Source organism: Actinospineispora acaciae DSM 45401, from assembly GCF_000620785.1.
Classification (GTDB): domain Bacteria; phylum Actinomycetota; class Actinomycetes; order Mycobacteriales; family Pseudonocardiaceae; genus Pseudonocardia; species Pseudonocardia acaciae.
On the sequence record NZ_JIAI01000002.1, the window covers coordinates 114,331 to 170,251 of the forward strand.

The following is a 55,921-nucleotide window of genomic DNA, read 5'->3' on the forward strand; positions in this document are numbered from 1 at the left end:
CGGCCGCCCGCGACGCCGTCGGGTCGGCGAACCGCACGGCGGAGCCGTCCAGCTCGACCGAACCCGAGTCCACCGGCAGCGCCGCGACCAGAACCTTGAGCAGCGTGGACTTGCCCGCGCCGTTCTCGCCCATCAACGCGGTGATCTCGCCGGCCCGGAACTCCACGGTCACGTCCCGCAGCGCGCGCACCGGCCCGAAGCGCTTGCTCACGCCGCTCATCCGCAGTGCTACCGGGGTCACGATGGGCTCAGGTGCACTTCAGCGTCGTCGACCCGGCGGTGCCGGCGTCCACGATCTGGGTCTTGGCGATGGTCTTGGGCGGCAGCGGGGTGCCGTTGCGGATCTTGGCGACCAGTGCCTTCACCGCGTCGCCGCCCACGTCGTGCCCGTCGATGTAGAGCGCGGACACGAAGCCGTCCGGCGTCGCACCCGGCTGCCAGGACTTGCACGCGATGTACGCGCCGAGCCCGACGCCCACCACGTTGTTCGCCGGCACCTTGGCGTTGGCCAGCGCCTGCAGCACGCCGGAGACGTTCTCGTCGTTGCAGCCCATGACCACCCAGTTCTTGATGTTCGGGTTGCCGGTGATCACGCCGGACGCGGTGCTCTGCGCGCCGTTCACGCTGTTGTCGGTGCCGACCTCGATCGCGGTGCCCTTGCCGCCGCCCTCGGCGAACCGCTGCTTCTCCCCGCGCACCCGGTCCTGGCACACCGTGAGGTCCTGCTTGTAGGCGTACAGCACGCCGGTCTCCGCCGGGTTCCAGCCCTTGCCGGCCACCCGCTTGGCGGCCTCGGTGCCCACCTTGGAGCCCATGTCATAGCCGTCGAACCCGACGAACGGCACCTCGGCCCCGCTGCCGTCGTTGATCGAGTCGTCGGAGGCCACCATCGGGACACCGGACGCGCTCACCGCGTTCGCCACCTGGGGGCCGATCTTCTGGTCGGGCACGACGATCGCGATGCCGTGCACCTTCTGGCCCACCGCCGAGTCGGTCTCGGTGACCGCCTTGTTGGCGTCCTGGCCCAGGTTGACGATCTTGACGGTGACCGTCGAGCCCGGCTTGGACAGCTCCTTGGCGGCGGCCTGGGCGCCGGCGGCCTCGTCCAGGAAGTACTGCTGGTCGCCCTGTTTCTGCAGGTAGGCGATGGTGATGTCGCCGGAGATCGGCGCGGCGTTCTGGCCCGACGGGCCGGACTGCTGGCCGCTGGAGCACCCGGTGGCCAGCGCCGTCATCAGCACGGCAACGCTCAGGGTGCCCACGACCACGGGGAAGCGGGACAGTCTCATCGGGGGTGCTCCTTTGCACGGCCGTGCCGGTGTACTCGAAGTCTGGGGTGCAGCATCACCGACGTAGTACGCCAAAGTCAACATTTTCGAACAGATAGGCGCAGAAACTGTGGCTGCTGACGCCCAAGTGATGTTCGATATTGTTGACTTTCCGTGACCTGGTGGACATCATGACCGCATGACCACGCCCCCTCGCCCGCCCCGTCCGGGCTGATGCTGGCCAGGCAGCGCCAGCAGCTCATCCTGGACGAGGTGGCTCGCAGCGGCGCGGTCAAGGTGGCCGACCTGGTGGCCGCGTTGGGCGTCTCGGACATGACGGTCCGCCGCGACATCGGCGAGCTGGCCGGGCGCGGGCTGGTGGACCGGGTGCACGGCGGCGCCGCGCTGCCCCGGATGGCCAGCGTGCACGAGCCGGGCTTCGCCACCAAGGCCACCCAGGAGGTGGAGGCCAAGACGGCGATCGCGCGGGCGGCGGCGTCACGGGTGCCGGCCGGAAGCTCGCTCGGGGTGTCGGCGGGCACTACCACGCACCTGGTCGCCACCCAGTTGCTGGACGTCCCGGACCTCACGGTGGTGACCAACTCGCTGCCGGTCGCCGACGAGCTGCACCGCAACCGGCGGGTGGAGCAGACGGTGCTGCTCACCGGCGGCATGCGGACCCCGTCGGACGCGCTGGTCGGACCGCTCGCGGTGGCCGCGCTGCGCGGCATCCACCTGGACCTGCTCATCCTCGGCGTGCACGGCATGGACCCTCGCGCCGGCCTGACCGGCCCGAACCTGTTGGAGACGCAGACGAACCGGGCGCTGATCGAGGCCTCCCGGCGGATCCTGGTGGTGGCCGACCACACCAAGTGGGGCGTCGTCGCCCTGCAGACCACCGCCGCCCTGACCGAGGTGGACATCATGGTCACCGACGACCGGCTGGACGGCGCCGCGCGCGAGCAGCTCACCGGGCTGGTCGGCGAGCTGGTTGTCGCGGCATGGTGAGGACCAGTCCGGACGTGGTGAGGGTGCGCAAGACCTCGACCCGGCTCGCCGACGGCCGCGAGCTGATCTACTTCGACGACCGGGAGCCGTACCTGTCCGGCGCGGCCACCCGCGAGGTGCCGGACACCCGGGCGCTGCCCGCGAGGGACACCGTCTCGGAGATCCGCCTCGACGTGCTGACCGGCGAGTACGTCGCGATCGCCGCACACAGGATGAACCGCACCTACATGCCGCCCGCCGAGGAGAACCCGCTCGCGCCCAGCCGCCCCGGCGAGCCGCCCACCGAGATCCCGGCGGCGGACTACGACGTGGTGGTCTTCGAGAACCGGTTCCCGACGTTCTCCGGCGGGAACGGGCGCTGCGAGGTGGTCTGCTTCACCAGCGATCCGACCGGCAGCTTCGCCACCCTGTCCGAGCGGCGGGCGCGCACCGTGATCGAGGCCTGGGCGGACCGCACCGCCGAGCTGTCCGCGCTGCCGGCCACCCGCCAGGTGGTGCCGTTCGAGAACCGCGGCGAGGAGATCGGCGTCACCCTCACCCACCCGCACGGCCAGATCTATGCCTACCCCTACCTGCCGCCGCGCACCCAGGCCCTGGTCCGTCGTGCCCGCGAGCATTTCGAGGAGACCGGCCGCTCGCTGCTCGCCGACGTGCTGGCCGCCGAGCGCGAGGCCGGGGAGCGGATGGTGCTGGGCGGCCAGGCGTGGAGCGCCTATGTGCCGAGGGCGGCGAAGTGGCCGCTGGAGGTGCACCTCGCGCCGCACCGCGACGTCCCCGACCTGACCGCGCTCACCGACGCCGAGCGCGCCGAGCTGGCGGTGCTGTACCTGGAGCTGCTGCGCCGGGTGGACAGGTTCTTCCCGGGCGTGGCGCGCACGCCGTACATCGCGGCCTGGCACCAGGCCCCGGTCGGGGCGGACCGCGAGCTGGGCCGCCTGCACCTGCAGCTGTTCTCGCTGATGCGGGCGCCCGGGCGGATGAAGTTCCTGGCCGGCTCGGAGTCCGCGATGGGCGCCTGGATCAACGACACCACCCCGGAGCTGATTGCCCGGCGGCTACGCGCGGTAGCGTCTTAGCCCCTTGACGCTTAGCTCGGAGGAGTGGCCGGCCGTGATCGAGTGGCATCCGCCGTCGTCGGTCGCGTCCGCGCGGGCGGCGGCCGGGCTGTTCGCCAAGGCGTTCTCCGGTGAGCCGGTGGGGGTGTGGTCCGCGCCGGGGCGGGTGAACCTGATCGGCGAGCACGTGGACTACGTGGGCGGGATCTGCCTGCCGTTCGCGCTGCCGCAGCGCACCTGGGCGGCGGTGCGGCCGCGTGCGGACGGTCGGTTGCGGCTGGTGTCCGGGCAGCGCGACGAGCCGTGGAGCGGGGCGGTCGCGGACATCCGCCCGGGCTACCCGACGGGCTGGGCGGCGTACCTGGCCGGGGTGGTGTGGGCGATGGTCGCCGAGGGCGTGCTGCCGGCCGCGTTCGGCGGCGCGGACGTGGCGGTGCACTCCGACGTGCCGTTGGGCGCCGGGTTGTCCAGCTCGGCGGCGCTGGAGTGCGCGCTGGCGGTGGCGCTGGCGGAGCTGTGCGGGCCGTGCCCGCCGTCGGCGGTGCGCGCCGAGCTGGTGCAGGCGTGCATCCGGGCGGAGAACGAGATAGCGCTGGCCGCGACCGGCGGCATGGACCAGGCGGTGGCCCTGCACGCCCGGGCTGGTCACTGCCTGCGGCTGGACTGCGCGACCGGCGAGGCGGACGCGGTGCCGCTGTCGCTGCACTCGGCCGGGCTGGCGCTGCTGGTGATCAATACGAACGCGCCGCATCGGCTGGTGGACGGGCAGTACAGGTCTCGGCGTGCGGTGGTGGATCGAGCGACGCGGTTGTTGGGGGTGACCTCGCTGCGGCGGGTGGCGTCGGTGGCCGACGCGGTGGCCGGGCTCGCGGCGGTCGGCGAGGACGACCCGATGCTGCTGCGCCGGGTCCGGCACGCGATCTCCGAGACGGCGCGCGCGGGCGAGGCGGCGTCGTTGCTGGCCTCCGGGCGGTTGGCCGAGCTGGGGCCGTTGCTGGACGCCTCGCACGCGTCGCTGCGGGACGACTACGAGGTGAGCAGCCCTGAGCTGGACGCCGCGGTGACCGCCGCGACCGAGGCCGGCGCTCTGGGCGCCCGGATGGTCGGCGGCGGGTTCGGCGGGTCCGCGATCGCCCTGGTCCACGAGTCGCGGCTGGACTCCGTGGCGAACTCCGTAGCCACCGCGACCGCCCGCGCCGGCCTCCCGACGCCGAGCTTCCTGCGCGCCGAACCCGCCGGCCCCGCCGCCCGCGAATGGGGCCCGGCTTAGCTTTGCCCGCGCTCCAGGTCCCGAAGCGCGTTGGTGATCAGCTCGCGGGCTTCTGGGCCGAAGACGGCGGACTGTTGCAGCCTGGCGAACGCCTTGGCGTAGATCGCGATCTCCCTGGGCTGGGTGATGGTCAGCGCGGCCGAGAAGGTTTCGACCATGACCATACGGTCGTCGTACATAATGAAGCCCTCGTTGGGAAAAATCTTGCGCGATGCCATCGAGGGGACGATGCCCAGGCTGACGCGGTGTAGCCTCGCTACGCTCAGCAGCCTGTCGAGTTGGCCCGCCATGGTTTCTCTACCGCTGACCTGTGTGCGTAGAGCCTGCTCTTCCAAGACCGTGAGAAATCGGCGATCGCCGTTGTACAGCACATATTGGCGTTCCATGTGTGCGGCCAGTGCGAGATCGACATCATCTGTGATATCCATGAAATCGATGGCCTCGGCCATCAACGCCGCCGCGTATTCAGCGGTTTGGAACAGGCCCGGGATCAGCATCGGCCGGTAGATTCGGAACAGTCGAGTCCGCAGGTATCGCTCGTTGCCGGCCTCCTGCAGCCGCTTCATTCCCCCGTGCAGCCGGCGACGCCACTCGACGTACATCGACTCGATGGACCGGACGGTGGCGATCAGGTCGGCAATCTGATCCTCGGCATTGCAGTGCCGGCACCACACGCGCAGGTCCTTCTCCGTCGGAGCCTGCGTACCATGCTCGATCTTGGAAATCTTGGTGAAGTGCCACCCCGCAAGCGCGGCGAGAGCACGCCCGGTGAGATCGGCGTCCTTGCGGATCTCACGCAGGCGTGCTCCCAGCGCCTGTCGTGCTCTGTCAGCGGGGTTGGTAGTCACTATGTGGAGTGGCAATCTCCCAGACGGCGTCGAAGGCCGAGTGACACAGCTTGATCACGGCGGGCTCGGTGACGAACTCCTTGCCCGCCGAGCCGCCATCCCCCGTGAAGTGGTTGAACATCACCGTCTTGTCGTCGAACAGCCAGAAGTCGTTGCCGGGCAGCGCGATCCCCGAAGCCAACCGTCGCGGCAGCCATCGGACCTCCTCACCGGCTTCGACGTTCTGGTACGTGCCCTCCCACTCGTAGCGAATGTAGTCGGTGACCGGCTCGGAGACGATCCGCGCCCGGCGTACCACGGCACCCCGCTGCCTGGCGTCGCGGATGATCGTGTGCCAGGGCCGCCACCAGTCTTCCTTGGACATCGGGCGTACCTGCTCGCCGGCCCGCCACCGGGCCAGCCGGTCCTTCTCTTCGTCGACCGCGTACCAGTCCCGCATCTCCAGGTGATAAGCGAAGCGCTCGAATGAGCTGAATATGTCCTTCCGCTGCTCAGGCGTCAGTCTTTGCATGCTGCTCCTCCACGGCCCGGCGAAGCGCCGACGAGACCTCGACCACGGTTTCGTGGTCGGGCAACCTCAGTTGGGCCAGCGCCTCCGCGTCGGTCACCTTACGGCCTTTGATGATGTAGGTGTCGTGATCGGTACGGATAACGGTCGGTGGTTCGGCTTGCTCATTGTCGATGAGGTCGCTCTTGGACAGGAAGGACATCAACTTTCTGGTTACCTCCACGCAGGTCTCGTCGGCGTCGAGGTCGAGCTGGGCGAGGATCTCGACGTCGTTCACCTTCCAGCCCTGCACGAGATGCGAATTCCGCGAGGTATCGTACAGTGTTGGTGAGTCGTCGATCGGAGAGTCCTTGCCGAGGAAGCGCAGTCTCACGATTGTCCTCCGGTTTGCCGGCGTCCGGCTGATTGCCGAACCGCCGCGCCAGCCTGTTCCTTCCGTTTAGGCGGTGTCAAGCATTGCGACCAGTCCGAGAAACACGCCGCAACATCCTTTGGAAAAAGAATAGCGGAGTGCTACCGATTGCGGTCGGCCGCTGCGAGAGCGGGCCTGCGAGATGGATGGTCCGACGGCTGTGGTAGCAAGGCCGCTCGGGTTCGGGCTTCGGTGGAGGAGCGGTCGGTGGCGGAGAGAGCGGCGGTCGGGCTGGTCGCGGGTACGGAGGACGCCACGCCGCTGTTGTTCAGTGTGGCGATCGCGGACGGGGCGTACCTGCAGCTCGACGACGTGGTGGTCACGGTGCGGCAGGTCGCGGGCGTGGGGCCGGTGCTGGCGTCCGGGGTGGTCACGCAGGTACGAGCCCGGCACGAGGGGGCCAGCTTCGGCTCGGACGTGTTCCTGATCAACGAAGGCGTACTCCCAGCGCAGGTGCAGGAGATCGCCGAGGTCACCACGACCAGGGTCGACCCGGAGTGCTACGTCCCGCCGCGCCCGGGCGAGCCGGTGCACCGCGCCGTCGGGGAGGAGCGCGCGCAGGCGCTGTACTTCGACCGGATGGAGCGCAAGGTCGCCGCCGGGATGGGCCGCGACGGCGAGCCGATCTACCTCAACCTGGAGTTCCTGGACGGCACCCGGGGCGGGCACGTGTCGATCAGCGGCGTCTCCGGCGTGGCGACCAAGACCAGCTTCGCGCTGTTCCTGCTGTACTCGATCTTCCGAGGCGGCGCGCTCGGGAACCGGGCGGTGAACGCGAAGGCGCTGGTGTTCAGCGTCAAGGGCGAGGACCTGCTGTTCCTGGACCACGCCAACCGCCGGCTCACCGACCCCGAGACCGGCCCCGGCCTGCGCGACGCGTACGGCCGGCTGGGGCTGCCGGCCGAGCCGTTCCCCAGCGTGGGGTTCTTCGCGCCGCCGACGCCCGAGGACCCCACCGGCCGCCCGTACGTCACCGGCCGGACCAGCGGCGTCGGGGCGTTCTGGTGGACGCTTCGGGAGTTCTGCGCCGAGGAGCTGCTCAGGTTCGCGTTCGCCGACGCCGAGGACGAGCGCAACCAGTACACGTCCGTGATCCACCAGGTGGCGACCAGGCTGCGGCGCGACGCGATGCCGGCCGGCGTGGACGGCGCGGTGAGCGTCGAGGGCCAGTTGCTGCGCACCTACGCCGACCTGGTCGGGTTCGTCTCGGACAAGCTGACCGACGAGGACCATTCGGTGCGCGCGCCGTGGGCCGGCCCGGTCACCGGCACCGGGACGATCAACGCGTTCCTGCGCCGGCTGCGCTCGTCGCTCAAGCCGCTGGGCACGATCGTGCGCGGCGACCTGCCGGACACCCCGGGCCGGCGGGTGAGCACGGAGGGGCAGCAGGTCACGGTCGTCGACCTGCACAACCTGCCGGAGCGCGCGCAACGCTTCGTGGTCGGCGTGGTGCTCGCCGCCGAGACCGCGCGCAAGGAGGCGGCCGGCCCGGGCGGGCTGCTGTTCACCATGATCGACGAGCTGAACAAGTACGCGCCGCGCGAGGGCAGCAGCCCGATCAAGGAGGTGCTGCTGGACATCGCCGAGCGCGGGCGGTCGCTGGGCATCATCCTGGTCGGGGCGCAGCAGACCGCCAGCGAGGTGGAGCGGCGGATCGTGGCCAACTCCTCGATCAAGGTCGTCGGGCGGCTGGACCCCGCCGAGGCCGGGCGCCCGGAGTACGGCTTCCTGCCTGCCTCGCAGCGCGGCCGGGCCACGCTGGCGCGGCCGGGCACGATGTTCGTCTCCCAGCCGGAGATCCCGGTGCCGCTGGCCGTGGAGTTCCCGTTCCCGGCCTGGGCGACCCGGCTGTCGGAGAGCGCCGGCGAACCGGCCCACGCCCCGTCCACCGGCGGCGGCGCCGAAGGCGGGAACGGAGCTCGCGCAAGCGGCGGCGCGAGCGGGAACGGCGCCGTGCGCGACCCCCTCCGCCGCCTCCCCCCGGTGGACGACCCACCGCCGTTCTGAGCCGCGCGGCGGTGTGCTGAAACGCGCGACTCGGTGTGCTGAAACGCGCGACTCGCGCTGACGAAAACCCCGACTCGCCCTGACGGAATCCGCGACTCGCGGGCGCCTAGGACGGGAGGGTGAACGGGCGGAGGAGGCCGGTGTACGGCTTGGGTGGGGGTGCGGCGTAGTCGGTGCGAGCGCTGGTACGGAGTTGCATGGTTACGAGCGACTGGACGGTCAGGACCGCGGCGCGGACGCCGTCGACCACGGGGACGCCCAGTTCGGCGGTGAGCTTGTCGGACCACTCGCTCATCCCCGCGCAGCCCAGGACGATCGCGTCCGAGCCGTCGGTCTCCAGCGCGGACCGGCACGAGTCGAGGACCGTCTGGACCGCGGCGGGGTCGGTGTCCAGGGCGAGCGGCGGGATGCCGCAGGCGTGCACGCCCCGGCAGAACCGGCGCATGCCGTAGCGCTCGGCCAGGTCCCAGGCCCGGCCGCAGGTACGGGCCAGGGTGGTGACCACGCTGAAGCCCCGGCCCAGGAACGACGCGGTGTGCATGGCGGCCTCCGCGATCCCGACCACCGGCCCGCCCGCCAGCTCGCGCGCCGCGTCCAGCCCCGGGTCGCTGAAGCAGGCGATCACGTACCCGTCGCTGCCCTCCCGTTCCCCGGAGGCGATCGACGCCAACAGCCCGGGCACGCTCAGCGCCTCGTCGTAGCTGCTCTCCACGGACGCCGGCCCCATCGGCGGGCACACCACCCGCACCTCGGTACCCGGCGGGGCGACGGCCGTGGCGCCGGAGGCGATCGCCTGGGTCATCTCGTCGCTGGTGTTGGCGTTGATGACGGTGATGAGCATGGGGCTCATCTTTCCCGGGCCACGGCGGTGTGTCGGCCGAGTGCGGCATACACCACAAGCCCCACGGCCATGCCGATGAACCAGGTGTACTGCACCGCGACGGCCATCCCCGGCCCGTGCGTCCACAGCACCGGGACCAGCGCCGCCGCCGCCGCGACCACCGTCGCCACGATCGCCGCCGGGTGGTACCCGCGCCGGTACCAGTACCGCCCACCGGGCGACATGGTGAACAGATCATCAGTCACCACCCGCCGCTTCCGCACCAGGTAGTAGTCCGCGATCAACACCCCGAACAGCGGGCCGATGAACGCGCCCAGGGTCTCCAGCGTGTAGTGGATCACCGACGGGGAGTTGTACAGGTTCCACGGCGTGATCAGCACCGAGCCGACGGCCGCGATCATCCCGCCGGCCCGCCAGCTGATCCGGCGCGGGTTGGCGTTGGAGAAGTCGAACGCGGGGGAGATGAAGTTGGCCACGATGTTGATCCCGACGGTGGCGATGGCGAAGGTCAGCGCGCCCAGCGCGATGGCGAACGCGTTGTCGATGCGGGCCACCGTCGCCACCGGGTCGGTGATCAGCTCGCCGAAGATCGGCAGGGTGAGCGAGGTGGTGACCACGACCAGGATGGAGAACACCAGGAAGTTGATCGGCAGCCCCAGGAAGTTCCCGCGCCGCACCGCGTCGAACGAGCGCCCGTAGCGGGAGAAGTCGCCGAAGTTGAGCATCGGGCCGCAGAAGTACGACACCACCAGCGCGATCGCGCCGAGCATCACCGGCACCGAGCTCCAGCCGGTGTAGCGGACCTCGCCGAGGGTCAGGTCGATCGCCGACCAGCCGGCGCGGTGGATCAGGTACCCGGTGAGCAGGAACATCACCACGTAGACCGCCGGGCCGCAGAAGTCGATGAACCGCCTGATGGACTCCATGCCGGTCCAGAACACCGCCGCCTGCAGCACCCAGAGCAGCGTGAACGAGCACCAGCCCAGCAGCGAGAGCCCCACGAAGCCGTACTCGTGCACGTTCGCGTACGGGGTCAGCGCTGGGAACAGCTTGAGCAGCACCACGTCCAGCGCGGCCGAGGCCAGGTAGGTCTGGATGCCGTACCAGGCCACCGCGATCAGCCCGCGCACGATGGCCGGGATGTTCGCCCCGAGCACGCCGAACGCCGCGCGGCAGATCACCGGGTACGGCACCCCGGAGGCCTGGCTGGGCCTGGCCACCAGGTTGCAGAAGACGTTCACGATGCCGATCCCGATCAGCAGCGCGACCAGCACCTGCCAGCTGGACAACCCGAGCATGAACAGGCTGCCGGCCGTGACGTAGCCGCCCACGCTGTGCACGTCCGACATCCAGAACGCGAAGATGTTGTACGAGCCCCAGGACTGCCGGCGCAGCGGCGCGAGGTCGTCGTTGGTCAACCGGGGGTCGTAGCCCGGCTTGACCACACCGGCGCCGGTCTCGGTGGTTTCGGCCTGGGGGTGCGGCGCGACCTCTGTCATGCCGGGTGACCGTATGTGTGCTGTGTTACACCGGCGTCACGCGAAACGTATATCTTTCGGGCCGCCCGATCTCGTCACCGCGCGCTCAAGGCCGAGCGTAGTCGGCCCACCACCATCCATCGCCGAGCTCGATGCGCGGCCGCAGCCGCTGCCCCAACCCGTCGAGGCCGTCGTTCTCAGCCGGGCCGGTCAGGTGCACGAACCCGTACGGGGCGGTGTGCCCGATATCGATATGGGCCGGGAGCAACAGCACCGGAGCCCCACCCGGCTTGCCGATCGTCGCGGTGGCCATCTTGCCGTTTACCGACAGGCCTCGGTATCGCGGAGGCAGGTCGCTTCCGTCGCTCATCCACCTCTCGGGCTCGCCGAGCTCGCCGGACCGAGCCAGGCGCTCGACGGCCACGAAATCGCTCCGGTGCGCGACGAACCACCCCACAGCGAACACCGAACGCCAGTCGACGAGGCAGATGGTCGCACCCGCCGCCACCACGATCAGGCCGGTGGCCAGGCCGACCCGTCCACCCCGCGACCGGACCGTCATGTTCACGGCGACCACGCTCGTCGTCAGGGCGACCAGCCACGCCGCCGCGAGCGGACCGGACGCCAACAACAACATCCAGGTGGAGAGCCACGGCCAGAACAGATGCATCGCGGCGACGGCGCCCCAGGACAGCGCGCAGGCCACCCACCATCTCGGCGGTCGGGGATCGGCGGGGCCGCCCGGCCCACACTGACGACGTACGGTCACGACCACCGCGACCACTGTGAACGTCATCGCGGCCAGCCACGCCGCGACCATGACACCGAACCCATAGCCAGAAAGCCGGGTGACCAGCCACGATCCGAACACATTGCACGCGGCGACGGCGCCCCAGGACAGCGCGCAGGCCACCCACCATCTCGGCGGTCGGGGACCGGCAGCGGCGCCACCCAGCCCGAACAGACGTCGCACGGTCACGACCACCGCGACCACGGTGACCGTCAAGGCGGCCGGCCACACCACGAGCACGAGACCGATCGTGTAGACCCACAGCCTGCCGAAGAGCCACGACGCGAACAGATGCGTCGCGGCGGCGGCGGCGGTCCAGGACAGTGCGCAGGCCCCCCACCATGCCCAGACTCGGCGCACATCGCGCGGCGAACGGGTTTTCATCACGGCGCCCCTCGTCGGTGAACAACCGTGCTGACCCTCGGCGGAACGAGGGCGTTGGGGTCGGCCTGACGGGCCGGTACCCGTCGCCTAGATCAGCAGTTGCAGGCGGCGGTGGTGCCGGCGGGCGACCCGCACCAGCTCGGCGCCGTCCCTGGCCAGGAACGCGGCGAGCAGCGCATCGTGGTCGGCGTGCAGATCGGCCCGGCCCGCCTCGGTGACCTGGGCCATCGGCTGCACCGGCTCGGTCAGGTTCCACGCGGACTCCAGCATGCCCAACAGCCGGCGCATCCCGCACGGGCGGACCAGCGCCCAGTGGAACCGCCGGCTGTCACGGTGGTAGGCGCGGAGGTCGGCGGTGCGCACGGCATGGTCGAGGGCCTGGTAGGCGGCGTTCGCCTCGGCGTCGTCGTCCGGGCCCGCGGCGGTCACGGCGGCCGCCAGCGCGGCGGTCTCCAGCACCTCGCGAACCAGGTACAGCTCGTGCAGCTCGGCGTCGGTCAGCCTGGCCACCGTGTAGCCGCCGTTCGGCCGGTGCTCGACAAGGCCCTCGCCGACCATCGTCATGAGCGCCTCGCGGACCGGGATCCGGCTGACCCCGAACACGGCGGCCACCTCGTCCGGCGGGATCGGGGTGCCCGGCGGGACGCCGCCGTCGAGCACGCAGCGGCGCAGCTCGTCCAGGATGACGGCGCTCGGGCTCCCTTCGGTGGCCTGTGTCCCGTCCGTCAGCCGGGCGATGAACAAAGAATGGCGCCGGCGCCGTGGCATGGCTCCTCCTCCGGGAGAGGGGCACCTGGTCGAGGAGTGCAGGCTAGGCACGCTTACCGTTGGCGGTCTATGCGCTTCCTGCACACCTCCGACTGGCACGTCGGCAAGACGCTCAAGGGGCGGTCCCGCCTCGACGAGCAGCGCGAGGTGCTGCGCGAGATCGTCCAGGTGGTGCGGGACGAGCGGGTCGACGCGGTGCTCGTCGCCGGCGACCTCTACGACAGCGCCGCGCCGGGCGCGCCGGCCCAACAGTTGGTCATGGGCGCGCTGCTGGCGCTGGCCGAGACGGGGGCCCAGGTCGTCGCGATCGCGGGCAACCACGACCACGCGGCCACCCTGGACGCCTACCGCCCGCTGGCGGGGCACGCCGGGATCACCCTGGTCGGCGGGGTGCGGCCGGCGGAGAACGGCGGGGTGGTGCGGTTCGAGGCGCGGTCCACCGGGGAGCCGGTCACGGTGGCGGTCCTGCCGTTCGTGTCCCAGCGCTACGCGGTGCGGGCCGCCGAGCTGGTCAGCCAGACCCCGGCGGAGAGCTCGGCCGGCTACGACCAGCTCGTCCGTGACGTCCTGGGCACGCTGACGGCTTCGTTTGCGGACCACACGGTGAACCTCGTGATGGCGCATCTGACGGTCACCGGCGGGGCGTTTGGCGGCGGTGAGCGCGCCGCGCAGTCGATCTTCGAGTACCACGTGCCGGCGTCGATCTTCCCGGCGGAGGCGCACTACGTGGCGCTCGGTCACCTGCACCGCCGGCAGAGCCTGCCCGCGCCGTGCCCGGTGCACTACTGCGGCGCCCCGCTCGCGGTGGACTTCGGCGAGCAGGACAACACCAACGTGGTCTGCCTGGTGGAGGCCTCGCCAGGGCTGCCGGCGAAGGTGCGCGACATCCCGATCACCTCGGGCCGCCGGCTGCGGACGCTGCGCGGCACCGTCAACGAGCTGGCCGAGCTGGCCCCCGAGGCGGGCGAGGACTACCTGCGGGTGTGGGTGCGCGAGCCGGCGCGGGCGGGGCTGCGCGACGAGGTGCTGGAGCTGCTGCCGAACGCGCTGGAGGTCCGGATCGACCCGGAGTTCGCCGCGCCGGTGGAGGGGTCGCGGCCGGCGGCGGGGCCGGGCGTGGAGCGGACGCCGGGCGAGCTGTTCGACCAGTACTGCGCCGAGCACGGGGTGGCCGACGAGCGGGTGGCCGCGCTGTTCGCCAGGCTGCACGACAGGGTCAGCGGGGGAGACACGAGCTGATGCGGCCGGTGCTGCTGGAGATGCACGGGTTCGCCGCGTTCCGCGAGCCCGCCACCGTGGACTTCACCGGCGCCGAGTACTTCGCGCTGGTCGGGCCGACCGGCTCCGGCAAGTCCACGGTGATCGACGCGATGACGTTCGCGCTGTACGGCTCGGTGCCGCGCTGGGACGACAGGCGCACGGTGGCGCTGGCGCTCTCGCCCACCGCGAACCGGGGCACGGTGCGGCTGTTCTTCGACGTCGGCCCGGCCCGGTACGTGGTGGCCCGGGAGCTGCGCCGGGCGGCCAGCGGTGGTGTGACCGTCCGCAACGCCCGGCTGGAGCGGGTGCTCGCCGAGGACACCGAGGTCCTGGCCCACGACGGCGCGGTGTCCAAGGCCGTGGAGGAGCTGCTCGGGCTGCCGTTCGAGCAGTTCTGCATCTGCGTGGTGCTGCCGCAGGGCGACTTCGCCCAGTTCCTGCACGCCAAGCCGGCCGACCGGCAGCGCACCCTGACCCGGATCCTGGGCCTGGGCATGTACGAGACCATGGCCAAGGAGGCCGGCGCCGAGGCCCGCCTGGCCGCCCAGCGCGCCGAGCTGCTCGGCGAACAGCTCGCCGGGTACGCCGACGCCACCGAGGACGCGCTCGCCGAGGCCTCGGAGCGGGAGAACGCGCTGTCCGCCCTGGTCGAACGGGTGCAGCGGGCGCTGCCAGGGCTGGCCGACGCGGACGCCGAGGCCGACGCGGCGCACTGCGCCACCGAGGAGCTGGCCGCCGAGCGCGACGCGCTGTCCGGGCTGCGGCCCCCGGACGGGCTGGTCGACCTGGCCGACCGGGCCCGGGACACCTCCGCCGTGCTGGCCGACGCCCGCGACCGGATGGCCGCCGCCGAGCACGCCGACACCGAGGCCCGCGACCGGCTGGCCGCCGCGCCGGACCGCGAGCCGCTGCGCCAGCTGCGCCGCGACCACGCCGAGCTGGCCGAGCTGCACCGGCGGCTGCCCGAGCTGGACGACACCGCGTCGGCCCAGGCACACCGGACCGAGGCCGCCGAGGCCGCCGCGACCGAGGCCGACGCCACCCTGGACGCCGCGCGGGCGGCCAGGGACCAGGCGGTGGCCGGCCGGGAGCGGCTGCGCGAGGAGGCCTCCCGGCTGGCCGACGAGTGGGCCGCGCTGACCTCGCTGCGCGTCCCGCACGGCGTGGTCGAGCTGGACGAGCAGCGGGCGGCCGCCGCCGACGCGCTGGACGCCGCCCGCCGCGAGCTGGCCGACGCCGAGGCCGCCGACGCCGACGCCCGCGATGCGCTGGCCGACGCCCCCGACCGAGGCTGGCTGGAGCAGGCCCGCCGCGACCACGTCGAGCTGCTCACCGCCGAGCGTGCCTGGCGGGCGGTGTCCGCGCGGCACGACACCGCCGCCGCCCTCGCCGACGAGGCCAACGCCGCGCTCGCCGACGCCGACCGGGCGCTGGCCGTGGCCCGGCTGGAACGCGACATGGTGGCCCGCTCCGACCTGGTCGCCGCGCTGCGCCCGACCCTGACGCCGCACCAGCCGTGCCCGGTGTGCGAGCAGACGGTGCACACCCTGCCGCCGCACGCCGAGGCCGCCGACCTGTCCGAGGCCAACGAGGAGGTGCACCGGGCCGGCGAGCGCCGCGACCGGGCCGCCGCCGAGCAGCGCACCGCCGCCGAGGCCGACCACCGCGCCGCCGCCGAGCTGGACGCCCTGACCGTCCGCATCGACTCGCTGCGCGCCCGGCTGACCGACGCGCCGGCCGCCCCCGAGGAGGTCGACGCAAGGCTGGCCACCCTGGACCGGCTGACCGCCGCCGCCAGGTCCGCCGACGACCGGTTCCGCCGGGCCCGCCGGGCGGCCGCCGAGGCCGAGGCCGCCGACGCCGAGGCCGCCCGCCGGCTGGCCTCCGCCGGCGCGGAGCTGCGCGCGGCCCGCGACCCGCTGGTGGCGCTGGGCGCGCCGGCGCTCGACCCGGACGACCCGGTGCGCTCGTGGCGCGAGCTCACCGAATGGGCCACCGAGGCGGCCGCCGAGCGCGCCGGCTGGCTGACCGACACCGAGCGGGCGGCCGCCGAGGCGGAGCGCGCGCACGCCGACGCCGCACGCGTCCTCGACGCCGCCGCCGAGCGGGCCGAGCACCGCCGCGCCGAGCACACCGAGGCGGTCCGCGCCGAGCAGGACGCCCTGGGCGAGCTGGCCCGTGCCCGGCAGCGCCGCGACCAGCTCAGCGAAACCCTGGCCGACGCGCCGCCGGACGAGGAGCTGGCCCGCCGGCTGGCCGAGCTGGACGAGCTGGACGCCGAGGTCCAGGCCGCCGACGCCGGCCTGCGCTCGGCCCGGTCCGGGCTGCGGGAGGCCTGGGAGGCCGCCGCCGAGGTGTCCGGCCTGGTGGATCGGGGCTGGCGGGCGCTGCGCGCGGCCAGGGACCCGCTGGTCGGTCTGGGCGCCCCGATGCTGGACGCCCCGGCGGACGCCGAGAACGACGACCCCGACGACCCGGACGAGGACAGCGACGACCCGGACGGCCCCGGCGATCACCTGGTCGCGGCGTGGCACACGCTGGTCGGCTGGGCGCGGCGGGCGGCCACCGACCGGGACCGCCGGCTGACGGCCGCGCGCGAGCAGCTCGACGACGCCCGCCGCCGCCTCGACGAGGCCCGCCGCGCGCTGGCCGCCGAGCTGGCCGAGCACGGCGTGACCCCGGCCGACGACGGGGACGACCCAGACGACCGTGACTTGGTGACCACCGCCGCCCCCGCCGCGTCCGCCGCCCTGGAGCGGGCCCGCGCCGCCACCGCCCGGCTGGCCGAACGCCGCGACGCCGCCGCCGCGCTGGCCGCCGACCGGGACGCCGCCGAGCAGGCCCGCGAGGTGGCCCGGATGCTGGCCGGGCTGCTGCGCTCGGACGCGTTCCCGCGCTGGCTGGTGGCCTCCGCGCTGGACGCTCTGGTCGCGGACGCCTCACGCAACCTGTCCGAGCTGTCCGGCGGCCAGTTCGAGCTGGCCCACGCCGACGGCGAGTTCCTGGTCGTCGACCACGCCGACGCGGACGCGCACCGGCCGGTCAAGACGCTGTCCGGCGGGGAGACCTTCCAGGCCAGCCTGGCGCTGGCGCTCGCGCTGTCCGAGCAGCTCGCCTCCCTCGCCGCGGCCGGCGCCGCCAAGCTGGACTCGATCTTCCTGGACGAGGGCTTCGGCACCCTTGACGAGGCCAACCTGGAGCTGGTGGCCGGCACCCTGGAGAACCTGGCCACCCTGGGCGACCGGATGGTCGGCGTGATCACCCACGTGCCGGCGCTGGCCGAGCGGGTGCCCGTCCGGTTCGTCGTGACCCGCGACCAGCGCACCGCCTCGGTCACCCGCGAGCCGAACTGAACGCCTCCGCCGCCGCGCGGATCAGCTCGTCCGCCGGCACGTCGCGCAGGTGCTGGCTCAACCCCCAGCGGTGGCCGAACGGGTCGATCACCTGGCCGTGCCGGGTGCCCCAGAAACTGTCCGCCAGCGGATGGAACACCTCCGCCCCGGCGTCGAGCGCACGCTGCCACAGCGCGTCCACGTCGTCGGTGCTGATCTGCAGCGCGCCGTAGGTGCCGCCCAGGGCGCGCGGCGAGACGATGCCCAGCTCGGGGAACTCGTCGGCGATCCGCACCTCGGAGTCGCCGATCCACAGCTCCACGGACACCAGCTTGCCGCTGGGCAGCGGGATGCGGCCGCGTTCGCGCGCGCCGAACGCCATGGCGTACCACCTGGCGGCGTGTGCCGCGTCGTGCACCACCAGGTGCGCGGAGATCGTGGCCATGCGTGCGACTATACAGTTTGTCTAGACAGCATGTATAGACAAACCGAACTGATAGCTTCTCCGCCCGTGACGAACGGACCAGGAACGCCGAAACGGGCACCCCGCCGGCACGGCCGACGATCGGCCCCGATCTCGACAACGTCGGGGCAGGACCTGCGGGAGGCGATCCTGGCCGCCACCGAGCACCTGCTGGCCTCGCACCGGTTCGGCGACCTGAGCGTCGCGGACATCCTGACCGCCGCGAGCGTGTCCCGGGGTAGCTTCTACTTCTACTTCGACGGCAAGCACGACGTGCTCGCCGAGCTGGTCAAAAGGGTGGTCGCGCGCGGGCACGAGGCCGCCGAGCCCTGGCTGGCCACTCCGGACGGCGGCACGGCGGGCAAGGCCGACGCGCTGCGCGCCGGGACCGCCGCCGGCGCCCGCCTCTGGCTCGCGCACGCCCCGGTGCTGCGCGCGATCGTGGAGAACTGGCGGACCGACCCCCGGCTGACCGCGCTGTGGCTGGACCAGATGCGGACCTTCACCGACGCCGCCGTCCGCCAGATCGAGTCCGACCCGGTGGCCACCGCGCGGCTGGCCGGCCGGAACGTCGAGGCCGTCGCCGGCGGCCTGTGCTGGCTCGGCGAGCGGCTCTACTACCTGGCCGCCTGCGGCGTGGCGCCCTACGACGACGAGGACACCCTGATCGACACCCTGTCCCACTTCTGGACCTCGACGCTCTACGGCGAGCCCCCGCCCGGCGCGACGGGGGTCGGAGCTACCGTGCCGGGATGACCACAGCGACCGAGCCGATGCGGCTGCGGGTCGAGACCTGGGACCCCGCCTACGGCGCGAGCACCGAGGAACCGGCCGAACTGGGCCGCTCCAGCGCGCAGGTCACGCTGGACGTCGAGGTCGACGAGTCGCGCTGGCGCCCGGTCGACCCCGACCCGAGCGCGGACCGCACCGAGGCGGCGGTGCTGTTCGTGGACGGCGTGCGCCGGATCGACGCGATGGCCTGGATCCCCGGGCCGGACAGCGACCCGGACACCGTCTCGCTCGCGCTCTGCGCCTCCTACGCCGCCGGCGCCGTGCGCTGCCAACCGGCCGGCGCCCGGCTGCTCACCGCCGAGGTCCGCCGGGGCCTGTTCAGCATCTCCGAGCGCGCCACCGACCTGCCCACCACTGCCGGGAGCTACCGGCGGGTCCGGGTGGCCGCGCACGGCGACCCCGGCCAGGACCTCAACCTGGCCGTGCAGCGCGAGCTGGCCACCGTCGAAGCGGCGGTGGCCGAGTCCGCCGCGCTGGAGTCCGGCGGTGGCGACGACGTGCTGGTGGTGGACGGCCCACTGCGCGGCCGGGCGCACCTGCCGCGCGCGCTCGGCTTCATCAAGACGCACCGCAGCGAGTACCTGCCGCCGGCCCAGCACCGCATCGTCGGCGCCCTGGAGCCCGGCCAGCGCACCCCGGTGTTCGCGCTGGGCACCAGCTGGCGGCGCTGCTCGTGGTACCTCAAGCTGCCCGGCCGCCCCGGCGCGCCGTGGGCAGGGGTGGTGCGGGTGGAGTGCTCGGCGGAGCTGCCGGTGGCCGAGGTGGTCGAGCTGGCCAACCGCTCGCAGCCGATGCTCGCCCGGTACGCCTCGTCCGAGTACAAGGACGCCCGCGCCCCGCAGAACCTGTACCCGATCGCCGGCCTGGAGCGCGAGCTGCGCCGCCGCCTCGGTGACCGCGCGCTGCTCTACCGCGCCATCCGGAGGGCCGCGATCTCAATGTGACGGTCTAATGTGATCGCCGTGACAGACATCGGCTTCGTGGACCGGGTGGCCATCGTGACCGGGGCCGGTGGCGGCCTGGGCCGGACCTACGCGCTGGAGCTGGCCGCCCGCGGCGCGTCTGTCGTGGTCAACGACCTCGGCGGGTCGGCGGCCGGGGTCGGCGCGGACGCCTCCGCCGCGCAGAAGGTCGTCGACGAGATCCACGCGGCCGGCGGAGCCGCCGTCGCCTCGCACGACTCGGTGGCCACGCCCGAGGGCGGCCAGGCCATCGTCTCGGCCGCGCTGGAGGCGTTCGGCAAGGTCGACATCGTGATCAACAACGCCGGCATCCTGCGCGACAGGACGTTCGCCAAGCTCGCCCACGAGGACCTGGACGCCGTGCTCGACGTGCACCTCAAGGGCGCCTTCCATGTCACCCAGCCGGCGTTCCGGGCGATGAAGGAGAACAACTACGGCCGGATCGTGTTCACCGCGTCCAACGCCGGCGTGCTCGGCAACTTCGGCCAGACCAACTACGGCGCGGCCAAGATGGGCCTGGTCGGGCTGAACAATGTGCTCGCCCTCGAAGGCGCCAAGAACAACATCAAGAGCAACGTGATCTGCCCGCTCGCGCGCACCCGGCTCACCGAGGAGCTGCTCGGCCCGCTCGCCGACGCCCTGGACCCCGAGCTGGTCACCCCGATGGTGGTCTACCTGGCCAGCGAGGCCTGCGAGTACACCCACGAGATCTTCTCCGCCGGCGGCGGCCGGTACGCCCGGATGTTCGTCGGCCTGACCCCCGGCTGGTTCGCCGGCAAGGGCGCCGCCGTGTCCGCCGAGGACGTGGCCGCGCACCTCGACGACATCCGCGCCCAGGACGGCTACATCGTGCCTAGCTCGGTGACGGACGAGCTCGGCGCCCTGCTCCCGCTGCTGCAATCGGACTAGCCCGGTACCCGAGCCAGGTCACCAGCGCGGCGAGGGCGACGAACAGCGCCGAGGTGATGGCCTGCAGCGGCCAGTAGTGGGCGTCGGGCTGGTAGTTCTTGTAGACCTGGGTGATGCCGGCGGCCCGCAGGCAGTCTTGTCGCCATGACAGTTCTGAGCAGAAAAAGCCGGCCTCGTCGAGAGATATCTCGAAGCTGCCGGCCTTGTAGCCGAAGCTCCGGCCGAAGGCATCGTCGGGAACCGCGAAGAAGTTCCCCTTCTCGTCGATGACGGCCGGAACGGTGACCCGCGGTCGGGCAGGTAGTCGTAGCGGGTCAGCAGGACGGCCAGGAAGATGGCGCTCCAGGCCAGGACGGTGGCGACGGTCGCGGTCATGGTGCCGCGCAGCAGCGCCCCGGCGGCGGCGGCGATCGCGAACGCCAGCAGCAGCGAGCCGACCGGGGCCACCCCGGTGATGTCGAACTGCAGCGGCTTGATGCGCGCCGCGGGCGAGAGCGAGTCGAACGGGCGCAGCGCCCAGCCGGCGAGCGCGGTGAGCGCGGCCATGCCGAGCGCCGGCGGGATGACGACGGTCAACGAGGCGGCCCACCACCGGAGCCGGGAGGTCCGCTGGGTCAGCGCCAGCAGGTGCGTCCGCTGTTGCAGCTCGCGCCCGTAGAGCCCGACCCCGCAGATCCATCCGACCAGCGGCGCGACCGCCCACAGCCCGATCCGCGCGACCCCGCCGAAGCCCGGGTAGGGGCTCATGAACGCGAGGTTCACGTCGCGGCACCTCGGCGCGTCCAGGCAGGCCCGGACGCCGAGGCTCGACGCGTCCGTGACGAGCACGATGTGGCCCACGGTGAGCGTCACGGCGGCGAGCAGCAGGATCGCGGCGCTGAGCAGCAGCGCGGTGCGCTGGCGGCGCCAGACCAGCCAGATCATGCGACCTCCTCCCGGCCCGGCGCCCGCAGATAGCCCATGACCAGGTCGTCCAGGGTCGGGGTGCCGCGCCGGTAGCCCGCCGGGGCCGCCGTGCCGTGGATCAGGGCCGAGGTCTGCCGGCCGCGCGTCACGTGGTGCACCACCGTGGCGGGGTCCAGCGCGGAGGCGTCGGCCGGCCCGGTGACGTGGGAATGGCCGGCCAGCAGCGCGTCGATGTCGCCGGCGAGCGTCACGGCGCCGTCGCGGAGCACGACCAGGTGGTCGCAGGCGTCCTCGAGGTCGGCGAGCACGTGCGAGGACATCAACACGGCCATCCCGGACTCGGCGACCTCGCCGAGCAGGGTGCCCATCACGTCGCGCCGGGCCAGCGGGTCGAGCTCGGCCAGCGGCTCGTCGAGCAGCAGCAGCGACGGCCGGCGGCCGAGCGCGACGGCCAGCGCGACCCGGGCGCGCTGGCCGGGGGACAGCTCCCGGATGCGCTGCCGAGGGCCGATGCCGGCGGCCGCCACCAGCGAGCGCGCGTAGCCGGCGTCCCACCGCCCGCCCCGGTTGAGCACCGCGGCGGCGCGGAGCATCTCGGCGACCCGGAACCCGGGGTAGAGCGGCTTGTCCTGCGCCAGGAAGCTCATCTCGGCGGGCATCCGGCGGCGGTCGATCGGCTCGCCGAACACCTCCACCCGGCCGCCGGTGGGCTCCAACAGCCCGGTGGCCAGCATCAACAGCGTGGTCTTGCCCGCCCCGTTGGGGCCGACCAGCGCCGCGACCCGGCCGGCGGGCAGCTCCACCGTGGCCTCCCGCAACGCCCAGTGCCGGCGGCCGAACCGCTTGGCCACCCGTTCGAGCCGTAGCGCGGGCCCGCCGTCATTCATCCGTTCCCCCTCCGTAGTGTCCGTCCCGTACGTCGGCGACCAGCGCGTCCACGTCCTCGCGCGCCAGCCCGGCCGCGCGCGCCCGCGCCATCCAGGCGTCCAGCTCCGCGCGCAGCCGTTCGTCCCCGTCCGTCCCCGGCCGGGCCAGCGACCGCAGCACGAACGTGCCCAGGCCGGGCCTCGGCCGCACCAGGCCTTCGCGTTCCAGCTCCCGATACGCCTTGAGCACCGTGTTCGGGTTGACGGCGGTGGCGGCCACGACCTCCTTCGCGGTGGGCAGCCGGTCGCCCGGTCGCAACGTGCCCAACCGAAGCGCCTGCGTGACCTGCGCCACGATCTGCAGGTACGTCGGCACCCCCGACCGCCGCTCGATCCGGAACTCCACCCCGGCCAACCTGCTTTCACTAAGTAATTAGTGGAATGGTGGTGGCGCGGCGGATCGACTGTCAAGCCCGAACCCGGGTAACGATGTAGTACACGGTCGTAGTACGCTTCTCGCCGTGTCCGAGGTGCCGGTACGCGACCTGAACCAGAACACCGCCGGTGTCCTGGCCAGGGTCAAGCGTGGCGAACAGATCGACATCACGGAGCGGGGCGCGGTCATCGCTCGCTTGATCCCGGCCCAGGTGAGTCCGCTCGCCGAGCTGATCGCGTCGGGCAAACTTCACCCGGCCACCGCCAGCGGGCCGGTCCCGCGACCGTCGGGCCCGGTTCGTACCGATCACGAGGCCGGGGAGCTGCTTCGCGAGATGCGCGACGACGAGCGGTTCTAGCGTGCCGAGTGCCGACCTGATCTACCTGGACACCGCCGCGCTGGTCAAGCTGGTGCGGCGGGAGCCGGAGAGCGACGCGCTGGCCGACTGGCTCGATACGCGAGCCGACGCCATGCTGGTGTCCTCCACGCTTGCCGAGGTCGAGCTGCCCAGGGCGTTGCGCCGTACCGAGCCGGAGTTGCTCGGTGACGTGCCGGCGCTGCTGTCACGGGTTGCCCGCTACGAGATCGACGACCTGGTCAGGTCCACGGCCGCGGCGTATCCCGAACGCACCCTCCGCTCGCTCGACGCGATCCACCTGGCGACCGCACGGGCCGTGTTCGGCGGCAGGCTGAGCGCGTTCGTGACCTACGACCGCCGCCTGCGGGGCTGCGCGGAGACGCTCGGCCTGCCGGTTCGATCACCGTCGGGCTGACCGGGCGAGCCGGCTTGCGGGTGGCTGCCGGACCCGAGAAGCTGAACGCGCAACGAAGCGGCCGGAGGGAGCGCGGCATGGACGTGGTGGAGTTCCGGCCGGAGCGTGAGCAGTACGCGTGGACGTTCGGCGGCGTCGCGCCGGTGGCCACGGTGACGCCGGGCACGGTGCTCAAGCTGTGGACCGAGGACGCCTTCGCCGGGCGGATCCGGTCGGTGGACGACCTGCCCACCGCGTCCTTACAGATGCCGGACGTCAACCCGCAGACCGGGCCGTTCCACGTCGAGGGCGCCGAGCCCGGCGACACGCTGGCGGTGCACTTCGTGAGCATCGAGCCGGCCAGGGACTGGGCGGCGTCCAGCACGATCCCGTTCTTCGGCGGCCTGACCGGCACCGACCGCACAGCCACCCTGCAGGAGCCGCTGCCCGAGCGCACCTGGATCTACCACCTGGACCGGGCCCGCGGCACCGTCACGTTCCAACCGCACGGCGACGGCCCGAGCATCGACCTGCCGATCGACCCGATGCACGGCACCGTCGGGGTCGCCCCGCCCGCCCGCGAGGTCCGCTCCTCGCTGGTGCCCGACACGTTCGGCGGCAACATGGACACCCCGGAGATGCGCGCGGGCGTGACCTGTTACCTGGGCGTGAACGTGCCGGGCGCGCTGTTCTCCATCGGCGACGGGCACTACCGGCAGGGCGAGGGCGAGGCCTGCGGCACGGCGGTGGAAGGCGCCATGAACACCACGCTGCTGGTGGAGCTGATCAAGTCCGGGGCGAACGGAGCCCGCACCCCCGCCTGGCCCCGGATCGAGTCCGACGACGCGATCATGGTGGTCGGCTCGGCGCGGCCGCTGGAGGACGCCTGGCGGGCCAGCCAGGTGGAGATGATCGACTGGCTGGGCGAGCTGCTCGGACTGGACCGGCTGGACGCCTACGAGCTGCTCACCCAGATCGCGGAATGCCCGCTGGCCAACGTCTGCGACGTCAACTACAGCGCGGTCACCAAGGTGGCCAAGTCGCTGCTGCCGCCGGTGCGAGCGTTCGGCGGCATGCACGCCTACCTGCGCGAACAGGCCGCCGGCCAGAGATAGGAGCTGCACATGGATCTCGGACTAAAGGACCGGCGGGTGCTGGTCACCGGCGGCAGCAAGGGCATCGGCAGGCGGATCGCGGAGACGTTCGCCGACGAGGGCGCCCAGGTGGCCATCTGCGCCCGCAACGCCGACGAGGTGAAGGCCACCGTGGAGGCGCTGGCCGCGCGCGGCGGGCGGGCCAGCGGGCGCGCGCTGGACGTGGCCGACGAGGCCGCGCTGGCCGCCTGGGTGACCGACACCGCCGCCGAGCTGGGCGGGCTGGACGTCCTGGTGGCCAACGTGAGCGCGCTGGCCATCCCGGACGATGCGGACAGCTGGCGCGCCGAGTTCGAGGTCGACCTGATGCACACCGTGCGCCTGGTGACCGCCGCCCTGCCCTACCTGGAGCGCAGCGACGCCGCCTCCGTGGTCGCGGTGTCCAGCGTGTCCGGCCGTGAGATCGACTTCGCCGCCGGCCCGTACGGCACGTTCAAGGCCGCGCTGATCCACTACATCCAGGGCCTGGCGTACCAGCTGGCCGCCAAGGGCATCCGGGCGAACACCGTCTCGCCCGGCAACGTCTACTTCCCCGGCGGCGTCTGGGAGAACATCGAGCAGAGCAACCCGGACCTGTTCGCGCACGCGCTGGGCCTGAACCCGACCGGCCGGATGGCCAACCCCGAGGAGGTCGCGCGCGCCGTCGTGTTCGTGGCCAGCCCCGCCGTCCCGTTCATGACCGGCACCAACCTCGTGGTGGACGGCGCCCTCACCCGAGGCGTCCAGTTCTGACGGTGGCGGGGAATGTCCGGACTGGTGGCGGCGGCGCGGGAGCGGCTGGGCCTGGTGGGGGTGTGGCTGGCGCCGCCGACCCTGGGACACCGGCATCGCGAACGTCTGGGCGCGCCACGGCGCGGCCATGCACGCCGGCGCGGCGACGCTGGCCGAGGCCTACCCCGGCCGGTTCGTGCTCGGGGTCGGGGTGAGCCATCGCGGCCTGGTCGAGCTGGTCGGGGGCGACTACCGCCGGCCGGTGGACCACATGCGCGGCTACCTCGACGACATGGACGCCGCGCGCCCCCGGTCCCTCGAGCCGCCGCAACCGTTCGTCCGGGTCCTCGCCGCGCTCGGGCCGAAGATGCTGGACCTGGCGCGCGACCGCACCGACGGCGCGCTCCCGTTCCTGGTGCCCGTCGAGCACACCGAGCGCGCCCGCCAGGCCCTCGGCCCCGACCGGCTGCTGGTGACCCACCAGGCCGTCGTGCTCGAACGCGACCCGGCCGCGGCCAGGGCGATCGTGCGGGCCAACTTCGGGTCCCTCGGCGATCCCTCCTCGGTCTACGCGCGCAACCTCGCCAGGCTCGGCTACGGGCCGGACCACCTCGCGGACGGCCTCAGCGACCGCCTGGTCGACGCCCTCGTCGCCCGGGGTGACGAGGCCGCCATCGCCCGCCGCGTCCGCCACCACATCGACGCCGGCGCCGATCACGTCCTGATCCACCCGCTCACCAGCGAAAACGTCCTGACACGCCCCACCCCGGAGGACGCGCTGGTCGCCGCCCAGACCCTGGAGCACCTCGCCCCGGCCCTGATCAACACAGGTGGTGCCTAGCCCCACCACTGGACGAGCAGAAGGTGGACCTCCTGAGGCTCTTCCAGGATCAGGTACACCACCCTGCCCGGCGCGGCCCGGGCCGAACGCCCAGCGGCGCACCGCGCCGTCGGGGTTGTCCTCGTGCTGCGGGGTGCCGTTCCACGGGGTGAGCTGGAGGACTTCCAGGAGCGTGGCGTAATCGTCCAGGGCCTGCCGCGGCAGGGCGGCGACCTGCGAGAACGTCTGCGGGTCGGGGACGATCCGGTACACCTCAGGCGCTGGCCTGCCGTCGCCGTACCAGCTCCGTCATGTCCTCGAACGACCCGGCGTCCGGGTTGGCGCCCGTGCGCGTGATCTGCTCGGCCTTGGCCAGCATCCGGTAGTACGAACCGGGCTCGTGCATCTCCATGTAGGCGGTGTGCCGCCACTTGTTCAGCAGTTCGTGCAGGTCGGCGAGGTCCTGTGACTGCTTCACCCGTTCCAGCACAATCCGCCACTCGCGGTCGAACTCGACGGCCAGCGTCGACGTCAAGCACGCCCTGATGGCCTGTGGATCCGGCGGGGGCGGACCCGGCGCGGGATCCGAGGCCGCAGCGGGGGAAGCCATGACGAACACGATAGATGCCGCGGCCGGGCGAAGCGCCACCGCGCCCGAGGGACACGCGCTACGACAGGCCCAGGGCGGCGGCGATCTCGGGGTAGCCGGCGCCGGCCTGGCCGGCGTAGAAGGCGTCGGCGTCGGCCCGGCTGTCGGCGCTGTTGCGGACCCTGGCCAGCACGTACAGCCGCGCCAGGTGGGCCGCCGCCCGTTCGGTCTCCGGTAGTTGCGGGTCCGCCGGGCCGAACGGCGCCTGCTCGGTGCGCAGCCCGACCAGCCGCCGGGCCCACCGCCATGCCAGCTCGGCCACCTCGCGGTCCAGTTCGGCGAGCTCGGCCTCGGTGAACTCCCGGCAGTGCATGGACCCGCCATGGCCCCGGCCCGCCGTCGATCCAGCCGTCGATCCAGCCATCGCACCACTGTCGTCGCCCAGCGCCGGTCAGGCAAGGCCTGGGACGACACAGCTTCATGAGCAACAAAATGACGAATTTGTGGCTCTGTCGTAACTGTGACGCGGATCGCTAGTTGTACCGGGCGAACCTCGTGGAGCCGGGCTCGACCGGCGCTTTTCTCGACGTGGAGGACGCGGGTGGACATCTTGGCGCGCTCCGGTCGGACCCGTGTGGGTGGGGTCTGGGTCACAGTGTCACGCCGGGTGCACGAGTCGTTCGTGACCGCCGGCCGGATGCTGGTCATGTCTCTGGACGCGGTGCGGTACCTGGTGACTGGGCGGTTCCCGTGGAAGGAGTTCGTCTCCCAGGCGTGGTTCGTGGTCTCCGTCGCGGTGGTTCCCACGCTCCTGGTCGCCGTGCCGTTCGGGGTGATCATCTCGATCCAGATCGGCAGCCTGGCCCAGCAGGTGGGCGCCACCTCGTTCGTGGGGGCGGCCAACGGGCTCGGGGTGATCAGGCAGGGCGCGCCGATCGTGGTCGCGCTGCTGCTGGCCGGCGCGGTCGGCTCGGCGATCTGCAGCGACCTCGGCGCGCGCACCATCCGCGAGGAGATCGACGCGCTGGAGACGATGGGCATCTCGCCGGTGCAGCGGCTGGTGGTGCCCCGGGTGCTGGCCACGACCCTGATCGGGATGCTGCTCTGCGGGGTGGTGGCGTTCGCCGGGGTGCTCACCGGGTTCCTGTTCAACGTGCTCGCCCAGGGCGGTACCCCTGGCAGCTACGTGTCCTCGTTCGCGGCGTTCGCGCAGCCGGCCGACCTGGTGCTGGCGGAGGTCAAGTCGGCGGTGTTCGGCGTGCTGGTGGCGCTGGTGGCCTGCTACAAGGGGCTGACGGCGAAGGGCGGGCCGAAGGGCGTCGCGGACGCGGTGAACGCCTCGGTGGTGCTGTCGGTGGTGCTGCTGTTCGCGGTGAACGTGGTGATCACCGAGATCTACGCGACGGTCGTCCCGCAGCGGCTCGGCTGAGGAGCGGACATGACTCAGGCGTACTCCCGACCCGTCCGGGTGGCCACGGCGGCGGCCCGGCGGCCGTACCTCGCGCTGGCCGGGCTCGGGCATCAGGCGACGTTCGTGGCCAGGGCGCTGGGGGCGATCCCGCTGACCCTGCGCTACTACCCCGGCGAGGTGCTGCGGCTGCTCGGGGACATCTGCTGGGGCAGCGGGGCGATCGTGGTGGGCGGCGGCACGATCGGGGTGATGGTGCTGCTGGCGCTGTTCACCGGCGCCTCGGTGGGCATCGAGGGGTTCAACGCGCTGGACATCCTCGGGCTCGCGCCGCTGACCGGGTTCGTCTCCGCGTACGGCAACACCCGCGAGATCGCGCCGCTGGTGGCGGCGGTGGCGTTCGCCTCCCAGGGCGGCTGCCGCTACACAGCGCAGCTGGGCTCGATGCGCATCTCCGAGGAGGTCGACGCGCTGGAGTCGATGGCCATCCGCCCGCTGCCGTACCTGGTCACCACCAGGGTGATCGCCGCGTTCCTGGCCATGATCCCGCTGTACCTGATCGGCATGGGCGGCAACTACCTGGCGACCCAGCTGGTGCTCGGGCTGGGGTACGGGCAGTCGTCGGGCACGTACCTGCACTACTTCCACGAGTTCCTGGTGCCGGTGGACATCTTCTACTCGGTGTTGAAGGCGGTGGTGTTCGTGGTCATCGCGACGTTGATCCACTGCTACTTCGGCTACTACGCCTCGGGCGGGCCGCAGGGCGTCGGCCAGGCCTCGGGAAGGGCGATCCGCAACAGCATCATCGCCATCGTCGTCACCGACATGCTGATCACCATGGCGCTGTGGGGGTTCGACCCCGGCGTGCGGATCTCGGGGTGACGGGCGATGCCTTACGTCGTCGATGTCACCGGTCGCGGGCCGTCCACCGGCGCGCTGGCCCGGCGCGGGCTGGTCGCGTTCGGAGTGCTCGCGGTGGTGGTCGTGTTGCTGTTGATGCAGTACAGGGGGGTGTTCCGGGGAAGCTTCCCGGCCACCGCGCTGGTCGCCGACGTCGGGGACGGGGTGCGGGCGGGCGCGGACGTCAAGCTGCGCGGGGTGCTGGTCGGCATCGTCGGGGACGTCCGGGTGCGGCCCTCGGCCCGGCGGGGGTTGCCGAGCCATGAACTGGAGTTGGAGCTGCGGCCGGAGCTGGCGGCGGGCATCCCGGCCGGGGTGACGGCCAGGGTGGTGCCCACGAACATCTTCGGCGCGCCGTCCGTGGAGCTGCTCGACCCGCGAGCCCCCGGGAACGCACCGCTCGCGCGCGGCGCCGTCATCCTCGGCGACGAGTCCGAGCAGACCGTCCAGTTGCAGACCGTGCTGAACCGGCTGGACAAGGTGCTGCGCGCGGTGCACCCGGCCCAGCTGAACGCCGCGCTGACGAACATCGCCGACGCGCTGCGCGGGCGGGGCCAGCGGATCGGCTCGATCATCGACCGGCTGGACCCCTACCTGACCACCCTGAACGGGCACACCGACGACTTCACCGCCGACGTGCGGCTGCTCGGCACCGGGCTGCAGGGCCTGGCCGACGCCGCGCCCGCGCTGCTGGACACGGTGGACAACGCGGTGGTCACCACCCGGACGATCGTGGAGAAACGCGACCGGCTGGCCGCGACGCTGGCCGGGGTCGAGACCACCGCCGACGGCGTGAACGGGATCCTGTCCGACAACTCCGACCGGATCATCCGGGTGGTCCGCGACGGCGCCGGCATCGCGGGCACGCTGGCCCCGCAGCGCGCGGTCATCCCGCGCTCGCTGGCCAGCCTCGGGCAGGGCGCCACCGCGCTGTCCGCCGGGCTGAACCGGCAGGCCGGCGGGGCGCTCTCGCTGGAGTTCAGCCTGACCCCGTTCGCCCCGTACACCGCCGCCGACTGCCCGCGCTACCCCGGGCTGAACGGCCCCAACTGCAAGGGAGCCGGTGGCACCGTCGGTCCCGTGGGCGGACCGGAGGAGGCCCGCACCATCGGCGCGATGCTTGGTGACAGGCCGGTCGGCGCGGCCGGCGTGCTCCTGCTCGGACCGATCGCGCGCGGCACGACGGTGGTGACGCCGTCATGAGCGTGCGGGCCGAACTGGTCAAGCTCGTCGTGTTCGGGACGGCCGCGCTGGCCGTGCTGGTGCTGCTCTGGGGCACGCTGGTGAACGCCACCGGCGGCGAGACCCGAACCTACACCGCGGAGTTCACCGACGTCTCCGGCCTGAAGCCGGGCGACAACGTGCGGGTCGCCGGCGTCAGGGTGGGCCGGGTGGACGACATGGAGCTGGTCGGCACCCGCGCCTTCGTCACCCTGTCGGTGCGCGCCGAGCAGCCGGTGTTCGAGAACACCCGGGTGGTCATCCGCTACCAGAACCTGGTCGGCCAGCGGTTCGTGGCGCTGGTCCCCGGCGAGGGCCGGGCCCGCCCGCTGGTCGACGGCGCGCGCATCCCGGCCAGCCGCACCGAGCCGTCGTTCGACCTGTCCGCGCTGCTGGGCGGCTTCGAGCCGCTGTTCACCGTGCTCTCGCCGGCGGACGTGAACCGGCTCTCGGAGAACATCGTGCAGGTGCTGCAGGGCTCCGGCCCCCGGATCGGCCCGCTGCTGGAGCAGACCGCCCAGCTGACCAACAACATCGCGGACCGCGACAAGATCATCGGCGAGGTGGTGGAGAACCTGAACGCGGTGCTCGACCAGCTCGCCACCAAGGACCCCGAGCTGGGGGAGCTGCTGGTGCAGGCCAGGCGGCTGGTGGACGGGCTGAACCGGGACAGCGGCCAGATCTTCGGCTCGCTGGGGCGGCTGCGCGCGTTCGCCGGCGGCGCGAACGACCTGGTCGGCGACGTCCGGCCGGATTTGCGGCGGGACATCGCGAAGGCCACCGAGGCGTCGAAGGTGTTCCTCGGTGAGAAGCGGGCGCTCGGGGACACCCTCGGCGGCTTCCCCGGGTTCCTCGGCGGGCTGGCCAGGGTCACGCAGTACGGCTCCTGGCTCAACCTGTACGCCTGCAACGTCACGATCTCGCCCGCTCCCGGGCTGCCACCGGTCCCGGTCGGGCTTCCCGGTGATCCGCACAGCGAGGTGTGTCGGTAATGCGGGCTTTAAAGGAGCGGAACCCGTTCTGGGTAGGGGTGATTGCGACGGCGGTCACCGTGGTAGCGGTGGTGCTGGCGGTGAGCGTGGGCACCCTGGGACTGGGCAAGGCCCGCTACACGGCGGAGTTCGCGCACACCGGCGGGCTGCGGGTGGGCGACGAGGTGCGGGTCGCCGGCATGGGCGTCGGCGAGGTGACCGGCACCGAGCTGGCCGGCGACCGCGTGCTGGTGTCGTTCCGGCTCGACCGAGGCGTATGGCTGGGCCGCGACACCGGCGCGACGATCAAGCTGGCCACCCTGCTCGGCGGGCGGTACGTGGAGCTGCGCCCGGCCGGCACCGCCGCGCTGCCCGACGAGAACATCCCGCTGGCGCACACCTCCGTGCCCTACGACCTGCAGAAGGTGCTCCAGACCGGCACCCCGCTGCTGGAGGACCTGGACGCACCCAGGTTCCGGCAGGCACTGGACTCGGTGAGCGCGAACCTGCGCGGCAACGGTCAGAAGATCACCGCCGCGCTGGACGGGCTGACCCGGCTCTCCGACGTGGTCACCAAGCGGCGCGAGCAGCTCTCCCACCTGGTGGCCAGCACCGACCAGGTGACCGAGCTGCTGGACCGGCGCAGCACCCAGATCGTCTCGCTGATGGGCCAGTCCGACACGCTGCTACGGGCGTTGCTGGCACGGCGCGAGCTGATCCGGGGACTGCTGGCCGACGCCGCCTCGCTCACCGACCAGCTGCGCGGGCTGCTCGCGGAGAACGAGGGCCAGATCCGCCCGCTGCTGGACAACGCCGCCGAGCTCACCGACGTGCTGCGCCGCTACGACGACGACGTGGACCGGGCGCTGGAGCTGCTCGCCCCGGCCGGGCGCTACCTGAACAACAGCCTGGGCAACGGCCCGTACTGGGACGTCTACCTGCCGTACTCGATCGTGCCCGACAACATCATTTGCCGAACCGGCCAGGTCCCGGGGTGTCGCTGATGAGACTGCTCGTTTTGCTGACGGCGTTGCTCGCGCTCGTAGCCACGGCGGGCTGCGGGGTGTTCACCCCCGCGCCGATGGTGGTCACCGCCCAGTTCCGGGACTCCGTCGGGCTCTACGAGGGCAACGACGTGACCATCCTCGGGATCAAGGTCGGCACCGTGACCAGGATCCGGCCCAGCGGCACCCACGTGACCGCCGAGCTGGCCATCGACCCGGGCACGAAGATCCCCGCCGACGCCGGTGCGGTGACCATGTCCCCGTCCGTGGTCACCGACCGCCGGGTGGAGCTGACCCCCGCCTACCGGGGCGGCCCGATGATGCGCGACGGCGACCTGATCCCGCTGGACCGCACCCGCACCCCGGTGGAGATCGACAGGGTGTTCGCCGCCGCCGACCGCCTCGCGACCCAGTTGTCCGCCGCCGAGTCAGGCCGCCCCGCGCTGGGCGGCGCCGTAGACACCGCCGCCGAGACGTTCAAGGGCAACGGCGACAAGCTGCGGGCGGCGCTGCGCGGCATAGCCGACACCGTGAGCGTCGGCGCCGACTACCGCGACCAGCTGGTCGAGCTGATCCGCAACGTGGACCACCTGACGAAGACCGCCGCCGAGAACGACGCCACCATCCGCTCCTTCTCCACCCACCTCACCGAGGCCACCGCGCTGCTCGACGGGCAGGGACCCAACCTGGTGCGGGTGCTGGACAACACCGTCGAGCTGCTGGACCGAGCGGACAAGGTCATCTCGGAGAACCGGGGACCGGCCCGGCACACCATCGACAACCTGCGCGTCACCGCGCACACCATGGCCGGCCGGACCCGCGAGCTGGCCGAGTCGGCGGACGTGCTGCCCACCACGTTCCACAACCTGGTCGGGATCATCGACCCCCAGCGCGGGCGGGCCAGGGTGCACGCCGGGCTGGACCAGATCCTGCTGGACCACCAGCTGCTGCAGCTGGCCTGTCAGCGGGTCACGGTGCCGGCGGTGTGCACGGGCATCGGCGGAGGCGGCGGCAGCCCGGTCACGAACAGCCTCAGCCAGCTGCTGCTCGGCGGTGCCCGGTGATCCGCCCGATGATCCGCCTGGTGTGCGCGCTGGTGACGGCCGGCGCGGTTGCCGGCACAGCGCTGGCCGGCTGTTCGGTGGCGGCCACCGACCTGCCGCTGCCCGGCGGCGCCGTCGAGGGCGAGACGTACCGGCTGACCGCCGTGTTCGCCGACGCCCTGAACCTGCCGGACGGCGCGCACGTCAAGCTGAACGGGGACGACATCGGCCGGGTGCGGCGGATCGAGGCCGTCGACTACACCGCCCGCGTCGGCATGGACGTCCGCACAGACGTCCCACTGCCGAAGGGGACCACCGCCGAGCTGCGCCAGGCCACACCGCTGGGCGAGGTGTTCGTCGCACTGCACCCGCCGGCCGCGCCCGGTCCTGGCCGCCCGCTACGGGACGGCGACGTGATCGGCCTGCCGGACACGGCGGCCGCCGCCAGCGTGGAGGACCTGCTGGCCTCGCTGTCCTCGGTGGTCAACGGCGGCGGGCTGGTCCAACTGCAGACGATCGTGCACGAGCTGAACGACGCCCTGGACGGCCGGGCGGCCACCACCGGGCACCTGCTCGGGCAGGGCCACGACACGCTGGCCACCCTGAACGCCCGCACCCAGGACATCGACCGGGTGCTGGAGTCCACCCGGCGGCTGACCGCGACGCTGCGCGCCCGCTCGGACACCGTGGACGCCGCGTTCGCCGACCTCACCCCCGGCATCGCCACGCTGGCCGACCAGACCGACGCGTTCACCCGCGCGCTGGGCTCGGCCGGCCGGCTGGCCGACACCGGCGACCGGCTGATCGACGCCGGCGGTCGCGACCTGCGCGCCCTGATCCGCGACCTCGGCCCCGTCCTCGACGGGTTCGCCCAGACCAAGCCCTACCTGGGCCCCTCGCTGCGCAGCGTGATCTCCTTCGGCAAGATCGTGGAACGGATCACCAAGGGCGAGTCCGGCGCGATGAACGCCGAGGTCACCCTCCTGCCGTTGATCTCGCTGCCCCGCCCGGGAGACAACCTGCCCGGCCCGGACGACCTCGTCGACGGCGGCCGCTCGCTGTCCCAACACCTGGAGCACCAGCTCCGCACCCTGGGCGGCTCGGGCGGTGGCCGATGAGAGCCCGAGGACTGGCCACGATCCTTGCGGTGCTCGCCATGCTCGCGATCGGCCTAACCTACCTGCTGGTCGCCGTGGTGCAGATCGACCCGTTCCGCGCCCCGATGCGGATCACCGTCAACCTGGCCCGCTCCGGTGGCCTGCTGGACCACTCCGGCGTCACCTACCGCGGCTACCCGGTCGGGCGGGTGAACGCCATCGAGCTGCGCCCCGGCGGGGTGCGGGTGGTGGTGGCCGTCGACCCGGACACCCGCATCCCGGCCGACACCGACGTCGCGGTGGCCAACCTGTCCGCGGCCGGCGAGCAGTACCTGGACTTCCGCCCCCGCACCGAGCGCGGCCCGTTCCTGGCCGACGGCGCCGTGATCGACCAGCGCGACACCCGGCTGCCCACGCCGTTCACCGACACCGTCAACCATCTCGCCACCCTCGCCGGCCAGATCGACCCGGCCAAGGTGGCGGTCGTGGTGGACGAGATGTCCAAGGCCTTCAACGGCTCGGCCCCGGACATCGCGAGGGCGCTGGACGGCGGCGACTTCCTGCTCGCCGGCCTGGAGGAGGTGCTGCCGGAGACCGTCAGCACGCTGCGCAACGGCCGGATCGTGCTGGGCACCGTCAACGACCTGCGTCCCGAGCTGCGCGAGTTCGCCGACTCCGGCCGGAGCCTGACCGGGCGGCTGCGCGACGCCGACCCCACCATCCGCACCCTGCTGGACGACACGCCCGAGCACCTGAAGCTGATCGACGACGTGGTCCGCGAGGACGGCCCGTCGGTGGCCGCCCTGCTCGGCGACCTGGGCACGGTGACGCACGTGGTGGCCACCCGGCTGCCGGCGATCTCCCAGTTCCTTCCCGAGCTGGCCAGGGTCGGCCCGGCCGCCGCGCTGATCGTCAAGGACGGCAAGGCGCAGGTGCTCGCCGACCTCTACCCCCGCCCGAGCTGCGACTACGGCACCCCGCGCCGGTCGCCGACCATCGACGGCAGCCCACCGCCGCGGATCTACAAGTACTGCACTCAAGAAGGCCCCCGCCTGCAGCAGCGCGGCTCGGCGAACGTGCCCCGCCCGCGCGGCGACGACACCGCCGGGCCACCGCCGGGAGCCGACCCGAACGAACGCGCCCGAGGCCCCCGGCACTACGGCGGCTGACGCACCCGACCAGGAGGCGAGAGATGACCACCACAGAAACGGTCGAGACACCGGACCAGACCGAGACACCGAGCCGCCGACGCCGTTTCCCACTCGAGCTGTCGATGCCGGTCACGATCGCGCTCGCCGCCGTCCTGGCGCTCGCGCTGGCGGCCGCCGCGACCTGCGGCCTGCTGCTGTCCAACCACCTGGCCACCGAGCGCGCCGGCACCCAGGCGCTGGCCACCGCCAAGGCCTACGCCGTGACGGTCACCAGCTACGACTACGAGAACATCGACCGCAACTTCGCCGACGTGCTGGACGGTGCCACCGGCGAGTTCAAGGACCAGTACGGCGGCGCCAGCAAGCTCCTCCGGCAGCTGATCACCGACGCGAAGGCCAAGGCCACCGGCACCGTGCTGGAGGCCGCCGTCTCCTCGGCCTCCCCCGACCAGGTGGCGGTGCTGGTCTTCGTCGACCAGTCGATCACGAACGCGGTCTCGCCGCAGCCTAGGGTGGACCGCAACCGGGTGCTGATGACCCTGACCCGGCACGACGGCCGCTGGCTGGTGGAGAAGCTGGAGCTCATGTGACGAGCGGGATCGCCGGGGTGCGGGCACTGCTGGACCCGTCCCGGCTGGAGCGCGAGCCGGACGACGCCGCCGGCTACCTGGACCTGCTCGGCGACGCCGACGACCGGCCGCGCACCCTGGCCCAGCGGGCGATGCACAACAACTTCGTCGCCGCGATCTACCAGCGCTGGTGGCGTCCGAGCTTCGCGGCCGTGCTCGGGCTGGGCCCGCAGGACGAGGAAAAGCGCGACGCGGTGCGCGCTTTGGGCCTGGGCGGCGACAGGGACGGCGACGGTGAGCAGGGGCACGGACGGGTGCTCGACGTGGCGTGCGGCCCCGGCAACTTCACCCGGGCGTTCGCCGAGGCGCTGACCGGTGACGGGCTCGTCGTCGGGCTGGACGCGTCGCGGCCGATGCTGGCCCGCGCGGTCGCCGACAACGCGGTGCCCAGGGCCGGGTACCTGCGCGCGGACGCCCGGCGGCTGCCGTTCGCGGACGCCAGCTTCGACGCGGTGTGCTGCTACGCCGCGCTCTACCTGGTGCCCGAGCCGTTCACCGTGCTCGCGGAGATGCTCCGCGTGCTCGCCCCCGGCGGGCGGATCGCGCTGATGGCCAGCCGCCGCCCGTCCACCGAACCGATCCGCACCGCCGGCACCCTCCTCGCCGACCTCAACGGCCTGCGCCTGTTCGACGGCGACGAGCTGACCGCCGTGCTCCGCACCGCCGGCCTTGTCGACATCCGCCAGCGCCTCACCGGCCTGGCCCAGTTCGTCAACGCCCGCCGCCCGGGCTGAGCGCCGCGAGCAGCTCCTCCGCCGTGGGCTGCGCCATCGGCGGCGCGCCGTCCATCTCCGCGAGCGCGCCCCGCACCGCGGCGATCACCCGAGCGTCCCGGTAGACGTCCTCCGGTCGCCGCCCGAGCATGCCCATGACCGTGAAGTAGCCGCGGAACGCGACCGGGTCGACGGGCGAAGCCTTGCGCAGCTCGGCGAACGTGATCCGGTCGACGCCCGACGGCGCCGGCCGGGGCGCCGGGTCGCCGAGCACCGTGTGCCGCAGCCGCGCGAGCAGCTCGGCGTCGCCGACGGCCTGGTCGGCGAACCAGGGCTCGATGTTCTCGGCGATGGCCCTGTCCACGGCATGGGTCTGCAGCAGCGGGTCGTCGGCGTGCTCGTCCAGGATCTCGACCAGGTCCGACACGTTGCGCATGATCATGCTCAGCCCCCGGCCGAAGGTCGGGTTGGTGGTGCACAGCGAGTCGCCGATGACGTGCAGCCCGAGCACCACCGGCCGCCCGTCCACCACCAGCCGGCGCAGCGTGTTGTGCAGCCCGCCCATCACCGCGACGTCGGTGATCGGCTCCAGCCCGTCCAGCCACGCGGCGTAGTACGGGACGGTGCGCAGCGCCGAGGTGAACACATCGGGGTCGCGCGCGGGGCGGAACCTCCTGTCGACGGCCAGCGGCACCAACCCCAGCTGCATGGTGTCGTTGTCGCCACCCCAGAGCCCGATGACGAACTGGTCGAGCGGCACGACAGTGCGCGTCGTGGTCGGCCCCGGGAGCACCCCGCCGGGGCGCACCCGGTACTGCCGGCTGTAGTAGGCCAGCCCGCACTCGGCCACCGCCGTCGTGGACCGGCGCGCGCCCAGCTCGTCCAGCCACCGGTCCAGCGCGGAGCGCCGCCCGGACGCGTCGAGCACCAGGTCGGCGGTCAGCTCGGCGCGCTCGGTGCGGACCCCGACCACCCTCGGCGGGTCACCGGGCACGGCCCGCAGCCCGACCACCCGCTCGCCGCCGCGCAGCGTCACCCCGGGCTCGACCGCCGCCGCCCGCCGCAGCACCCAGTCGATCGTCGCCCGGCGGGTCATGAGCAGCGTCAATCGCTCGTCGCCCGGCCGGGCGGAGCGGTCCGGCAGGCTCGCCGGCATCTGCGAGGCCAGCGACGCCTCGACCACCCCCGCGTCGAGCATCGCCCGGTACACGTCGGGCAGCCGCTCGCTCATCAGCTGCCGGCACAGCGCCAGCACCACGTGCGGCTGGGCGAGCTGCGGCGCGGTGGCGCGGAACGCCTCGGCCGCGGCGGCCTCCACGTCGGCGGCCGGTTCGAGGCGCTCGCGCTCGAGCACCACCACCTCGTGACCCGCCCGCCCGAGCATGATCGCGGCGATCAGGCCGCCCGCGCTCCCACCGACCACCAGGATCTTCATGACGCCCCCTCACACCGACGCTGACATCGTCTCGGACAGGTACGCGCCCGGCGGCATCCCCACCGTGCGGCGGAACGCGGCCAGGAACGCGCTGGCGGTGGCGTAGCCCACGGCGTGCGCCACCCGGGACACCGGCTCGCCCTCGGCCAGCAGCGGCAGCGCCGTCCACATCCGCAGGTTTGTCCGCCAGCGCTCGAAGCTGGTGCCGGTCTCGGCCACGAACAGCCGGCTCAGGGTGCGCGGGCTGGTGCCGGCCAGCCGGGCGAACCCGGCCAGGCCGCGCCGGTCGGAAGGATCCTCGCGCAGCGCGTTCGCCACGGCCGCGGCACGGGGATCGGCCGGTATGCGCACCTCCAGCGGGGCTGCGGGCAGCGGCTCCAGCACGTCCAGCAGCACCGCCTCGGCGTGTGCGCGCCGCCGCTCGCCCAGGTCGTCCCGCCCGAGGTAGCCGATCAGCTCGGCGAACAGCGCCCCCGCCGCGAGCACCGTGGGCCGCCGCCAGTCCGGCGAGCCGTGACCGTCCGCCAGGTAGATGCCGGTCAGCAGCGCCTTGCGGGACGCCCCCGTCCTGTGCACCACGCCGCTGGGCATCCACAGCGCCCTGGTCGGCGGCAGCACCCACTGCTGGTCGGCCACCGCGACCCCGACCACGCCCCTCGGCGACCAGAGCACCTGCGATTGCGGGTGCGAGTGCGCCGGGAACCAGGCGCCGGTGTCCAGCGGGTACCTGCCGACGACGATCGCCGTCGACCCCACCACCGCGGGCACACCCGTCACGCTGCCGAGTCTGCCGCCCGCCCTGCCCTTGGCGTCAACTCGATATCGTCTGGCGTCAGGGCGCATTGCCGCCAACCCCGGCGCCCGGTTGGCTGGCCGGCATGCCGATGAACCTGCTGCACCGCAAGCTCTGCGCGTCCCGCCGATGGGCGCGCATGGTGGCCGAGCACCTGCCGCCCTCGCTGGACGGCATCGACCTCGGCGACGACGTGCTGGAGATCGGCCCCGGCTTCGGCGCGACCACCCGCGTGCTGGTCGACCTGGTACCCCGGCTGACCGCGCTGGAGATCGACGCCGACTCGGTGCGCGGGCTGCGCGGCGAGTTCGGCGACCGGGTGGAGATCGTGCACGGCGACGGCACCCGCATGCCGTTCCCGGACGGCAGGTTCTCCGCCGTCGTGTGCTTCACCATGCTGCACCACGTGCCCTCACCCGACCTGCAGGACAAGCTGTTCGCCGAGGCCCGGCGGGTGCTGCGCCCGGACGGGCTGTTCCGGGGCGTGGACAGCCAGCCGAGCCTGATGTTCCGGCTGCTGCACATCGGCGACACCATGGTCGTGCTCGACCCCGCCACCCTGGCCGGCCGCCTGCAACAAGCCGGGTTCGCCGAGGCCACCGTGCACCCCGCCGACGGGATCCTGGCGTTCACCGCCCACTAGTCCGGCATCGGGACGCCCAGCTCGGCGGCCCGGGCGGCGGCGTCCGCGGGGAAGATGTTGCGCAGCACGAACGGGTCGGCGGACAGCACCCAGCCGGGCGCGAGCGCGCGCGAGTAGCGCTCGAAGTAGATCAGCTGCTTGGCGAACAGGGTCAGCTCCGGCGGGTTCTCCCCGCTGAACTGGCGCGCGGTGGACAGCAGCATGTCGATGATCTTGCGGGTGTCCAGCCGGGCCAGCGGGACGTCCAGCAGCGGGCCGAACACCGTGCGCAGCGCCAGCCCGAGCTGGGCGTCGGTGCCCACCTCCGGGTCGAGCACGCCGAGATCGCGCAGCCCGCGCGCCACCCGCTCGAAGTCGCGGTCGAACACCGTGGTGTACAGCGCGTCGCGCAGCAGTGCGCGCCAGCACGGCGCCAGCTCGCCCATGATGCCGAAGTCCAGGAACGCCAGCCGCCCGTCGTCGAGCACCCAGATGTTGCCGGCGTGCGCGTCACCGTGGAACGGCCCGTGCACCGCCGCCGCCTCCAGCCAGGCCTTCACCCCGCGCCGCAGCGCCAGCCCGCCGTCCACGCCGCGCGCGGCCAGCTCGGCCGGCCGGTCCAGCGGCGTGCCGTACAGCCGCTGCATGCAGATCACCCTCGGCGAGCAGTACCGCCAGTGCACCTCGGGCACCGTCACGTGCTCGTTGTCCCCGAACGCGGCGACGGCGCCGCCGAAGCGCTCCTGGTTGCGCGCCTCCAGGGCGAAGTTGAGCTCCTGGCAGGTCACCTCGTAGAGCTGCTCCACGATGCCCGCCAGGCTGATCAGCCGGACCAGCTCCACCCGCCCGTCCAGCCGGTGCGCCAGCCGGTACATGATCCGCAGGTCGACGATCATCCGCCGGCCGATGCCCGGGCGCTGGACCTTGAGCACGGCGGGCCGGCCGTCCGGCAGCACGCAGGCGTGCACCTGCGCGATGGAGGCCGAGGCCAGCGGCGCGTCGTCGAACTCGGCGAACAGCTCGGACACCGGGCGGCCCAGCTCCTCGGCCACCAGCCGCCTGGCCCGCGCGGCCGGGAACGGCGGCATGTCGTCCAGGCAGCGCCCGGCCGCCTCGCTCAGCGGGTACGGGAACAGCCCCGGCGAGGACGCCATCAGCTGCCCGAGCTTGACGAACATCGGACCCAGCCGGCCGAACGCGTCGATGGCGCCGTCCGAGAGCGCCTCCGCCCGGGTGCGTCCCCCGTGACGACCGAGCGCCCACCGCAGCCAGGCCCGGAGCAGCCCGCCGCCGAGCACCGCGCAGACCACCACGATCCGACCCAGCTCCGCCAGCCCGAACCGGTCCAGGGGCGGCCGCCGAACCCCCAACGCCTCGGCCGGCGGCCCGGCCGCGGTTTCGGGCACCGGCGTCAGCGCGGCCGGCGGCGCCGCGCCGTCGGAGGCTGCTCGGGCGGGGTGAGCGCCGGGATGAGCAGCTCGCCGAGGAAGTCCTCCAGCTCGCCGGGCGGCTCGATCAGGATCAGCGACGCGGTGATCCGCACCAGCCACTGGGCCAGCATCACCGGGTCGCGCCGTGCCAGGTTGCCGGTGCCGATGGCCAGGCTGACCAGCGGCACGAACGCCGCCGTGGTGCGCTCCAGCAGGTTCGGCACGTCGCGGGCCACGAACGAGCCGATCAGGTCGCGCTCGTCGGCGAGCATCTTGGCCAGCACCGGGTGCGCCCGCGCCTCGCGGACCAGGGTGGCGATCAGGTCCACCACCGAGCGGGGGCCGATCGGGAACTCGATCCGGCCGGGCAGCGTGCTGAGCAGCCGGTGCGAGTCCCTGGCCGCCAACAGCATGGCCTGCTGCTCGATGTTGCCGACCTGGCGGTACACGGTGGTCCGGTTCACGCCCAGCTCGGTCGCGACGTCCTGTACGGAGGTCCGCCGCACCCCGTAGCGGGCGAAGCAGCGCGAGGTCGCATCCAGGAACGGGTCCAGCGACGCGGGCGGTGGCGGTGGCATCCCCGGCATCGAGGCCGAGAGCGGCAGCACCGACGGGGAGTCCACCCCTCGTTCCTCCGGGTCTGTCGAGGTGATCCGTGACATGACAACCCTATCGAGTAGGCCGGAGCGGCAGCGACCGCGCTTGCACCCGGCTGCAACTATAGAGCAGAATTGTTGCACTGTGGCCGTCCGATGGACGGCGGAGGCGACCGAGCGCGGTCAAGGAGGCGTAGCGGCCATGACAGAGACAACACCGATCTCACGTCGGGAGAAGACCGCCGAGCGGCTGCTCAAGTCGTCGGCCGCGCGCTCCTACGACCCCGAGATCGACATCGACTGGTCCGCGCCGCTGGCCGAGGACAAGTACTTCCTGCCCGAGCACCGGGTCTCGCTCTACGGCACCGAGCTGTGGGACCGGCTGAGCCCGGAGCAGCGGGTCGAGCTGGGCAAGCACGAGATCATCAGCATCACCAGCTTCGGCATCTACGCCGAGGTCGCGCTGATGCACCTGTTGCTCAAGGTGGTCACCGACGGCGACCCGACCACCCGGCACGCCCAGTACGCGCTGACCGAGGTGGCCGACGAGTGCCGGCACTCCACCATGTTCGGCCGGGGCATCGAGAAGTCCGGCGTGAAGCCCTACCTGGCGCCGTGGTGGTTCCGGCACCTGCTCAACCTCGCGCTGCTGCTGCCCATCGGCCCTGCCACCTACGGCGGCACCCTGCTGGTCGAGGAGGTCACCGACCGGCTGCAGCGCGAGTCGCTGGCCGACGAGGACATCCAGCCGACCATCCGCATGATCAACCGGATCCACGTGCTGGAGGAGGCGCGGCACATCTCGTTCGCCCGCGCCGAGGTGACCCGGATGACGTCGATCCTGCGGCGCAGCGTGCTGGGGCGCGTGGTGCTGGCCGCCAACCGGCTGGGCCTGGCGCTGGCCGCGCCCGGGCTGGTGCGGCTGATGCTGCACCCGGACGTGTACCGCGCGGTCGGGCTGGACCCGAAGCAGGCCCGCAAGGTGGCCAAGGCCAACCCGCACCACCGGGAGAGCGTGCGCTGGATGGGGGAGCGGATGGTCAACTTCCTCACCGAGGCCGGCATGATCAAGGGACCGCTGACCAAGGCGCTGTGGCGCCGGTCCCTGCTGCTCGGCGCCGGCCGATGAGCCTGGTTGAAGTCGAGACCGCGATCGTCGGATCCGGGTTCTCCGGGCTCGGCATGGGGATGGCGCTGGTCCGCGCCGGCCGCCGCGACTTCGTCATCCTGGAGAAGGCCGACGACGTCGGCGGCACCTGGCGGGACAACAGCTACCCGGGGTGCGCCTGTGACATCCAGTCGCACATGTACTCCTACTCGTTCGAGGGCAACCCGGACTGGTCGCGGCTGTTCTCCGGGCAGGCCGAGATCTGGGACTACCTGCGCCGGCTGACCGACAAGTACGGGCTGCGCCGCTACATCAGGTTCGGCGCCGAGGTCACCGGCGCGAGCTGGGACGCCGACCAGGCCCGCTGGACGCTGCGCACCGGCGACGGGCAGGAGTACCGCGCCCGGTTCCTGGTCGCCGGCGTCGGCGCGCTGCACATCCCGAACGTCCCCGAGCTGCCCGGCATCGAGCGGTTCACCGGCACCGCCTTCCACTCCGCCAAGTGGGACCACGACTACCCGCTGGCCGGCAAGCGGGTGGCGGTGGTCGGGACCGGCGCGAGCGCCATCCAGTTCGTGCCGGAGATCGCCGGCCAGGTGGCGAAGCTGACCCTGTTCCAGCGCAGCGCGCCGTGGGTGCTGCCCAAGGCCGACGGCCCACTGCCCGGTTGGGCGAAGACGCTGTTCCGGGCGTTCCCGCCGGCGCGACGGCTGTTCCGTTCCGCCGTCTACTGGCTCAACGAGTCGCTCGCGGTCGGCCTCAACGGCCACCCCGAGCTGCTGCGCGCCGGCGAACGGCTCGGCCGCCGGCACCTCGCGCGCCAGGTCCGCGACCCGGAGCTGCGCGAGAAGCTGATGCCGCGCTACACCCTGGGCTGCAAGCGGATGCTGATGTCCAACACCTACTACCCGGCGCTGGCCGGCCCGAACGCCGAGGTCGTCACCTCCGGCGTCGCCGAGGTCCGGGAGCGGTCGATCGTGGACGGCGACGGCGTCGAGCACGAGGTGGACGCCATCATCTACGGCACCGGGTTCCACGTCACCGACTCGTTCGACTACCTGGACATCAAGGGCCGCGACGGCCGCGACCTGGCCGGCGAGTGGCGCAGCCACGGCATCCAGACCCACCTCGGCATCACCGTCTCCGGCTTCCCGAACCTGTTCTTCCTGCTCGGCCCGAACACCGGCCTCGGGCACAACTCGGTGGTCTTCATGATCGAGTCGCAGATCCGGTACGCGCTGGCCGCGATGGACCTGACCCGCAAGCATGGTGCGGACGCCATCGAGGTGCGGACCAGCGCGCAGGCCGACTTCAACCGGGACATCCAGCGCAGGCTGGCCAGGGGCGTCTGGAGTACCGGCGGGTGTACGAACTGGTACCTGGACGCCAAGGGGGTGAACCGGACCATCTGGCCCGGTATGACCTGGCGCTACTGGCTGGCCACCCGCACCGTGCACCCGGGAGACTTCGAGCTGGTCGCCGCCAACACCGGCCGGCCGGAGCGGGAGAAGGTGGAAGCATGAAGCACTTCGCCGATCGGGTAGCGGTGATCACGGGGGCGGGCTCCGGCATCGGGCGGGCGCTGGCCATCGAGCTGGCCGGCAAGGGCGCGCGGCTGGCGCTGTCCGACATCGACGAGGCGGCGGTCGCGGACACGGCGGCCGCCTGCGAGAAGCTGGGCACGAAGGCCAAGAGCTACCGCCTGGACGTGGCGGACCGGGCGGCGGTGACCGCGCACGCCGACGAGGTGGCTGCCGAGTTCGGCACCGTCAACCTCGTGGTGAACAACGCCGGCGTGGCCGCGATGGCCACCGTCGAGGAGATGAGCTACCAGGACCTGGACTGGATCGTCGGGATCAACTTCTGGGGCGTGGTGCACGGCACCAAGGCGTTCCTGCCGCACCTGATCGCCTCCGGCGACGGCCACCTGGTGAACCTGTCCAGCGTGTTCGGCCTCGTCGGGGTGCCCACCCAGAGCGCCTACAACGCCACCAAGTTCGCGGTGCGCGGGTTCACCGAGGCGCTGCGCCAGGAGATGCTCATCGAGCGCCGCCCGGTCGGGGTGAGCTGCGTGCACCCCGGCGGGATCCGGACGAACATCGCCCGCGACGCGCGCGACGCCGGCGACAGCACCGCCCAGCAGCGCGCCGCCGACTTCGCCAAGATCGCCCGCACCACCCCGGAGGAGGCGGCGCGGACCATCCTGCGCGGCGTCGAGCGCAACAAGCCGCGCATCCTGATCGGCGCCGACGCCTACGTGATCGACGCGATTCCCCGCGTGCTCGGCGCGTCCTACCAGCGGCTGCTGGCGACGGGCGTGCGCCTGGCGCGGCGGTTCAACCTCCCCGTCGGCGGCTTGTGATGTCCGAGCACGAACACGACGACGAGGTCGGCTACAGCGGCCCGGCCCAGGTGCTGGTCGGCGGCGAGACGGTGACCGTCAGGGTCCAGCTGCGCGGCTTCTTCCAACCGATCGACGGGTTCTTCCACTGGTACGGCCGGATCGCGGCCAACCCCGATCTGGACCGCCTGGTCAGCGGAAACCGCGCGGACGTGGTGCTGCGCACCCCCAACGGGGAACGCCCCGGCGAGCTGTCCGACCCCGACCTGTGGGGCCGCTACCGGATCACCGGCGAGAGCACCCCGCCGTTCGCGCTCGACCTGGACATCCCCGAACAGGTGCCCTGACGCACGCACGGTTAACCGTTGACTGGATGGGGTATGGCGGTCCAGGGTGTAGCCACCCGCCCGGCGACAAGGGAGTCGCAATGGACACCACAGGTACCGCCGCGCTCACCGACGCCGAGCAGCGGGCCACCGTGGCCCAGATCGGCTGGCGCATCCTGCCGCTGATCTTCATCGGGTACGTGCTGGCCTACCTGGACCGGGTCAACATCGGGTTCGCGCAGCTCGGCATGGGCACCGAGCTGGCCATCGAGTCGGCCGCGTACGGGCTGGCCGCCGCGATCTTCTTCATCGCGTACTTCTTCTTCGAGGTGCCCAGCAACCTGCTGATGCGCCGGTTCGGCGCCCGGATCTGGATCGCCCGGATCATGATCACGTGGGGCCTGGTCACCGTCCTGACCGGGTTCGTGACCAACTACGGGTGGCTGGTGGTGCTGCGCTTCCTGCTCGGGGTGGCGGAGGCCGGCTTCTTTCCCGGGATGGTCTTCTACCTCACGAGGTGGTTCCGCGCGCACGACAGGGCGGTGGCGCTGGGCTGGTTCATCCTGGCCCAGCCGACGTCGTTCATCGTGGGTGGCCTGGTCGGCGGGGTGATCCTGGACCACGCCACCTGGTTCGGGCTCTCCGGCTGGCGCTGGCTGTTCGTGCTGACCGGGGTGCCCGCCGTGCTGGTCGGCGTCGTCACGCTGTTCCTGCTGCCGAACTCCCCGCGCACCGCGTCCTGGCTGGCGCCACGCAGGCGGGACTGGCTGCTCGAACGGCTGGACGCCGAGCAGGGACCGGAGACCGACCACGGCGTGCGCGCCCAGCTCGCCGCGCTGCGCAACCGCCGGGTGCTGCACCTGGCCGCGATCTACCTGATGACCTGCACCGGCGGCTACGGCTTCACGCTGTTCCTGCCGCTGATCGTCAAGCAGGTCAACCCCGGCTACTCGGCCACCGCGATCGGCTGGACGGCCACCGTGCCGTTCCTCTGCGCGGCGGTGGCCATCCTGGTCAACGCGCGGCTGTCCCGGGCGGCGACCGAGCGGCGCTACCACGTGATCGCGGCGGCCGCGCTGGGCGCGATCGGGCTGGCCCTGGTGGTCGCGTTCCGGACCACGCCGAGCGTGGCGCTGTTCGGGCTGTGCCTGGCCGGCATCGGGGTGTTCGCCTACCTGCCGCCGTTCTGGGTGCTGGCCACCACCGGCATCTCCCGCACCCAGGCCGCCGTCGGCGTGGCCGTGGTCAACTCGATCGGCAACCTGGGCGGGTTCGCCGGCCCGTACCTGGTCGGCCAGGGCGCGAGCGGCACTGCGGTGACCGCCGGTCTGTTCGTGCCGATCGGCGCGCAGCTGCTTGCGGTGGTGCTGCTGCTGTTCTGGCGCAGCCCGGCCCGCCAGCCCGGGTCCACCCCGTAGCGCGCGAGCGCTGCGCGACCGCCTCACCCGGTTGGCGCATCGCCGGTTACCCGATCGGGCGGAACTTCGTGAAGCCTGGGAAACTCCCCGGGTGGCGTACCCGTTGACCCCGCCGCCGAGATCATTACCTCGGCCGATCCGGTCACGGGTGGCGCAATGAGGCCGACCGGAACCACGCCCCCGGTTACGACACCCGGGCGACGGTTGGATCAAATACTCCTGCCATTCCGGCGGCGGCCTGGTATCACTTCAGTCATGAGGATGGCTGCGGTCCGCTGGGCCGGACTGGTGGCCGTCCTCGCCATGGCCCTGGCGGCCTGCGCGGGCACGCCGCCGGCCGCCCCGGTACAGCCGGTCCCGGTGGTGAACCGCACGGTCATGCTCGACTCGCCGGTCGGCCCGAGGACGGCGCTGGTGCACCGGCCCACCAACCTGCCCCGCAACGCCCCGCTGGTGGTGGTGCTGCACGGCGCGTTCGGCACTGCCGAGCACACCCGCACCTCGTTCGGCTGGGACGCGCTGGCCGACCGCGACGGCTTCGAGGTGGTGTATCCGCAGGGCTCCGGGAAGACCTGGAACGCCGGCAACTGCTGCGGCCCCGCGCACGTCAAGGGCGTCGACGACGTGGCGTTCCTGCACCGGCTGGTGGAGACGCTGGTCGAGCAGGACGGGATCGACCGGCACCGGGTGTACGCGGTGGGCATGTCCAACGGCGCCATGATGACCTACGCCTGGGCCTGCGCGCGGCCCGACGACCTGGCCGGGATCGGGCCGGTGGCCGGGGCGCTGGTGGCCACCTGCCAACCGGCGCCGGCCATGACGGTGGTGGCCATCCACGGCACCGCCGACCGGAACGTGCCGATCAACGGCGGGGTGGGGCCGCGCAGCGTGTCGCACTACAACTACCCGTCGCTGGCCACCTCGATCGGCCCGTTCGTGGCCTCCGACGGCTGCGCGCCCGCGCCCAAGCGCACCGAGAAGCCGCCGGTCCAGATCAACAGCTGGAGCTGCGCCAGCGGGAACAAGCTGACGCTCGTGGTGGTCAACGGGATGGGCCACGTGTGGCCGGGCTCGCAGCCGGTGGACGCCGTCAAGCGGGTGCTGCGCCAGCCGCCCGGCCCGCTGGACGCGACCACCTTCCTGTGGACAAACCTGCGCTCGTCGGTGCTCAGCTGAGCCACAATGACCACGTGACCGGAGATCAACCGACCGAGCTGCCGCTTGCCGGCATGCGGGTCCTCGAGGTGTCCTCGTTCGTGGCCGCGCCACTGGGCGGGATGACCCTGGCGCAGCTCGGCGCCGAGGTGATCCGGGTCGACCCGCTGGGCGGCGCCCCCGACCACTCGCGCTGGCCGCTCGCGCCGTCCGGCACCAGCCTGTACTGGGCCGGGCTGAACAAGGGCAAGAAGTCGATCACCGTGGACCTGCGCTCGGCGGAGGGCCAGCGGCTGGTCACCCGCCTGGTGGCGGAGTCCGGCCCGGACGGCGGCATCGTGCTGACCAACGCGGTCGGCCGGCGCTGGCTGGAGTACGGCGAGCTGGTACGCCACCGCCCGGACCTGGTGCACGTCCAGGTCGAGGGCCACCACGACGGCACCCCGGCGGTGGACTACACGGTCAACGCCGCGGTCGGCTTCCCGATGGTCACCGGGCCGGAGGGGCATGCCGACCCGGTCAACCACGTGCTGCCCGCCTGGGACATCGCCTGCGGCCTGTACGCGTCGCTGGGGATTCTCTCCGCCGACCGCCGCCGCCGGATCACCGGCCAGGGCCAGCGGATGAGCGTGGCGCTCTACGACGTGGCACTGGCCATGGCCGGCAACCTGGGCTTCCTGGCCGAGGCGCAGGTGAACCGGGTGGTGCGCAAGCGCCTCGGGAACTACCTCTACGGCGGCTTCGCCCGCGACTTCGCCACCCGCGACGGCGGCCGGGTCATGGTCTGCGCGCTGACCAGGCGGCACTGGGCCGACCTGCTCGACGCCACCGGCCTGGCGGAGGTGGTCGGCGCACTGGAGCGGAGCCTGGGCGCGGACTTCAGCACCGAGGACGACAGGTTCGAGTACCGCGAGGTGCTGGCCGGGCTGCTCAACCGCTGGTTCGCTCGCCACGACCTGGCCGAGGTGCGGGCCGCGCTGGCCGGCACCTCGCTGCTCTGGTCGGTCTACAACACGTTCAGCGACCTGGTGGCCGACGACCTGATCGCCAGCAACCCGATGATCCAGGTGATCGACCAGCCCGGGGTGGGCAGCCACCTCGCGCCGGGCATCCCGCTGGCGTTCGGGGTCGGCGCGCGGGCCCCGGTGGCCAGGGCACCGGTGCTGGGCGAGCACACCGAGGAGGTCCTGGCCGCCACCCTGGGGTTCTCCGACGCCGAGCTCGCCGAGCTGGTCGAGCGCGGCGTCGTGGGGCCGGCTCCGGCCGAGCGCACCGCCGTCTAGGCCCGTCAGACCCCGGGGCGGCCGCGCATCGGGTGCTCCGGCGGGATCTCCACCACCGCGATCCGGATGCCGTCCGGGTCGGCGATCCACATCTCGTCCAGCCCCCACGGCTCGCGCCGGGGCTCGCGCAGCACCTCGACGCCCCGGTCGAGCAGCTCGCGGTGGGCGGCGGCCAGGTCCCGCACCTGCAGCCACAGTGCCGTCACATGGGCCGTGGTCGAGGCGGCGGCCGGGTCGTCGGCCCGACCGGAGAGCTCCAGCAGCCCGCCGCCGAGGAAGAACACGGTGCCGCGCTCGGGCCCGGTGCCGAACTCGCGGTAGATCGCCAGGCCGAGCCGGTCGCGGTAGAAGCTCCGGCTGCGCTCCGGGTCGACCGGCCGCAGCAGCACCCGGCTGTTCAACACCTCCATGACCGACGACCCTAGGCCAGCGCACCGTCCGCACGAGGCACCGGCGACACGGGGATAGCATGGAAACTACGGGGCGTAGTTTCGCGTCCGAATGGCGCCGAGGTAGCGCGAGTGATCGTGGAGGGGATGCGTGGCAGGGGACGTGCGCTCGCTGGAGGAGTCGACGACCGACGCGGTGGCCGAGGCGATGGGCCGAGCGCTGCCCGCCGAGCTCGCCGGGGCCGACCCGCTGGTGCGCCGATCCGAGCACGCCGACTTCCAGGCCAACGCCGCGCTGTCGCTGGCCAAGAAGGCCGGCCGCAAGCCGCGCGAGCTGGCCGAGGAGATCGCCGCCGCGCTGGACCCGGAGGCCGGCCTCGGCGTCGAGCTGTCCGGCCCGGGGTTCCTGAACCTGACGGTCACCGACCGGGCGGTCTGGCGGCAGGTCGCGGCCCGGCTGGCCGACGCGCGCCTCGGCGTGGGCACCCCCCGGCTGGGACAGCGCACGGTGATCGACTACTCGGCGCCGAACATCGCCAAGGAGATGCACGTCGGCCACCTGCGCACCACCACCATCGGGGACGCGCTGGGCCGGCTGCTCGAGCACGTGGGCGCCGAGGTGATCCGGCAGAACCACCTCGGCGACTGGGGCACCCAGTTCGGCATGCTGATCCAGTACCTGGACGAGCACCCCGAGGCGAAGTGGCGTGCCCGCGACCTGGAGGAGGGCGCCTCCGGCACCACGTCCGCGCTGGACGGGCTGTACAAGCTGGCCCGCGCCCGGTTCGACGCCGAGCCCGAGTTCGCCGAGCGGGCCCGCCGCCGGGTGGTGGCGCTGCAGGCCGGTGACGAGCCGACGCTGGCGCTGTGGCACGAGCTCGTGGAGGAGTCGGAGAAGGCGTTCCAGGCCGTCTACGACTACCTGGGCATCCAGCTGACCCCGGCCGACTCGGCCGGCGAGTCCAGCTACAACAGGTACCTGGCCGACGTGACCGCCGAGCTGGAACGGGCCGGCGTTGCGGTGGACAGCGACGGCGCGCTGTGCGTGTTCTTCGACGGCATCACCGGCCCGGACGGCAACCCGGTGCCGCTGATCGTGCGCAAGAGCGACGGCGGCTACGGCTACGGCACCACCGACCTGGCCACCATCCGCTACCGGATCCAGGAGCTGAAGGCCACCCGGATCCTCTACGTCGTCGGCGCCCCGCAGACGCTGCACTTCCGGATGATCTTCGACACGGCCCGCCGGATGGGCTGGCTCACCGACGACGTGGAGGCCGTGCACGTCTCGTTCGGCAGCGTCCTCGGCCCCGGCGGGCGGCCGTTCAAGACCCGCGCCGGTGCCAGCGTGCGGATGCTCGACCTGCTCGAGGAGGCGGTGGCCAAGGCCCGCGCCGAGATCGAGACCAAGCCGCACACCCTGAACCCCGACGAGCTGGCCACCGTCGCCCGCCAGGCCGGCATCGGCGCGGTCAAGTACGCCGAGCTGTCCACCTCCCGCACCAAGGACTACACGTTCGACCCCGAGCGGATGGTCTCCTTTAACGGCAACACCGGGGTGTACCTGCAGTACGCGCACACCCGCATCCGCTCCATCCTGCGCAAGCTGCCCGATGACGCCGGCGACACCCCCGCGACGGTGTCCGCCGACGCCCCGATGGAGCCCGCCGAGCGCGCGCTGGCCCTGCTCACCGACCAGTTCGCGCCCATCCTGACCGAGGTCGCCGACACGCTCGAACCGCACCGCCTCTGCGGCTACCTGTTCTCCCTGGCCAAGGCGTTCACCGAGTTCTACGAGTCCTGCCCGGTGCTGACCGCCGAACCCGAGCAGGTCCGAGCCAACCGGGTGGCGCTGTGCCAGCTCACCGGCGCCACCCTGGCCGAGGGCCTGCGACTGCTGGGCATCGAGACCCCCGAACGCATGTGATCGGAGAGGCGCTCGACTGGCCCACCCTGCGTGCCGAACGGACGCTGGCCGAGACCGACGAGTACCTGGTGCTGGACAAGCCCGCCGGCGTCTCGGTGGCCGGCGAGCGGCACGAGACCGACCTGGTCCGCATCGCCGCCGACGCCGGCGAGAAGCTGATCCCGGTGCACCGCATCGACAAGGTCACCTCCGGCGTGGTCCTGCTGGCCAAGACCACCGCCGCGCACGGCCCGCTGACCCGCCAGTTCACCCTGCGCACCGTGGACAAGACGTACCTGGCGATCACCCGCTCCACCGGCCTGCCCCCGGCCGGCACCATCGACCTGCCGCTGTCCGTGGGCCGCAAGAACCGGGTCCGTATCGCCGCCCCCCGCGACGACATCACCTACCACCCCGACGCCGCCCGCTGGAGCGTGCCGCCCCCCTCGATCCGCCCGCGCGCCTTCCCGTCCCTGACCACCTTCACCCGCGCCTGGCACGGCGCCGCGCACACCCTGCTGGTGGTCAGCCCCAGCACCGGCCGCCGCCACCAGATCCGCGTGCACCTGGCCTGGATCGGCCACCCCATCGCCGGCGACCCGCTGTTCCCCGACGACTCCCACGCCCCCGACCAGCGCACCTCCCTGCACGCCTGGCAGCTCGCCTTCGACGACGCCGCCGGCGCCCGCATCCACGTCACCGCCGCCCCCGACGAGCAGTTCTGGGCGCCCATCACCCCGGAACTGCCCGTCGACGGGCGCGCCGAGGTGCTGCGCCGGCCGTGAGGCACCGCCGCCGGGTTCAGAACGGCGGTTCGTCCCGCTCGTTCTCCACGTCCTCCCCAGGCTCGGGGAGCGGGAGAACGACCGGGTCGCCCCGGCTGCGGTAGATCCCGCCCAGCGGGCTGGTCCAGAGGAAGGTTCCCGGTCTGGGTTGGCGCAGTCGCCAGCCTCCTTTCGTCTTCAGGTCATGATCATGGCCGCACAGCGGGTCCCCGTTGGCCTCGGTGGTCGGCCCGCCGTACCGGTAGTCGTAGGTGTGATCGAACTGGGACCTGGCCGCCGAGCACCGGCAACCGGGTCCCCGGCAGGTGCGGTCGCGCATCTGGACGTGCCGGCGCTGCGAGGCGGTAGGGAACCGCCGCCGGTGGTTCGCGCCGCGCCCGGTTTGCGGCCTGGCGTACTGGCGGGCGATGTCGGCGACCACGGCCGCCCAGTCGCCGGCGCGCTCGGGATGCCCGGCCAGCTCGGCGAGGAGCGCGGCCGGGATGTGCAGCTCGACGACCCCGCCGTCGCCGTCGTTGCGGGCGCCGCGCGGACGCCGTCGCGTGATGCCGCCGCGGACCAGGTGGCCGTCCGCGTCGGTGATGGCGTAGCGCCATTCCGAACGCCGCTGCCGCGCGACCGTCCGCCGGGCAACGTCGGCGAGAACGGGACCCCAGCCGGGAATCTCACCCGGGTGCTCGTCACGGCCGAGCAGGGTGCCCAGCTCGACCCGGATCTCGATCCTGGTCGCCGGGCTCACCGGTTCACGCTCCGCATCGCCGCGCAGCAGATGAGCAATGATCTGCACGCGGGTGAGCCCGTCGAAGCGCCCGTCGAGCAACCCGACGAAGACATCCGCCCGAATCTGGCCGAGCCGCCCCCGGTGACCGGCGCGTTTGGCGGCCCGGGCCAGCCGGTCGATGCGCTCGCAGGCCGAAGCGGCCTGGTCGGGCGGCAGGCCCTCCGCGCTGATGACCGCCGTCCCGTCAGTGTTCAGGTAACCGATCACCGCGCGCTCGGCAACCGCCTTCTCGTACTGGTCACGGGCACGGTCCGGGTCTGCGGCGATCACCATCCGCGCCAGCCGCGCGCGCAGCTGGCCGCTGGTCAGCCGGGGAGCCTTGGGCAGCAGCGCCCGGCAGATCCTGTCGACCTGCCCGACGGGAAGATCGGCAAGATGATCGGCGAACGCGCGCGCCTTCGCCCGCATGATCTCTCCGGTATCCAGCGCCGCGAACACCAGCGGCAGCCGATGCACCAACACCTCGGCGAACTCGTGCTCGACCTCGGCCGCCCGGCGGGTCAGGGCCAGCGCGGCGCGCGTCTCGTCGGCCCCGTACCGCGCGGGTTCGGGCAGGCGCGCAACCTCGTCCAGCCCGGCCGCGGGATCGGCGCGCCCGATCTCGGCCACGATGGCAAGGAACTGGGCGTCCGCCCGAGCGAGCTGGCGCGCACAGGCACCCAACATGGTGAGAAGCTCGCCGTTCGGTACGCGGGAGAGGTCGATCCCATCCAGGGCAGCGGCCAGCTCAGGGCCCGGCGAAAGCTCCGCCAACCCCATCGTGACCTGCCCGTTTGCCATACCCAAGACGCTAGCGCCAGGCACCGACAATTCCGGAACGACCACCGCGACCACGACCAGAGTGCCCAGGGAATCCAGACCCAGCGTGATCACCCGGCCGCGGTCCCGTCCACAGACGGAACCAACCCCACCCAACGCGCCCAGCCGCCGCTGGGGGACGGCACACAAGCAACCTACGAATTCAGGTCGTCGGAAATCGCGCCAGCGATTTTCGAACGAAACACATGACGGCACGCATGAGCACGAACCAACTACTCTCCCCACGGTGACAACGACGTGGCGCAACTGGGCCGGCAACCAGCGCGCCACACCGGCGGAGGTACGAACCCCCTCGGACGCCACCCAACTCGCGGACCTGGTGAGAACGGCCGGACAACGGGTCAAGCCGATCGGATCCGGCCACTCCTTCAGCGGCATCGGCATCACCGACGGCATCCAGGTAGACCTGCGCCGGATGACCGGCCTCCAAGCGGTGGACACCGACAGAGGACTGGTCACAGTCCAGAGCGGCACCCCATTGCGCCAACTCAACGAACTGCTCGACGCCGGCGGGCTGGCGATGAGCAACCTGGGAGACATCGACAGCCAGACCCTCGCCGGTGCGATCTCGACCGGCACGCACGGCACCGGAGCGGCGTTCGGCGCCCTGGCCACCCAGGTGCGCGGGCTGGAGCTGGTGACCGCCGGCGGCTCGGTGTTGCGTATCAGCGCGCAGAGCAAGCCCGAGCTGTTCCAGGCCGCGCGGGTCGGCCTAGGCGCCCTCGGAGTGATCACATCGGTCACGCTCGCCGTGGAACCGGCGTTCACCCTGCACGCCCAGGAAGGCCCGATGCCGCTCGACCAGGTTCTCACCGACCTGGACGAGTTGGCGCACACCAACGAGCACTTCGAGTTCTACTGGTTCCCGCACACCGACCGGACGCTGACCAAGCGCAACAACCGAGCCGAGCCGGGACGCCCCCTCGGGAGGCTCCGTCGGCTGGTGGACGACGAGCTGCTCAGCAACGGCGCGTTCTGGCTGACCTGCCGCCTCGGCAAGGCCGCGCCGAGGCTGGTACCGGCCATCAACGACCTCACCGGGCGGGCCTTGAGCGCGCGGGAGTACACCGACCGGTCATACCGTGTGTTCTGCTCGCCGCGCCGGGTGCGGTTCATGGAGATGGAGTATGCGGTGCCGAGGGCGGCGGTCGGGGACGCGATCGCCGGCATCCGGCGGGTAACTGAGCTGACGGGGATGAGGGTGACGTTCCCGGTGGAGGTGCGGTTCGGCGCGGCCGACGACATCCCGCTGTCCATGGCCAGCGGGCGGGACTCGGCGTACCTGGCCGTGCACATGGCCGCCGGGCAGCCGTACCGGCGGTACTTCGACGAGGTGGAGGCAGTGATGAGCACGCTGGACGGCAGGCCGCACTGGGGAAAGATGCACGGCCTCGGTGCCGACGAGCTGCGTGGGCGCTACCCCGCGTTCGACGAGTTCCGCGCGGTGCGACAACGGCTCGACCCGGACGGCGTGTTCGCCAACGAGTACCTGGACCGCGTGCTGGGGCCGGCCTGATGCACACGGTGGACGAGCTGGTCACCCCGGCGGCGCTGGTCGAGGCGCGGGCGCTGGAGGAGAACCTGGCCACGATGGCCGCGGCGCTGCCCGGCGAGCGGCTGCGACCGCACGTCAAGGCGCACAAGTGCACCGAGCTGGCGAAGCGGCAGCGCGCGGCCGGTCACCGGGGGTTCACCTGCGCCACCGTGCGCGAGGTGGAGGGCATGGTCGCGGCCGGGCTCGGCGGCGACCTGCTGCTGGCCAACGAGGTCCTGGACACCCGCCGGGTGGGCGCGCTGGTCGCGGACGGGGCGCGGGTCACGCTCGCGGTGGACTCGGTGGCGACGGTCGCGGCGGCCGCCGAGGGCGGGGTGCGCGAGGTGGTCATCGACGTCAACGTCGGGCTGCCCCGGTGTGGCTGCGCGCCGGAGCGGGCCGGCGCGCTGGCCCGGCTGGCCCGGGAGCGCGGCCTGGACGTGCGCGGCGTGATGGGCTACGAAGGCCACCTGA

The 55,921-nt window shown here is 72.6% G+C and carries 57 protein-coding genes (2 of these 57 running past the window's edge); 36 read left to right on the forward strand and 21 right to left on the reverse strand.

Annotated features, from left to right (window positions below):
* Both N912_RS0110090 and N912_RS0110095 read right to left on the reverse strand, forming a co-directional pair.
* Positions 1–220: the beginning of a sugar ABC transporter ATP-binding protein gene (locus N912_RS0110090; protein WP_037064112.1), read on the reverse strand. The gene continues 1,277 nt to the left of window position 1, outside the view; only the first 220 of its 1,497 coding nucleotides appear in the window; it begins with the start codon at positions 218–220; its stop codon lies beyond the left edge, outside the window.
* 28 nt (positions 221–248) lie between these two features.
* Entirely contained in the window at positions 249–1,289 is a 1,041-nt protein-coding gene (locus N912_RS0110095; protein WP_028922326.1) for a substrate-binding domain-containing protein, read from the reverse strand.
* Between the two features lie 213 nt (positions 1,290–1,502).
* Between N912_RS0110095 and N912_RS0110100 the strand changes: the two genes are divergently transcribed.
* From N912_RS0110100 to galK, 3 genes are read left to right on the forward strand one after another with little or no spacing between them, the layout of a single operon-like run.
* Positions 1,503–2,276 (forward strand): DeoR/GlpR family DNA-binding transcription regulator, encoded by a 774-nt coding sequence (locus tag N912_RS0110100; protein ID WP_028922327.1) that lies wholly within the window; start codon positions 1,503–1,505, stop codon positions 2,274–2,276.
* 23 nt (positions 2,277–2,299) lie between these two features.
* On the forward strand, positions 2,300–3,352 hold the full coding sequence (galT, locus tag N912_RS0110105) for a galactose-1-phosphate uridylyltransferase (protein ID WP_211261253.1): 1,053 nt from the start codon (positions 2,300–2,302) through the stop codon (positions 3,350–3,352).
* A gap of 34 nt (positions 3,353–3,386) precedes the next feature.
* A complete protein-coding gene (gene galK / locus N912_RS0110110; protein ID WP_028922329.1) occupies positions 3,387–4,601 on the forward strand; it encodes a galactokinase in 1,215 nt (404 codons plus the stop codon).
* Here galK and N912_RS0110115 read toward each other — a convergent pair.
* Genes N912_RS0110115 through N912_RS65680 form a run of 3 tightly spaced genes read right to left on the reverse strand, consistent with a single transcriptional unit; the run spans position 4,598 to position 6,330 of the window.
* Positions 4,598–5,449, reverse strand: coding sequence for a helix-turn-helix domain-containing protein (locus N912_RS0110115; protein WP_028922330.1), 852 nt, complete (start codon positions 5,447–5,449; stop codon positions 4,598–4,600). The two genes, galK and N912_RS0110115, sit on opposite strands and share 4 nt — an antisense overlap.
* On the reverse strand, positions 5,430–5,960 hold the full coding sequence (locus N912_RS0110120) for a DUF6879 family protein (RefSeq protein ID WP_037064114.1): 531 nt from the start codon (positions 5,958–5,960) through the stop codon (positions 5,430–5,432). Before N912_RS0110120 ends, N912_RS0110115 begins: the two co-directional genes overlap by 20 nt.
* Complete coding sequence (locus N912_RS65680; protein ID WP_028922332.1) at positions 5,941–6,330, reverse strand: hypothetical protein; 390 nt, start codon at positions 6,328–6,330, stop codon at positions 5,941–5,943. The genes N912_RS0110120 and N912_RS65680 overlap by 20 nt, the downstream gene beginning before the upstream one ends.
* A 246-nt stretch (positions 6,331–6,576) precedes the next feature.
* Between N912_RS65680 and N912_RS50880 the strand changes: the two genes are divergently transcribed.
* Positions 6,577–8,376, forward strand: coding sequence for an ATP-binding protein (locus N912_RS50880; protein ID WP_156993370.1), 1,800 nt, complete (start codon positions 6,577–6,579; stop codon positions 8,374–8,376).
* Between the two features lie 106 nt (positions 8,377–8,482).
* Here the strand turns inward: N912_RS50880 and N912_RS0110135 are convergent, their stop codons facing one another.
* From N912_RS0110135 to N912_RS50885, 4 genes are all read right to left on the reverse strand, one after another.
* On the reverse strand, positions 8,483–9,217 hold the full coding sequence (locus N912_RS0110135) for an aspartate/glutamate racemase family protein (protein ID WP_028922333.1): 735 nt from the start codon (positions 9,215–9,217) through the stop codon (positions 8,483–8,485).
* 5 nt (positions 9,218–9,222) lie between these two features.
* Positions 9,223–10,716 carry an NCS1 family nucleobase:cation symporter-1 gene (locus N912_RS0110140; RefSeq protein WP_028922334.1) on the reverse strand — a complete coding sequence of 498 codons (1,494 nt, stop codon included), beginning with the start codon at positions 10,714–10,716 and terminating at the stop codon, positions 9,223–9,225.
* Between the two features lie 85 nt (positions 10,717–10,801).
* A complete protein-coding gene (locus N912_RS0110145) occupies positions 10,802–11,869 on the reverse strand; it encodes a hypothetical protein (RefSeq protein ID WP_156993373.1) in 1,068 nt (355 codons plus the stop codon).
* 87 nt (positions 11,870–11,956) lie between these two features.
* Positions 11,957–12,637: a GntR family transcriptional regulator gene (locus N912_RS50885; protein WP_037064118.1), complete on the reverse strand. Its 681-nt coding sequence runs from the start codon at positions 12,635–12,637 to the stop codon at positions 11,957–11,959.
* 69 nt (positions 12,638–12,706) lie between these two features.
* On the opposite strand from N912_RS50885, the gene N912_RS0110155 reads away from it, so the two are divergent.
* Positions 12,707–13,876 carry an exonuclease SbcCD subunit D gene (locus tag N912_RS0110155; RefSeq protein WP_028922336.1) on the forward strand — a complete coding sequence of 390 codons (1,170 nt, stop codon included), beginning with the start codon at positions 12,707–12,709 and terminating at the stop codon, positions 13,874–13,876.
* Positions 13,876–17,250, forward strand: coding sequence for an AAA family ATPase (locus N912_RS0110160; RefSeq protein ID WP_028922337.1), 3,375 nt, complete (start codon positions 13,876–13,878; stop codon positions 17,248–17,250). Before N912_RS0110155 ends, N912_RS0110160 begins: the two co-directional genes overlap by 1 nt.
* Here the strand turns inward: N912_RS0110160 and N912_RS0110165 are convergent.
* A complete protein-coding gene (locus N912_RS0110165; RefSeq protein WP_028922338.1) occupies positions 17,231–17,674 on the reverse strand; it encodes a VOC family protein in 444 nt (147 codons plus the stop codon). The two genes, N912_RS0110160 and N912_RS0110165, sit on opposite strands and share 20 nt — an antisense overlap.
* Before the next feature lie 66 nt (positions 17,675–17,740).
* Between N912_RS0110165 and N912_RS50890 the strand changes: the two genes are divergently transcribed.
* The 3 genes from N912_RS50890 to N912_RS0110180 are packed head-to-tail and all read left to right on the forward strand — an operon-like array spanning position 17,741 to position 20,355.
* Positions 17,741–18,448, forward strand: a complete 708-nt coding sequence (locus N912_RS50890) for a TetR/AcrR family transcriptional regulator (RefSeq protein ID WP_051579996.1) — start codon at positions 17,741–17,743, stop codon at positions 18,446–18,448.
* Positions 18,445–19,428: a hypothetical protein gene (locus N912_RS0110175; protein ID WP_245645236.1), complete on the forward strand. Its 984-nt coding sequence runs from the start codon at positions 18,445–18,447 to the stop codon at positions 19,426–19,428. The genes N912_RS50890 and N912_RS0110175 overlap by 4 nt, the downstream gene beginning before the upstream one ends.
* An 18-nt stretch (positions 19,429–19,446) precedes the next feature.
* Positions 19,447–20,355 (forward strand): SDR family oxidoreductase, encoded by a 909-nt coding sequence (locus N912_RS0110180; RefSeq protein WP_028922340.1) that lies wholly within the window; start codon positions 19,447–19,449, stop codon positions 20,353–20,355.
* A gap of 18 nt (positions 20,356–20,373) precedes the next feature.
* Here N912_RS0110180 and N912_RS0110185 read toward each other — a convergent pair whose 3' ends face one another.
* From N912_RS0110185 to N912_RS50895, 3 genes are read right to left on the reverse strand one after another with little or no spacing between them, the layout of a single operon-like run.
* On the reverse strand, positions 20,374–21,279 hold the full coding sequence (locus N912_RS0110185; RefSeq protein ID WP_028922341.1) for a hypothetical protein: 906 nt from the start codon (positions 21,277–21,279) through the stop codon (positions 20,374–20,376).
* Positions 21,276–22,148: an ABC transporter ATP-binding protein gene (locus tag N912_RS0110190; protein ID WP_028922342.1), complete on the reverse strand. Its 873-nt coding sequence runs from the start codon at positions 22,146–22,148 to the stop codon at positions 21,276–21,278. Before N912_RS0110190 ends, N912_RS0110185 begins: the two co-directional genes overlap by 4 nt.
* Entirely contained in the window at positions 22,141–22,533 is a 393-nt protein-coding gene (locus N912_RS50895; protein ID WP_037064121.1) for a GntR family transcriptional regulator, read from the reverse strand. Before N912_RS50895 ends, N912_RS0110190 begins: the two co-directional genes overlap by 8 nt.
* A gap of 115 nt (positions 22,534–22,648) precedes the next feature.
* On the opposite strand from N912_RS50895, the gene N912_RS0110200 reads away from it, so the two are divergent.
* The 5 genes from N912_RS0110200 (at position 22,649) to N912_RS50900 (ending at position 26,021) form a co-directional block, all read left to right on the forward strand.
* Positions 22,649–22,921: a type II toxin-antitoxin system Phd/YefM family antitoxin gene (locus N912_RS0110200; RefSeq protein ID WP_028922343.1), complete on the forward strand. Its 273-nt coding sequence runs from the start codon at positions 22,649–22,651 to the stop codon at positions 22,919–22,921.
* Position 22,922: 1 nt separating this feature from the next.
* Positions 22,923–23,336 carry a type II toxin-antitoxin system VapC family toxin gene (locus N912_RS0110205; RefSeq protein WP_245645237.1) on the forward strand — a complete coding sequence of 138 codons (414 nt, stop codon included), beginning with the start codon at positions 22,923–22,925 and terminating at the stop codon, positions 23,334–23,336.
* A 77-nt stretch (positions 23,337–23,413) separates the two neighbouring features.
* Entirely contained in the window at positions 23,414–24,430 is a 1,017-nt protein-coding gene (locus N912_RS0110210) for an acetamidase/formamidase family protein (protein ID WP_028922345.1), read from the forward strand.
* Positions 24,431–24,439: 9 nt separating this feature from the next.
* Entirely contained in the window at positions 24,440–25,201 is a 762-nt protein-coding gene (locus tag N912_RS0110215; protein ID WP_028922346.1) for an SDR family NAD(P)-dependent oxidoreductase, read from the forward strand.
* A gap of 94 nt (positions 25,202–25,295) precedes the next feature.
* Positions 25,296–26,021, forward strand: a complete 726-nt coding sequence (locus tag N912_RS50900; protein ID WP_281176276.1) for a TIGR03620 family F420-dependent LLM class oxidoreductase — start codon at positions 25,296–25,298, stop codon at positions 26,019–26,021.
* A gap of 253 nt (positions 26,022–26,274) precedes the next feature.
* On the opposite strand, the gene N912_RS0110225 is transcribed toward N912_RS50900, so the two are convergent.
* Complete coding sequence (locus N912_RS0110225) at positions 26,275–26,610, reverse strand: DUF6247 family protein (RefSeq protein ID WP_028922347.1); 336 nt, start codon at positions 26,608–26,610, stop codon at positions 26,275–26,277.
* Positions 26,611–26,668: 58 nt separating this feature from the next.
* Positions 26,669–27,013, reverse strand: a complete 345-nt coding sequence (locus tag N912_RS0110230) for a hypothetical protein (protein ID WP_156993376.1) — start codon at positions 27,011–27,013, stop codon at positions 26,669–26,671.
* A 273-nt stretch (positions 27,014–27,286) separates the two neighbouring features.
* On the opposite strand from N912_RS0110230, the gene N912_RS50905 reads away from it, so the two are divergent.
* The 10 genes from N912_RS50905 to N912_RS0110280 are packed head-to-tail and all read left to right on the forward strand — an operon-like array spanning position 27,287 to position 36,747.
* Entirely contained in the window at positions 27,287–28,018 is a 732-nt protein-coding gene (locus N912_RS50905; RefSeq protein ID WP_084210919.1) for an MlaE family ABC transporter permease, read from the forward strand.
* A gap of 9 nt (positions 28,019–28,027) precedes the next feature.
* Entirely contained in the window at positions 28,028–28,879 is an 852-nt protein-coding gene (locus N912_RS0110240; protein ID WP_028922349.1) for an MlaE family ABC transporter permease, read from the forward strand.
* Between the two features lie 6 nt (positions 28,880–28,885).
* Complete coding sequence (locus tag N912_RS60135) at positions 28,886–30,100, forward strand: MCE family protein (protein WP_051579998.1); 1,215 nt, start codon at positions 28,886–28,888, stop codon at positions 30,098–30,100.
* The gene (locus tag N912_RS0110250; RefSeq protein ID WP_028922350.1) at positions 30,097–31,110 is read left to right on the forward strand and encodes an MCE family protein; all 1,014 of its coding nucleotides are present in this window, start codon (positions 30,097–30,099) and stop codon (positions 31,108–31,110) included. Before N912_RS60135 ends, N912_RS0110250 begins: the two co-directional genes overlap by 4 nt.
* Positions 31,110–32,093, forward strand: coding sequence for an MCE family protein (locus tag N912_RS50915; protein ID WP_084210786.1), 984 nt, complete (start codon positions 31,110–31,112; stop codon positions 32,091–32,093). The genes N912_RS0110250 and N912_RS50915 overlap by 1 nt, the downstream gene beginning before the upstream one ends.
* Positions 32,093–33,157, forward strand: coding sequence for an MCE family protein (locus N912_RS50920; RefSeq protein WP_156993379.1), 1,065 nt, complete (start codon positions 32,093–32,095; stop codon positions 33,155–33,157). The genes N912_RS50915 and N912_RS50920 overlap by 1 nt, the downstream gene beginning before the upstream one ends.
* Complete coding sequence (locus N912_RS50925) at positions 33,154–34,254, forward strand: MCE family protein (protein ID WP_051580001.1); 1,101 nt, start codon at positions 33,154–33,156, stop codon at positions 34,252–34,254. The genes N912_RS50920 and N912_RS50925 overlap by 4 nt, the downstream gene beginning before the upstream one ends.
* A complete protein-coding gene (locus N912_RS50930) occupies positions 34,251–35,402 on the forward strand; it encodes an MlaD family protein (RefSeq protein ID WP_084210787.1) in 1,152 nt (383 codons plus the stop codon). The genes N912_RS50925 and N912_RS50930 overlap by 4 nt, the downstream gene beginning before the upstream one ends.
* A gap of 23 nt (positions 35,403–35,425) precedes the next feature.
* Complete coding sequence (locus tag N912_RS0110275) at positions 35,426–35,974, forward strand: hypothetical protein (RefSeq protein WP_028922351.1); 549 nt, start codon at positions 35,426–35,428, stop codon at positions 35,972–35,974.
* Positions 35,971–36,747: a class I SAM-dependent methyltransferase gene (locus N912_RS0110280; protein ID WP_028922352.1), complete on the forward strand. Its 777-nt coding sequence runs from the start codon at positions 35,971–35,973 to the stop codon at positions 36,745–36,747. Before N912_RS0110275 ends, N912_RS0110280 begins: the two co-directional genes overlap by 4 nt.
* On the opposite strand, the gene N912_RS50935 is transcribed toward N912_RS0110280, so the two are convergent.
* On the reverse strand, positions 36,725–38,161 hold the full coding sequence (locus N912_RS50935) for an FAD-dependent oxidoreductase (protein WP_051580003.1): 1,437 nt from the start codon (positions 38,159–38,161) through the stop codon (positions 36,725–36,727). The genes N912_RS0110280 and N912_RS50935 overlap by 23 nt on opposite strands.
* Positions 38,162–38,170: 9 nt before the next feature.
* Positions 38,171–38,938 (reverse strand): helix-turn-helix domain-containing protein, encoded by a 768-nt coding sequence (locus N912_RS0110290; protein WP_028922353.1) that lies wholly within the window; start codon positions 38,936–38,938, stop codon positions 38,171–38,173.
* A 101-nt stretch (positions 38,939–39,039) separates the two neighbouring features.
* On the opposite strand from N912_RS0110290, the gene N912_RS0110295 reads away from it, so the two are divergent.
* Positions 39,040–39,597: a class I SAM-dependent methyltransferase gene (locus tag N912_RS0110295; protein WP_028922354.1), complete on the forward strand. Its 558-nt coding sequence runs from the start codon at positions 39,040–39,042 to the stop codon at positions 39,595–39,597.
* Here the strand turns inward: N912_RS0110295 and N912_RS0110300 are convergent.
* Both N912_RS0110300 and N912_RS0110305 read right to left on the reverse strand, forming a co-directional pair.
* Positions 39,594–40,982, reverse strand: coding sequence for an ABC1 kinase family protein (locus N912_RS0110300; protein WP_051580004.1), 1,389 nt, complete (start codon positions 40,980–40,982; stop codon positions 39,594–39,596). The two genes, N912_RS0110295 and N912_RS0110300, sit on opposite strands and share 4 nt — an antisense overlap.
* Positions 40,983–40,987: 5 nt before the next feature.
* Positions 40,988–41,668 (reverse strand): TetR/AcrR family transcriptional regulator, encoded by a 681-nt coding sequence (locus N912_RS0110305; RefSeq protein WP_028922356.1) that lies wholly within the window; start codon positions 41,666–41,668, stop codon positions 40,988–40,990.
* Positions 41,669–41,804: 136 nt separating this feature from the next.
* On the opposite strand from N912_RS0110305, the gene N912_RS0110310 reads away from it, so the two are divergent.
* The 7 genes from N912_RS0110310 (at position 41,805) to N912_RS0110340 (ending at position 49,233) form a co-directional block, all read left to right on the forward strand.
* Positions 41,805–42,731 (forward strand): AurF N-oxygenase family protein, encoded by a 927-nt coding sequence (locus N912_RS0110310; protein ID WP_028922357.1) that lies wholly within the window; start codon positions 41,805–41,807, stop codon positions 42,729–42,731.
* Positions 42,728–44,233 carry a flavin-containing monooxygenase gene (locus tag N912_RS50940; protein WP_037064125.1) on the forward strand — a complete coding sequence of 502 codons (1,506 nt, stop codon included), beginning with the start codon at positions 42,728–42,730 and terminating at the stop codon, positions 44,231–44,233. The genes N912_RS0110310 and N912_RS50940 overlap by 4 nt, the downstream gene beginning before the upstream one ends.
* Positions 44,230–45,072: an SDR family NAD(P)-dependent oxidoreductase gene (locus tag N912_RS0110320; RefSeq protein WP_028922358.1), complete on the forward strand. Its 843-nt coding sequence runs from the start codon at positions 44,230–44,232 to the stop codon at positions 45,070–45,072. The genes N912_RS50940 and N912_RS0110320 overlap by 4 nt, the downstream gene beginning before the upstream one ends.
* Positions 45,072–45,398 carry a DUF4873 domain-containing protein gene (locus N912_RS0110325; RefSeq protein ID WP_028922359.1) on the forward strand — a complete coding sequence of 109 codons (327 nt, stop codon included), beginning with the start codon at positions 45,072–45,074 and terminating at the stop codon, positions 45,396–45,398. The genes N912_RS0110320 and N912_RS0110325 overlap by 1 nt, the downstream gene beginning before the upstream one ends.
* An 80-nt stretch (positions 45,399–45,478) precedes the next feature.
* Complete coding sequence (locus N912_RS0110330) at positions 45,479–46,795, forward strand: MFS transporter (protein WP_028922360.1); 1,317 nt, start codon at positions 45,479–45,481, stop codon at positions 46,793–46,795.
* 255 nt (positions 46,796–47,050) lie between these two features.
* Positions 47,051–47,971, forward strand: a complete 921-nt coding sequence (locus N912_RS0110335; protein ID WP_028922361.1) for an extracellular catalytic domain type 1 short-chain-length polyhydroxyalkanoate depolymerase — start codon at positions 47,051–47,053, stop codon at positions 47,969–47,971.
* A gap of 14 nt (positions 47,972–47,985) precedes the next feature.
* Positions 47,986–49,233 (forward strand): CoA transferase, encoded by a 1,248-nt coding sequence (locus N912_RS0110340; protein ID WP_245645240.1) that lies wholly within the window; start codon positions 47,986–47,988, stop codon positions 49,231–49,233.
* A gap of 5 nt (positions 49,234–49,238) precedes the next feature.
* Here N912_RS0110340 and N912_RS0110345 read toward each other — a convergent pair whose 3' ends face one another.
* Positions 49,239–49,643, reverse strand: a complete 405-nt coding sequence (locus N912_RS0110345; protein ID WP_037064127.1) for a VOC family protein — start codon at positions 49,641–49,643, stop codon at positions 49,239–49,241.
* A 130-nt stretch (positions 49,644–49,773) separates the two neighbouring features.
* Between N912_RS0110345 and argS the strand changes: the two genes are divergently transcribed.
* Both argS and N912_RS0110355 read left to right on the forward strand, forming a co-directional pair.
* Positions 49,774–51,549, forward strand: a complete 1,776-nt coding sequence (gene argS / locus N912_RS0110350) for an arginine--tRNA ligase (protein ID WP_245645241.1) — start codon at positions 49,774–49,776, stop codon at positions 51,547–51,549.
* Positions 51,546–52,313: an RluA family pseudouridine synthase gene (locus tag N912_RS0110355; protein WP_028922365.1), complete on the forward strand. Its 768-nt coding sequence runs from the start codon at positions 51,546–51,548 to the stop codon at positions 52,311–52,313. The genes argS and N912_RS0110355 overlap by 4 nt, the downstream gene beginning before the upstream one ends.
* A 16-nt stretch (positions 52,314–52,329) precedes the next feature.
* Here the strand turns inward: N912_RS0110355 and N912_RS0110360 are convergent, their stop codons facing one another.
* Entirely contained in the window at positions 52,330–53,874 is a 1,545-nt protein-coding gene (locus tag N912_RS0110360; RefSeq protein ID WP_028922366.1) for an HNH endonuclease signature motif containing protein, read from the reverse strand.
* A gap of 265 nt (positions 53,875–54,139) precedes the next feature.
* On the opposite strand from N912_RS0110360, the gene N912_RS0110365 reads away from it, so the two are divergent.
* Both N912_RS0110365 and N912_RS0110370 read left to right on the forward strand, forming a co-directional pair.
* A complete protein-coding gene (locus tag N912_RS0110365; protein WP_028922367.1) occupies positions 54,140–55,429 on the forward strand; it encodes a D-arabinono-1,4-lactone oxidase in 1,290 nt (429 codons plus the stop codon).
* A protein-coding gene (locus N912_RS0110370; protein ID WP_037064132.1) for an alanine racemase crosses the window boundary here: on the forward strand, positions 55,429–55,921 show its beginning. Its footprint extends 518 nt past the window's final position; the window shows 493 of its 1,011 coding nt (coding positions 1–493); the start codon lies at positions 55,429–55,431; the stop codon falls past the right edge of the window. Before N912_RS0110365 ends, N912_RS0110370 begins: the two co-directional genes overlap by 1 nt.

Bases quoted from the DNA above. Each gene is read 5' to 3' on its own strand.
- N912_RS0110095 (WP_028922326.1), bottom strand. From the start codon at position 1,289: ATGAGACTGTCCCGCTTCCCCGTGGTCGTGGGCACCCTGAGCGTTGCC.
- N912_RS0110100 (WP_028922327.1), top strand. From the start codon at position 1,503: ATGCTGGCCAGGCAGCGCCAGCAGCTCATCCTGGACGAGGTGGCTCGC.
- N912_RS0110120 (WP_037064114.1), bottom strand. From the start codon at position 5,960: ATGCAAAGACTGACGCCTGAGCAGCGGAAGGACATATTCAGCTCATTC.
- N912_RS0110135 (WP_028922333.1), bottom strand. From the start codon at position 9,217: ATGCTCATCACCGTCATCAACGCCAACACCAGCGACGAGATGACCCAG.
- N912_RS0110140 (WP_028922334.1), bottom strand. From the start codon at position 10,716: ATGACAGAGGTCGCGCCGCACCCCCAGGCCGAAACCACCGAGACCGGC.
- N912_RS0110145 (WP_156993373.1), bottom strand. From the start codon at position 11,869: ATGAAAACCCGTTCGCCGCGCGATGTGCGCCGAGTCTGGGCATGGTGG.
- N912_RS50885 (WP_037064118.1), bottom strand. From the start codon at position 12,637: ATGCCACGGCGCCGGCGCCATTCTTTGTTCATCGCCCGGCTGACGGAC.
- N912_RS0110155 (WP_028922336.1), top strand. From the start codon at position 12,707: ATGCGCTTCCTGCACACCTCCGACTGGCACGTCGGCAAGACGCTCAAG.
- N912_RS0110160 (WP_028922337.1), top strand. From the start codon at position 13,876: ATGCGGCCGGTGCTGCTGGAGATGCACGGGTTCGCCGCGTTCCGCGAG.
- N912_RS0110165 (WP_028922338.1), bottom strand. From the start codon at position 17,674: ATGGCCACGATCTCCGCGCACCTGGTGGTGCACGACGCGGCACACGCC.
- N912_RS0110175 (WP_245645236.1), top strand. From the start codon at position 18,445: ATGACCACAGCGACCGAGCCGATGCGGCTGCGGGTCGAGACCTGGGAC.
- N912_RS0110185 (WP_028922341.1), bottom strand. From the start codon at position 21,279: ATGATCTGGCTGGTCTGGCGCCGCCAGCGCACCGCGCTGCTGCTCAGC.
- N912_RS0110190 (WP_028922342.1), bottom strand. From the start codon at position 22,148: ATGAATGACGGCGGGCCCGCGCTACGGCTCGAACGGGTGGCCAAGCGG.
- N912_RS0110210 (WP_028922345.1), top strand. From the start codon at position 23,414: ATGGACGTGGTGGAGTTCCGGCCGGAGCGTGAGCAGTACGCGTGGACG.
- N912_RS0110215 (WP_028922346.1), top strand. From the start codon at position 24,440: ATGGATCTCGGACTAAAGGACCGGCGGGTGCTGGTCACCGGCGGCAGC.
- N912_RS0110225 (WP_028922347.1), bottom strand. From the start codon at position 26,610: ATGGCTTCCCCCGCTGCGGCCTCGGATCCCGCGCCGGGTCCGCCCCCG.
- N912_RS0110230 (WP_156993376.1), bottom strand. From the start codon at position 27,013: ATGGCTGGATCGACGGCTGGATCGACGGCGGGCCGGGGCCATGGCGGG.
- N912_RS50905 (WP_084210919.1), top strand. From the start codon at position 27,287: ATGCTGGTCATGTCTCTGGACGCGGTGCGGTACCTGGTGACTGGGCGG.
- N912_RS0110240 (WP_028922349.1), top strand. From the start codon at position 28,028: ATGACTCAGGCGTACTCCCGACCCGTCCGGGTGGCCACGGCGGCGGCC.
- N912_RS60135 (WP_051579998.1), top strand. From the start codon at position 28,886: ATGCCTTACGTCGTCGATGTCACCGGTCGCGGGCCGTCCACCGGCGCG.
- N912_RS0110250 (WP_028922350.1), top strand. From the start codon at position 30,097: ATGAGCGTGCGGGCCGAACTGGTCAAGCTCGTCGTGTTCGGGACGGCC.
- N912_RS50915 (WP_084210786.1), top strand. From the start codon at position 31,110: ATGCGGGCTTTAAAGGAGCGGAACCCGTTCTGGGTAGGGGTGATTGCG.
- N912_RS50920 (WP_156993379.1), top strand. From the start codon at position 32,093: ATGAGACTGCTCGTTTTGCTGACGGCGTTGCTCGCGCTCGTAGCCACG.
- N912_RS50930 (WP_084210787.1), top strand. From the start codon at position 34,251: ATGAGAGCCCGAGGACTGGCCACGATCCTTGCGGTGCTCGCCATGCTC.
- N912_RS0110275 (WP_028922351.1), top strand. From the start codon at position 35,426: ATGACCACCACAGAAACGGTCGAGACACCGGACCAGACCGAGACACCG.
- N912_RS50935 (WP_051580003.1), bottom strand. From the start codon at position 38,161: ATGAAGATCCTGGTGGTCGGTGGGAGCGCGGGCGGCCTGATCGCCGCG.
- N912_RS0110295 (WP_028922354.1), top strand. From the start codon at position 39,040: ATGCCGATGAACCTGCTGCACCGCAAGCTCTGCGCGTCCCGCCGATGG.
- N912_RS0110305 (WP_028922356.1), bottom strand. From the start codon at position 41,668: ATGTCACGGATCACCTCGACAGACCCGGAGGAACGAGGGGTGGACTCC.
- N912_RS0110310 (WP_028922357.1), top strand. From the start codon at position 41,805: ATGACAGAGACAACACCGATCTCACGTCGGGAGAAGACCGCCGAGCGG.
- N912_RS50940 (WP_037064125.1), top strand. From the start codon at position 42,728: ATGAGCCTGGTTGAAGTCGAGACCGCGATCGTCGGATCCGGGTTCTCC.
- N912_RS0110320 (WP_028922358.1), top strand. From the start codon at position 44,230: ATGAAGCACTTCGCCGATCGGGTAGCGGTGATCACGGGGGCGGGCTCC.
- N912_RS0110325 (WP_028922359.1), top strand. From the start codon at position 45,072: ATGTCCGAGCACGAACACGACGACGAGGTCGGCTACAGCGGCCCGGCC.
- N912_RS0110330 (WP_028922360.1), top strand. From the start codon at position 45,479: ATGGACACCACAGGTACCGCCGCGCTCACCGACGCCGAGCAGCGGGCC.
- N912_RS0110335 (WP_028922361.1), top strand. From the start codon at position 47,051: ATGAGGATGGCTGCGGTCCGCTGGGCCGGACTGGTGGCCGTCCTCGCC.
- N912_RS0110345 (WP_037064127.1), bottom strand. From the start codon at position 49,643: ATGGAGGTGTTGAACAGCCGGGTGCTGCTGCGGCCGGTCGACCCGGAG.
- N912_RS0110360 (WP_028922366.1), bottom strand. From the start codon at position 53,874: ATGGCAAACGGGCAGGTCACGATGGGGTTGGCGGAGCTTTCGCCGGGC.